We start from the raw sequence: 54,452 nt of genomic DNA on the forward strand, positions 1-54,452 counted from the left end.
GAGCGGCGCTCGATCCTCGAAGAGTTGATGGCGCGGCTGCCATCCGAGCGCTTCGATCTCAGCGCCATCGTCGAAGCGCGTGATTTCGAGCATCTCGCGCAGATCCGCGAAGGCGCACGCGACGATGCGATCGAGGGGCTGATGCTCAAGCGGCGCGATTCGCCCTACGTGCCCGGTCGCCGCACCGGCCTGTGGTACAAGTGGAAGCGCGACCCGCTGCTGATCGACTGCGTGCTGATGTATGCGCAGCGCGGGTCTGGCAAACGCTCCAGCTTCTATTCGGACTACACCTTCGGCTGCTGGGATGGCGACCCGGACGCGGGCGCGGACCTGCTGCCCGTGGGCAAAGCCTATTCGGGCTTCACCGATGCGGAGCTCAAAAAGATCGACCGGCACGTGCGCCAGAACACGGTGAACCGCTTCGGCCCCGTGCGCGAGACCGACAAGAGTCTGGTGTTCGAAGTCGCGTTCGATTCGGTGCATGCGAGCAAGCGCCACAAGTCCGGCCTCGCCATGCGCTTCCCGCGCATCCACCGCATCCGGTGGGACAAGCCGGTGCACGAGGCGGACCGGATCGACGCGCTGCGCGCGCTGGTGAGGGACTAACCCCTCACCCCTCATCGCTCCTGCGTCATCCCGGCGCTCGAGCCGGGAAACCCCAGCCGACGACACGGGAGAGGCTGGCGCGGGCGATGAGGTCGGAACAGCACCGCCTTCAATACCGGGCCCGCGCGGTGTACCGCCTCCCCCATGCAGCGCTTCACCCCCCAACAGCGTCTCTTCGCCTATGCCGTGGCCGCGCTCGCCGGTTTCGTCGACGTCACCGGCTTCCTCCAGGTCGACGGCTATTTCGTCTCCTTCATGACCGGCAACACCACGCTGCTGGCGCGCGATCTGGCGGGCGGGGCGAGCCGGGTTGCGGTGCCCGCGCTGCTGATCGCGGGCTTCGTGATCGGTGTCGTCACGGGAACGCTGGTGGGCGACCGTCTGGCGTCACGGCGCAAGGTCGTCGTCACCGCGCTGGTCGCCGCGCTGCTCGTCTGCGCCGCGCTGGCGCGCTTCGTGGAGCTGCGGGAGATTTCGCTCGGCCTGCTGGTGGTCGCCATGGGCGCGCTCAACACCGCGCTCAGTGCCAATCGCGAAAGCCCGGTGGGCCTGACCTACATGACCGGCGCGCTGGTGCGCACGGGCCAGCTGCTGGCCGACCGGATTGCAGGAGACCGCAAGGCCAACCCGCTGCCCTTCGCGCTGCTGTGGCTCAGCCTGCTTGCCGGGGCACTGGGCGGTGCGGTGGTGGGGCTGTACTGGGGCGCGGCATCGCTGTGGGTCGCCTGCGCTTTCGCGCTGGCGCTGTGCCTGGCGGCGATGCGCATCCCGGCGCGCGCACCTACAGCGTAACCGCCAGCACCTTCTCGCGCGAAGTTGCGCCGCGCAACAGGCGGCAATGCGATTTGGGAATGCCCAGTGCCTTGGCGACCAGCGCTTCTACTGCCGCATTGGCGGCGCCGTCCTGGGGCTTCGCGCGCACCTTCACCTGCACGCCGCCATCGAGGATGGAGATCGATTCGGTGCGCGCGCCCGGCGTTACCCGCACGCGCAGCTCGCCCCCCTTTGCCAGTGCGCGCAGGGCTTCGGCATCGGGCAGGTCGGGCTTAGCGCGCGCCATTTGCTGCTGTCCTACAGATGCACCGGCGTGGCATGGGACATGCGTTCTTTCGCATCGTTGTCACGACCCTGATCGTACCCGGCATGAAGGGGCGATTTTTCGGCCCCTGGACACTGTGTCAGGTGTGTCAGGCGCCGTTCCCGCTCCCGGCAATCGCCGCCGCGTGGTGCTTTGCGTTTTCGGCATAGTGCGCAACGCCCAGCTGCATTCCGGCAATCGCCGCATCGTCGAGATCGCGCATCTTGCGCGCCGGACGACCGCCCCACAATTCGCGCGCGCCCATCTGCTTGGTCTCGGTCAGCATCGCGCCCGCCGCCAGCATCGCGTCGCTGCCGATCACCGCCTTGTTCATCGCAATCGCGCCGAGGCCCACGAACCCGCGATCATGTATCGTGCAGCCGTGAACCATCGCCATGTGGCCGATCAGCACATCGTCGCCGATCACCAGCGGGCAGCCATCGGGGTATTGCGGCGAAGGACCGTCGCAGTGGAGCACGCTGCCGTCCTGCACATTGGTCCGCTCGCCGATGGTTATCGAGCTGACATCGGCACGCAGCACGCAATTGTACCAGATCGAACTGCCCGCCCCGATCGTCACATCGCCCACGATCACCGTGCCCGGCGCGATGAAGGCGGTTTCGTGAATACGCGGCGCCTTGCCGTGGATGGGGATCAGGCGCACGCCCGGTCTGCCGTGAGCCGTGTCGCCGGTTATCGTATCGCTCATGGAGAGCCTCCCAAAATCGCATTCCAGTCTAGCAGAGGCAGGATCGAGGCGAAATCGTCGGTCCACACCTGCGGCGCGGGGTCGTCCAGCTCGATCCAGTCGGTCTGCGGGCTGGACAGAAGAAGCCTTGCGATGGGCTGCGGATCGCTTGCGATTGCAACCCAGAAGCTGGCGCTGATCCCGTCTTCCCGCACCGCCGGATCGTCGCGCATCAGCGCGATCCAGCCGTTCTGGGCCGCATGGGCCGCGATCACCGGCCGCAGGTCGAGATAGCGGTTGGAGATGTGGACCAGCATCAGCCCGTCGGGCTTGAGCGCGCGGCCATAGGTGTGCATCGCCTCGCGCGTCAGCAGGTGCAGCGGGATCGCATCGGAGCTGAAGGCATCCACGGCGAGCACATCGTACTGCTGCGCGGGTTCGGATTCGAGCGCGAGCCGCGCATCGCCCAGGTGAATGCCGGCTTCGGGAGCGCAATCGGCCAGGAACGAGAACACCCGGTCGCGCGAATATTCGACCACCATCGGGTCGATCTCGTAGAAAGTGTAGTCCTGCCCCGGCTCGCGGTAGCAGGCCAGTGTCCCCGTCCCCAGGCCGATCACGCCGATCTGGGCGCCCGGTCCGTAGATCTCTCGCGCGCCGGACAGCGCCAGACCCACGCCCGAAGTCGGCCCGTAATAGCTGGTCGGCGCGCGGCGCCGTTCGGGATCGAGGAATTGGCGCCCGTGGATCGTCGTACCGTGCAGCAGCAGACGGGTGTCCGGGTCCGAATGCTGGCGGATCGTATAGACGCCGAAATAGCTGCGTTCGCGGATGCCCTGCGCGCTCTCCTCCAGCGTATCCCACCCGCCGCGCGCCAGCATCGCGATCAGCAGGATGGCGAGGAAGGCCCACCTTTTGCCCAGTGCCAGAACGCCAAGCAGCGCGATGGCCAGCAGCAGCAGATGGACCGTGAAGCTCTGCGCATTGTCCAGCGCGTGAGCCATCCACAGGCCGAGCAGCGCGGCGGCCGCAACCAGCGCGAGCCTGGCGACGAGCCTGGCGCGCGCGTCGAGCCCCAGCCGGTCCATCCACGCGATCAGCGGGTTCTGCGGCAGCAGCGCCCCCGCGGCGAGCACCAGCAGCGGATGCTCCCACACCCAGTCGAACAGCAGCGGTGCGACGATGGCGGCGAACACTCCCCCCAGTGCGCCGCCCGCACTCATGACGAGGTAGAACCGGGTGAGCTGCGTGGGCGCCGGGCGGCTGGCATAGAGCCGCCGGTGGAGTGCGGTGGCAACCACGAACAGCATCAGCACCGCCGCCAGCGCCAGCGACACCCCGTCCGACCCGCGGCTGACCATCGCCATCGCACCCGCCAGCAGCAGGATGGTTGGCGCGGTGCGCGTGAGCGCGAAACCCAGCGCGCTGCGCTCGTTGAAGGCGAACACGAAGCTGAGCAGGTAAAGCCCCAGCGGCAGTACCCACAGCAGCGGCATCGCCACGATATCGGTCGTCAGGTGCGTGGTGGTCGACAGCATCAGGCCCGATGGCACCGCCGAGAGTGCGAGCCAGAAGAGGATGCGCCGCCAGCCGATCGGCTCGCCGTCCTCGGGCTCGCCCTGCCCGGCCGGGCTGTCAGCGTGGAGCGGGGTGCGCCAGCGCAGCCATGCCAGCGCAGCCATGCATGCGATCAGCAGCCCGTAACCGAGCGCCCAGACGGTGCTCTGCCCGGCAAGCGACAGGTTGGGTTCGAGCAGCAGCGGATAGCTGAGAAGCCCTGCGAAGCTGCCGATATTGGAGGCGCCGTAAAGCCAGTAAGGGTCTCCTGCATCGGGGTCTGCGGCGTACCAGCGCTGGACCAGCGGGGCCTGCGCGGCGACGATGAAGAACAGCGGTCCGATCGTCGCAACCAGCAGCAGCGGAACCCAGAACACCTCCCAGCCCGCCGGCTGCGGCACATCCGCCAGCGCAATGGGCAGGGTCAGCAGGGCAAGCGCCATCAGGGCAAGATGGACCAGCGCCTGCCTGCGCAGCGTCGCGCGGGAAAGGATGTGGGCATAGGCATAGCCGCCCAGCAGCAGCGCCTGATAGACCAGCATCGCGCTGTTCCAGACGTTCGGCGCTCCGCCCAGCTGCGGCAGCGCCAGCCGCGCGACCAGCGGCTGGACGAGGAACAGCAGGAAGCTGCCGAGCAGGATCGTGAAGACGAACAGTACGCGGGGCGAAAGCCTCATCGCGAGTGCTCCCATGTCTCGGGGTCGATGGAATAGACGATGATCGTGGGGTCCTCGGCGTCGAAATCGGCATTCTGGAAATCGAGGTCCTCGCGCCGCCGCATGCCCAGCCGCTTCATCAGGCCCCAGCTCGCCGTGTTGCGCGCCACGGTCAGCGCGACGACTTCCTCGGCATCAAATGCCTCGAAGGCGATGTCGAGCGAGGCCGTGGCGGCTTCCCTTGCATAGCCCTGGCCCCACGCATCCTCACGCAGCCGCCAGCCGACCTCCATCGTGCCTACCGGTCCGCCCGCCTGGTTGCAGCGTTTGAGCCCGCAAAAGCCGAGGATGGCGCCATCGCCCTTGCGCTCCACTGCCCAGAACGTGTGGCCGTAATCGTGCTTGTACGACAGCAGGCGATCCTGCGCGCCCTGCCGTTTGTCTGCATCGCACACCCCGCCCAGCCAGCGCATGACGGCGGGCGTGTTGGTTCCCTCCCAGAACGCCGGCCAGTCATCCTCCCGCCAGTCGCGCAGGATCAGGCGTTCGGTCTCGTGCCGAAAGTCCGCCACCTTGACGTCAGCCATTCAGAAGGCGCGCCGCGAAGGGTGCATAATAGGTAAGGATCCCCGCACATCCGGCCCGTTTGAAGGCCATCAGCTTTTCCATCACCAGCGGCTCGCGCGCGCCGACCCCCGCAGCCACACCCGCTTCGACCAGCGCATATTCGCCGCTCACCTGATAGGCGAACACAGGCACATCGAACCGGTCGCGCGCCATGCGGATGATGTCGAGATAGGCGAGCCCGGGCTTCACCATCACGCTGTCCGCGCCTTCGGCAATGTCCATCGCGATCTCGCGCATGGCCTCGTCGCTATTGGCCGGGTCGAGCTGGTAGGTGCGCTTGTCGCCCCTCAGCCGGTCGCCAGAGCCCACCGCATCGCGGAACGGGCCGTAAAAGGCCGAGGCATACTTGGCCGCGTAGCTCATGATCTGGACATTGGTGTGCCCGGCGTCTTCGAGCGCCTGCCGGATAGCGGCGACGCGGCCGTCCATCATGTCCGACGGGGCGATCACATCCGCGCCCGCCGCCGCCTGGTTGAGCGACTGCTTGACCAGCGCATCCAGCGTTGCGTCATTGGTGACGTAGCCGCTTTCATCCAGCAACCCGTCGTGGCCGTGGCTGGTATAGGGATCGAGCGCGACGTCGCAGACCACGCCTATGTCATCGCCGAAGCGCTCGCGGATCGCGCGCAGGGCGCGGCAGATCAGGTTGTCGGGGTTCCAGGCTTCTTCCGCCTCGTCGCTGCGCCTGTCGGGCGGCGTGTTGGGAAAGAGCGCGATTGCCGGAATGCCAAGCGCGATCGCTTCGGCCACACGTTCCAGCAGCAGGTCGATCGACCAGCGACTGACGCCGGGCAGGCTGGCGACGGGTTGTTCGGCGCCCTCTCCCTCGATCACGAACAGCGGCCAGATCAGATCGGCCGGCGACAGCGTGTTTTCACGGTGGAGGCGCCTGCTCCAGTCGGCGGAGCGGGTGCGGCGAAGCCGGGTGGCGGGAAAGTTTGCACTCATGGCCGCGCGGTGTGGCGCAAGGCCACGCACGCCGCAAGCGGGTTAGCTGCCCCGTGCATGGCGCGCGTGGAGCGCAACACGGTCGATCTCGCGCACGGGGTTCTCCGATACGGGCCTGCTGGGATGCATGTCTTCCAGCGCCGCACCTGCCTCCACCGTCTTGAGCGCGTCCAGAGTGGAGCGGAAACGGCGCAGCTGCTCGCCGCTCAGCGTGGCGCGCGTGACGTAGCGGACCGACAGCGGATCGACATGGCGCCCGCCGCGATACATCTCGTAATGGAGGTGCGGCCCGGTGGAGAGGCCGGTCGAGCCGACATAGCCGATGATCTGGCCACGCTTCACATATTGGCCGCGCGATACGGCCATCCGGCTCATGTGGCAGAAGCGCGTGCTCAGCCCGCCCTCGTGAGCGAGCCGCACGGCGTTGCCGCAACCGCCCGCCCGGCCTGCGCTGGTCACGCGTCCGTCGGTCGGCGCGACGATCGGCGTTCCGTGCCGCGCGCGGTAATCTACGCCTGCATGCATGCGCTTGTAGCGCAGGATCGGGTGGCGGCGCATGCCGTAGCGCGAACCGATCGGCCCCGGCACCGGTGCGACCAGGCCCGAGCGCTGCTCGCCCACGCCCGACGCTTCGTAGAACTGGCCGTCGCTGCCCCAGCGCATCAGCTGCGTGGTGGCCTCTCCATCGCGCTCGATACCCGCATAGAGCAGGCGCCCCGCCTGCCGTTCTCCTGTTGCCGCGCGGCGATAGGAAACGATCATGTCGAAGGTGTCGCCGGCCTGCAGCGCCTTGTCGAGATCCTCGTGATCACCCAGCGCCTTGAGATAGGCCTGGATCGCGCTGGCGGGCGCGCCTGCCGCGCGCGCGGAGCGGTAGAGGCTCTCGCCCACGGTCCCGCGCAGGCGCAGCGGGGTCTCGTCGACTTCGATCGGCTCGCGGATCAGGGAGAGATTGCCATCGCTCCCCCGCGCCACGGCCAGCGAGAGATCGAATCGCGCGCGAAACCGCAACTCGTCGAGCGGTCGCTGCCGGCCCGGATCGGTCCGGCGGCCAAGAGTAACGTCGATCTGCGTGCCCGGCTCGATCTCTTCGAGCGAGATCGCCTGCGCAACCAGCTGCGCCGCTCGTTCCGCGTCGGACTGACCCACTCCCTGCCGGGCGAGAATGCCGGCCAGGCTGTCGCTGCGGCCGAAGGTGGCGGTGCTTTCCAGCTGCGGGCGCTCCGGCGCGTCGCGCAGGGGCCGTACCAGCGCGCTCGCGGCCATCCGCGCGCCCGTATCGCCCCCGAGCGCGAGTGGCATGATCGTCTGGCTGCGGAATTCTTCGCGCGTCCGGTCGTCGAGACGCAATGCGGGCGCGGCTTCGAGAGGCGAGAAATCCGGCCAGAAGGCCAGGGCCACGGCGGTGAGCGAGAGGAAGGTGGCGGCCCCGCGGAACCAGCGCGCACTGCCGATATTCTGCGCCAGGTCGGGCGCAAGATCGGCCTGTTCCAGACGGGCGATCCCATCGCGGGCGATTCGCGTGCCGGAGCGCGCAAAGCTGGCCAATCGCGCGTGCGCGCCGCCGGCGGCCTTGCCCACGGGTTCGCGGAACTGCGCGGGGGCGCTGTCGTCCTGCTGGATGTCCGTCGGCTGCGCATCTTGCGTTTCCGGCATGTGCGCTGCCGACCGTTCGGCGTAAGTCAGATCCCGTCTCCGATAGTCTGGTACTGCCGCTCCGGACCCCGGTCATGCGAAGGGGCGGCGCTTATCGGTTGAGGCGCGTTTGTGCCATTGCATTCTTAATTGCCGTTTAATCACGCGAGGTATCGGCGTCGAACTTCGGTGGGGCGAGCCCTGGAAGCGCCGAGCCGGTGGCTCGCTTGCGGTGCGCGCGCAGCCTTGCCACATGGGGTGCATGTCCGCGCCTTCGATCAAGGCTGTCCTTGGCCCCACCAACACCGGCAAGACCCACCTCGCCATAGAGCGGATGTGCGGCCACTCGAGCGGCGCGATGGGCTTCCCGCTGCGGCTTCTGGCGCGCGAGGTTTACGATCGCGTCGTCGCCATCAAGGGCGAAAAGGCGGTTGCGCTGATTACCGGTGAAGAACGCATCGAGCCGAAGGATGCGCGCTATTTCCTGTGTACGGCAGAGGCCATGCCGCATGATGGCGGCGGCCATGCCTTCGTGGCGATCGACGAGGTGCAGCTCGCAGCCGACCGCGAACGTGGGCATGTCTTCACCGACCGCCTGCTCAATGCACGCGGTCGGGAAGAGACCATGCTGCTGGGTTCGGCGACCGCAGCGCCCCTGATCCAGTCGCTGATCCCCCATGTGGAGCTGACCGAACGCCCGCGCTTTTCCACGCTCGCCCATGGTGGCGCGAAGAAACTTTCGCGCCTTCCCAAGCGCAGCGCGGTGGTCGCCTTCTCGTCCGAGCAGGTTTACGCCATCGCCGAAATGCTGCGCCGCCAGCGTGGCGGTGCGGCGGTGGTGATGGGTGCGCTGAGCCCGGAGACGCGCAACCGGCAGGTCGAATTGTTCCAGAATGGCGAGGTCGACTACATCGTGGCGACCGACGCCATCGGGATGGGCCTCAATCTTGACGTCACCCATGTCGCCTTCGCCAGCCTCGCCAAGTTCGACGGCGTTAAGCGGCGGCGTCTGACCCCCTCGGAAATGGCGCAGATCGCCGGTCGCGCGGGGCGGCACCACCGGGATGGCAGCTTCGGTGCACTCGTCGGCATGGGCGGGCAGGATGCCGAGTTCACCGAAGAAGAAATCTTCGCCATCGAAGAACACCGCTTCCAGCCGCTGACCAAGCTGTTCTGGCGCGAGGCGGAGCCGCGCTTCGATACGCTGAACACGCTGATCGCCGATCTTTCGGCCAAGCCCGACGAGCGCGAACTGGCGCCTGCGCCCGAATCGATCGACCTCGCGGTATTGCGCAAGCTGGCCGACCAGCCTTTTGCGCAGGCCATTCGCGGCCCAGCCAATGTGCGGCGCTTCTGGGAAGTGTGCTCTCTGCCCGATTTCCGCGCATCGGGTGTCGACACGCATGCGCGCTTCGTCACGCGGCTGTGGCAGGACTTGCGCGAAGGCTATATCGGCGCAGACTTCGTCGCCGCCCGGATCGCAGAACTCGATACGGTACGCGGCGACATTGCCGTGCTACAGGGACGGATAGCCGCGATCCGGTCTTGGGCCTATATCTGCCAGCGACCCGACTGGGTGCTCGCGCGCGACGAAATGGCGGCGCGCGCCCGCGCGGTCGAAGCCCGCCTGTCGGACGCGCTGCACATGCGCCTGACAGAGCGGTTCGTGAATCGAAGGACATCCGTTTTAATGAAGCATCTTGGCAATGATCCCTCGCTCCTCCCCATTTCGCTGGAGGACGACGGCACACTGCTTGTGGAAGACCAGGCGATCGGCAAGCTGGAGGGCTTCCGCTTCGCCATCGATCCGCATGCAGCGGCGGGCGACCGCAAGATGCTGCTGTCGGCGGGCGAAAAGGCTCTGCCGCGTATCCTTGCCACCCAGGCCGAAAAGCTGCGCGAGAGCGGGCTGGATGGGGTCGCGCTACGCGATGGACGGGTGATGTGGGGCGATCAGGAAATCGCCCGGCTGGAACATCCGGTCGATCCGGCCGAGCCCCGGCTGAAGCCCGCGCGCGAGCTTGACCGGCTGCCCGAAGGCGCGCGTGCCGCGTTCATCGCTGCCATCGAAGCCAAGGTGAAGGAGTGGCTCGCACCGCTCGAACCGCTGCGCAAGTTGCAGCTCGCCTCGAAGAGCGAGGACGCGACCTCTTGGGCGCGTGCGCTGCTGCTCAACCTCCTCGACGGGCATGGCATCGTCACGCGCGAGCGTGCGGGGATCGAGAACCTGCCCAAGGAAGCGCGGCCCTTCCTGCGCAAGGTGGGCGTGGTGTTCGGCGCGCTGGATATCTTCGCGCCCGCGCTGCTCAAGCCCGCGCCGCGCCTCGCAATGAAGCAGGCCGGGATCGACCGGCGTCCGATCGACGAGGCGATGCGTTCGGTCATTCCCGCTACCAAGCCGTTGCCAGCCGGATACCGCCCGGCGGGCGAGCAGCTGGTGCGCGTCGACATTGCGGAGAAGCTGTTCAGGCAGGCGCACGAAGCGAGAGCGAAGGCGAAGGGCGCAGGAGAGAAGCGCGGTCGCGGTGCGCCCTTCGTGCTCGATACTGCCCTGGCCGTGTCGACGGGCCTCACGCCGGACAGCATCAAGCGGCTGCTGGGCGCGGCGGGTTTCCGGATGGTCGAGGGCAAGCCCGTGCCCGAGGGTGCTTTCGGCCCCGCCCTGCCCGATCGCTGGCGCTGGCTGCCGCAAAGGTCGGGATCGCGCTCAGGCGCGCGGGGGAGCGATGGAGAGCATCGTCGGCAGGGCAAGTCCCGTCACGCCAAGGGGGCCAGCAAGCCCGGGGGCAAGGGGCGCGGCAAGCCACAGGGTTCGGGACGGGCCGATCAGGGCGCGAATGGCAAGCCGCGCGAGCCACGGCCAGAAAATGCGTTTGCAGCGCTGAAAGATATGCTTTCGTAATGCGGAGCAGTCGCTGATGCGGCTCGACCTGGTGCTGTGCCGTCTGCGCTTCGTGCGCACGCGCAGCGCGGCCCGCAGCCTCATCGAAAGCGGCCATCTTCGGCTGAACGGAGCGCGTGTGGAGCGGGTTGCGCGCGAGATCGCGGCGGGCGATGTGCTCACCATACCGCGCAAGGCCGGGGTCGTCGTGATCCGGATCGAGAGCCTGCCGGATCGCAGAGGCCCTCCTGCCGAGGCGCAGGGATGTTACAGCCTGCTTGACCGCCCCGGCACCGACACACTAGCAGCGGCGCCAGAAACCAACGGCGCGCAAGGAACACGCCCATGACCTACGTCGTCACCGACGCCTGTATCAAATGCAAATATACCGACTGCGTCGAGGTTTGCCCGGTCGACTGCTTCTACGAGGGCGAGAACATGCTCGTCATCAACCCCAGCGAATGCATCGATTGCGGTGTGTGCGAGCCCGAGTGCCCGGCCGAGGCGATTCTGCCCGATACCGAGGACGGGTTGGAGAAGTGGCTGGAACTGAACACCAAGTTCTCCAACGAATGGCCCAATATCACGCAGAAGAAGGACCCGCCCGAGGACGCCGACGAGCACAAGGGCGAAGAGGGCAAGTTCGAAAAGTTCTTCACGGCGGAACCCGGCGAGGGAGACTGAGTCGATTCCCCTAGAAACGGGGGACTCGAATGCTCGATACACTCAAACAAACCTGGCGCGGCGCGAGCGAGGACAATGCCGGTCTCGTCGCGGCGGGCGTCTCCTATTACGCCTTCCTGGCAATGGTGCCGCTGCTGGCGGTGTGCGTATTGCTGTACGGCCTGGTCGCCACGCCGGAGGTTGTCGCCCGCGACATCGCCTCGCTCGGCCGTGGATTGCCGCCCAGCGCCGCCTCGCTGATCGGCGACCAGTTGCGTTCCGTTACCGAGGCAAACGATAACACCAAGGGCCTGGGTCTGGCCATCGCGCTGGCGCTCGCCCTGTTCGGGGCGCGCAACGCGGCAGGCGGTGTGATCGGCGGGCTGAACGTGGTCTTCAATGTCGAGGAGGACCGCGGCTTTCTGAAAAGCAATGCGATCGCGATCATCGTCACCCTGGGTGCGGTCTTCGCGCTTGCGCTGGCCGGTACCGCCATCTCACTGGCCGCAGCCCTGCCCGGCGCGGCGGCTCCGGTTGCCAGCTTCGGGCTGATGTTCCTTGTCGGGATGCTGGGCGCCGGCTTTCTCTATCGCTTCGCCCCCAACCGGCCCGACCCGCCATGGAGTGCGGTACTGCCCGGCGCTGCGATTTTCGCCTTCGTCTGGGTTGGCGCAACCGCGCTTTTCGGCAGCTATGTTGCCAATTTCGCCAACTATAACGCCACCTACGGCTCGCTCGGCGCGGTCGTCATCCTGCTGACCTGGTTCTATCTCAGCGCCTTTGTCTTGCTGCTCGGCGGGGAATTCGTGCAGGCGCGGGCCGAGCGAAATTGACGCGTCCCATTTGTTTCATTGACTCGCAATATTCGCTCGAACCTGCTATATAGGCTGCCCCGTTGCGGTGAGCATCGCTGCGGTACTTGAACGTTGAAAGGCAGGTTTCCCCGGCATCACCTCGCAACTGGACTTTCGCCCCACGCGGGCGACCGGTCCTCTTGTGCCTGTGACGCCTCGCCCCCGCCTTCGGTAGAAAGGAATTTTCATGGCAGCCAAGGCTCTCGCCTTCGATGTCGGCGATTATGTCGTTTATCCCAAGCATGGTGTCGGCCAGGTGGTCGAACTGCAGAGCGAAGAGATCGCGGGGATGGAGCTCGATCTTTACGTTCTGCGCTTCGAGAAAGAGCGGATGACCCTTCGGGTACCGGTCAACAAGGTCGAATCGATCGGCATGCGCAAGCTTTCCAGCAGCAAGACTCTCAAAGAGGCGATGGAAACGCTCAAGGGCAAGCCCAAGGTCAAGCGCACGATGTGGAGCCGCCGTGCGCAGGAATACGAAGCCAAGATCAATTCCGGCGATCTGGTTTCCATCGCGGAAGTGACGCGCGACCTTTTCCGCCCCGACGATCAGCCCGAACAGAGCTATTCCGAACGGCAGATCTTCGAAGCTGCCTCCAGCCGCCTCGCGCGCGAGCTCGCAGCGATGGAAGAGACCGACGAGCCCGCCGCTCTCGAGAAGATTCTCTCCGTGCTGCGCGAACACGCGCCGCAATATTACGAGAATGCCGAGGAGGCATGATCGGCTGACCGGCACCCGATCGACGGGCGCCCCATACTGATCGACGAGGGCCGCTCCATACCGGGGCGGCCCTTCTTCGTTGGGGTTGCCCGGACCGCCCACCTGTATTAGTATGGTAACACAGCTATTCGGTGGGAGAATGACATGAAATTCCGGTCCGGCATCGTGCTTGCAGGGGCAGCGGCGCTGCTCGCTGCCTGCGGCAGCAATTTCTCGATCAACTCTAGCGACGGCGTCCCGCTGTCCGAGTTCGACTATGCCGACGCCACGCCAACCGGGATCTCGCTCGCCGGACCCGATCGGGTAGTCGTGACCTCGGGAGAAACCCTGGCCATCGAAGTCGAGGGCAGCGCCGAAGCGACCGAAGGGGTGCGGTTCGAAATGGACGGTGACGAGCTGGAAATCTCGCGTGAGGGCCGCCTGATGGGCAGCTCCGTGGCAACCGTGCGTGTGACAATGCCGACGCCCAACAGCCTGTCGCTCGCCGGATCGGGCGAGATCGAACTTGACCGGCTCGGCAGCGGCGGGGAAGCGTCGGTTTCCATCGCCGGCTCGGGCGAGGCGCGGGTGGCGCGCATCGCGGCCGGCACGCTCGAGGTGAGCATTGCGGGCTCGGGCGATCTGGTCGGCGCGGGCTCTGCCGAAACGCTCGATCTCTCCATCGCGGGCTCGGGCGACGTGGACCTGCGCGACGTGCAGGTGGAGAACGCCGATATCTCGATTGCGGGCTCTGGCGATGCGGTGTTTTCTTCGAATGGCACCGTCGAGGCGAGCATCATGGGATCGGGCGACGTTACCGTCCTCGGCTCAGCGAGTTGCTCGGTCAAATCAATGGGTTCCGGTACGGTCAAGTGCGAGCGTAGCGGTGCGGGCGCCAGTGCGTCCGAGGCCGACACCGGCACCGCCTCGACACAAGACGAGCAAAGCGCGCAGTAGGCGACTATCCGGCGGCCATCGCATTGGCTAAGGAGGAGGCATGACGCGCACGCCCTCCCTCCTCCTGCTCGGCCTGGCCGCCATTGCTCTCCAGGGCTGCATTGCGAAGACTGCGCTGGATATCGCCACTGCGCCAATCAAGGTCGGTAGCAAGGCGGTCGATCTGGCAACCACCAGCCAGAGCGAGGCGGACGAGAAGCGCGGGCGTGAACTGCGCAAGCGCGAGGAAGAGCTGGGCAAGCTCGAACGCCGCTATCGCGACCAGCGCGAAGATTGCGAAGACGGAAGCCGCAAGGCCTGCGAGAAGGCGCGCGAAACCTACGAAGAGATCGAGCGGCTTCGCCCGACGATACCCTACGAGCCCGACGACTGATCGACGGGCGCGGCAGCACGCCGCAGCCGGTCGTTGATCGCCTTGCCCACCCCTTCCCCGGGTACTTGCGCGACCGCGATACGCGGCTTTTGCGATCCGGCGGCCTTGTGCAGGCACGCATAGAGGTTCCGCGCGGCTTCGCCGAGATCGCCGCCAGCCGACAGCGTGACGTCACCCCGCGTTGCGCCGAAGCCGATCATGAACTCGTCCGTTTCGGGACGCGTGACGCCAAGGCGCAAAGGTTTGCCCGGAGCGTAATGGCTGGCGAGCTGACCTGGCGCTTCGAGCGTTCTGCCCTCCCCCGGAGCGGGCATATCCTTCCCGAAATACTGGCGATGCAGCGCGTCGAGGTCGATGGGGCCCGCGCGCAGTTCTTCCCACGATCCGTCGTCGCGGATCGCCAGAATCGATGATTCGACCCCGGCCTCGGTCGGCCCGGCGTCGAGCACCAGGTCTATCCGTCCGTCCAGCGACGCCAGCACATGGTCTGCCGATGTCGGGCTGATGAACCCGCTGCGGTTGGCGGAGGGTGCGGCCAGCGGAAAGTCCACCGCCGCCAGCAGCTGCTGCATCGCGGGATGGGCCGGGCAGCGCAGAGCAACCGTTGGCAGGCCTGCCGTCACGGCCGGCGCCAATCCTGCATCCGGCCTGGAGGGAATCACCACGGTCAGCGGCCCCGGCCAGGCCGTCTCTACGGCGGTCTGCGCGGCGTTGGACCATCGGGCATATCGCGCCGCCTGCTCTTCGTCGCCGACGTGGACAATCAGCGGATTGAAGCTCGGCCGGCCTTTCGCCGCGAATATCCGCGCCACCGCTTCTTCCCTATCGGCGCGGGCCGCGAGGCCGTAGACCGTCTCGGTCGGCACGGCGACCAAACCGCCGGCGTGCAGGATCTCGGCTGCGCGGGCGATTCCCGCCGCATCGGCCAATACCTTTTCCGTAACGTATTTGCGGTCCATCCCTGCGCGCTATATCCGGCAGTCAAGAAAACCAAGAGGACGCCCCCGCAATGACCTACAAGCCCGCCACCCAGGACCAGCTGCTCGCCATTCGCGCCAATGCCCGGATCGCCGAGCTGGCGCAGAGCGAGCGCTTTGCCGCAGCCGAGCCCGACCTGGTCGAGGCGATCGTCGAAGGCGTGGGCCAGTTCGCCGCGGGCGAATGGGCCCCGCTCAACCGCAAGGGCGACCTCGAAGGCGCGAAGCTGGAAAACGGTGTCGTGCGCCTGCCCGACGGATTCGAGCAGGCCTACCAGGCCTATGTCGAGCAGGGCTGGAACGCGATTGCGGGCGTTGCCGAACATGGCGGGCAGGGCCTGCCCTTCACGCTAGCGTGCAACGTGCTGGAAAACCTGGGCACGGCGAACATGGCGCTGAACCTGCTGCCCATGCTCTCGGTCGGGGCGATTGAGGCGCTGCAGGCGCACGGAACGGCGGAGCAGCAGGCGCGCTACCTGCCCGATCTGATCAGCGGGGCATGGTCGGGCACGATGAACCTGACCGAGCCGCAGGCGGGCAGCGACGTGGGTGCACTGCGCACCACCGCCCACCTGATCGAGGATGGCGAGCACGCCGGGAAATACCGGATCAAGGGCCAGAAGATCTACATCACCTGGGGCGAGCACGACCTGGCGGAGAACATCATCCACCTGGTTCTGGCGCGCCTGCCGGATGCGCCCGAGGGAAGCCGTGGCATCTCGCTCTTCCTCGTGCCCAAGTATCACCTGAAGGACGACGGCACGCCCGGCGCGCGCAACGATGTCCGCTGTGTCAGCATCGAACACAAGCTGGGGATCAACGCTTCGCCCACCTGCGTCATGTCGTATGGCGACGACGACGCGTGCATCGGCGAACTTGTTGGTGCAGAGAACCGCGGGCTCGCAGCAATGTTCACGATGATGAACAACGCCCGGATCAATGTGGGTTCGCAGGGTGTCCAGATTGCCGAACGCGCGACGCAGCAGGCGGTCGCCTATGCGCTCGAGCGGGTGCAGTCGGCCCGCGCGGGTGCAGAGGACCGCACGCCGGTGGCCATCATGGACCATCCGGACGTGCGGCGCATGCTGTTGCGGATGCGCTCGCTCACCGAAGCGATGCGCGGTCTGCTCTATTACACCGCCGGACAGGTCGACCGGGGCGATGTCGGCGATGCGAACGCGCGCGCCCGTGCCGAAGTGCTCGTCCCCATGCTCAAGGCCTGGGCGACGGATACGGGGATCGAGGTCGCCTCGCTGGGCATCCAGGTGCACGGCGGCATGGGCTTCGTGGAGGAAACCGGGGCGGCGCAGCACTGGCGCGACAGCCGGATTGCTCCGATCTATGAAGGCACCAACGGCATCCAGGCCGCCGATCTGGTCACGCGCAAGCTCGGGCTGGAAGACGGTGAGGCCCTGCAGAAGCTGTTTGCCGATATCGCCCGCGATGCGAGCGACGAAGCGCAGCTGAAGGCGCTGGCTGGCGAATGCGCCGCGATTGCCAAGTGGATGCGCGAAGATGCTTCGCTAGACGATCGGCTGGCGGGCAGCGTGCCCTTCACGGCGATGTGCGCCGTGGCGGTTGCCGGGTGGACGCTGGTGCAACAGCACCGCGCGATGAACGACAGCAAGGACGCGAGCCGCAAGCACGCCAAGCGCGTCACGATGCGTTTCTTCCTCGATCATATCGTGCCCGAGGCGATGGGCCTCAAGGCCTCGGCCACCGCGGGCGCAAGCCTGCTCTACGAGATCGACGGCAGCGTTCTGGCGGCCTGAGGCCGCAGCCCGTCAGTTGCCCATCGGGTTGAATTCGCGGGCAAATTCGTCGGTGAAGGCCTCACGCGGGTCGCCCTTCAACTCGGTCTGCGGTTGCAGCCGGTCTCCCTCGATCCGCTCGAGCGCAGGGGCGGGCTTCGCTCCCGGCGCGATCACGTGCCAGATGATCCCGGCCGTATCGTCGCTGACCAGCAGACCGCCGTCTTCGGTGAATTCGACCCAGGTCGGGCGGCCGCGCGTCTCGCCATCACCATTGAGAAAACTGCCCAGCACGCTGACCGGCTTGCCGAGCGGATTCCCCCGCTCGTCGAAGCGGATGAACACGACGTCGTAGCCCGAGGGCGGCTTGCGGTTCCAGGAGCCGTGGCGCGCGACGAAGGCGCCACGGGCAAACTTGTCGCCCAGGCGGTGCCCTTCCTCAGCGAATGCGAGGCCGAGAGCCGCGACGTGGGGCCCCAGGGCATATTCGGGGTAGCGCGCATATTCGGTGAGGAAGTTGGGCATCGGCGCTTCGACACGGCGGTCGCGCGTGTTCTTGTAGTAGAGCCACGGCCAACCGTAATTCGCGCCGATCGGTACGTTGGTCAGGTAGTCGGGGACGAGATCGCCGCCGAGCATGTCGCGCTCGTTCACGGTGGTCCACAGCTCGTCCGACAGGGGATTCCAGTCAAGACCATTGGGGTTGCGCAGGCCTGTGGCGTAGGGGCGCTGCGAGCCATCTTCGAGCGTATATTCCCAGATCATCGCTCGGCCATCTTCGGCTTCCATGCCGTTTTCGGCGATATTGCTTGCCGAACCCACTGCGACATAGATCCGCCCGCCGTCGGGCGAGAGGATGATGTTTCGCATCCAGTGATTTCCAGCGGCGGGAAGGTCCATCAACTTGCGCGGTTCGCCCTCCAGCGTGGGCGATCCCAGCTCGTAGTCGAAAGCGAGCAGCGCGTCGTGGTTGGCGATGTAGAGCGTGCCATCGCGATAGGCCATGCCGGAGGGCGAATCGAGCCCGTCTTCGCGCAAGACCCGCTTGATATCGGCATCGCCGTCGCCATCGGTGTCACGCAGAAGAACCAGCTTGTCGGGCGAAGGCTCTCCGGCTCCGGCGCGGCCCATCAGGGTCTTCATGATGAAGCCCTCTATCCCGCCGACATCGCGCGGCGGGCTGTTGGTCAGCGTCACGAGGATATCGCCATTGGGCAGGCGGTACAGGATGCGCGGATGGTCGAGGCCTTCCGCAAAACGCGTCACCTGCAGGCCTTCTGCCGCTTCGGGTACCTCGCCTTCGTCCCAGCCGACAGGTTCCGCCACGTTGATCGTCGGAAACCATTCGCTTTCCGGCTCGACCAGCGTCGGATCCGTGCCGGAAACCTCGTCCACGGTCAGTTCGGCGGGGCTGCCGCGCAGCAGCAGGGCGATGGCGATCGCGGCCAGCACGATGATGACGAGAAGCGCGATGCCGATATTGCGAAGAATCTTCATGCACCCGAAATAGGCCGCCACCACCCCCGCGGCAATCGCCAAACCGAAACGCCGCAATCAGGAGCTCACCGCCGATGTTCGATTTCTCCCTTCCCGCCGACACTCCGGATGAGGAACGCTACCGCGAACTCGCCAATGCGGCGGACGCACTGACCGACGGCGAATCCGACGCTGTGGCGAACATGGCGAACCTCGCCGCACTGATCTGGAGCTTCGTGCCCGATCTGAACTGGGCGGGATTCTACCGGGTCATGGGCGACGAACTGGTGCTGGGCCCCTTCGTGGGCCGCCCCGCCTGCATCCGTATCCCATTTGGTCAGGGCGTATGCGGTACGGCGGCCGCCAGCGGGGAAACCCAGCGGATCGAGGATGTGCACGCCTTCCCCGGCCATATTGCATGCGATGGCGCCAGCGCTTCCGAACTGGTCGTGCCGGTGATGCGCGATGGGCAGGTGATCGCGGTGATCGACCTGGACAGTCCGCACAAGGCGCGCTTCCGCGAAAGCGATTCACGAGGGATTGAGGCGCTCGCCGAACGGATCGCAGATCGGATCTGATCTGCGCGATCTGCCCCAGTGCGGGACAGGCGATTTCTGCGGCCAATCGCGCAGGGAGCGAATGCGGTAACCCTTTCTTAAGACTTTATGAGGGGCCGCATTTCGAGGCCCCTGCGAGAAAGGTGCGCCTGTCATGCGATCGATCATCATTGCCGGCTCTCTGGCGCTTGCAGGCATCGCGGCGCCCGCTTCTGCGCAATATTACGCCGCGCCCGAGCAGCCCACCTATTCGGCGCCCCAGGCAGCCCCAATTGCATATTACCGCACCCTGCCCGCGTTGCCATCCGGCTATGATCGGACCGACTGGATGCGCGACTGCCATGCCTATTTCGACGAGCGGCGGCGGAGAGGCCGCGATGGTGCGGTGATCGGCGGGTTGATTGGCGGCGCAGGCGGTGCGGTGCTCGGAAACGAATTGGCGGAGGACGGCTCGCGCCTGACCGGAACGCTGATCGGTGGCGGAATTGGCGGCATCGCGGGCGCGGTAATCGGTTCGCTGATCGCGCGTGGCGGCGATGACGAGCGGCTCGACTGTGATGGCTGGCTGACCGAATACCGCCGGGTTTACTCCGATCAGGCCGACTACGGATACGGGTATGGTGACGGCGGATATGCCGACGACTACGCCTATCGCGAAGGCGGATATTACCGAGACGATTACGGCTATGGCTACCGCTCGGCGCCCGTGCAGTATTACGGCTATCGCCAGGGGGGCGGCTACGGGGCCGGTTACGGCTACGCGGCGGGTGGCGGTGGCGGCTACGTGACCACCCAGTCAGGTGGCGTCGTGGTCGTCATCGAGGATCGCGGCGAACTCTATGTTCCTGTTATACGGGAAGAAATCGTCGAAGAATACTACGAGGTCGAAGAGCGGGAGATCGTACGCGAACGGGTGATCGAACGCGAGCGGCAGCCGCGACCGGACAAGCGGATCAAGTACGTCAAGCAGCGCTAGTGCCGAGTGAGGCTGCACGGGCGCCACATCGCCCGCCTCCGCATGCGAGCGGTCAGATTTCGCCGCCGGTGAGCCGCTGACAGAGCAGATCGAGCTGGTCGAGAGTTTTGTAGCGGATGGTGATCGCGCCCGAACGCGGGTCCGCATCCGGCTTGATCGAAAGCGACATGCCGAGAAATTCCTCGAGGTGACGCTCGACTGCCTCGATATCGGCATTCGTCTGTTGCGGAGCGCCGTTTCCACCTGCGGCAGCGGATTTCTTCCCGGCCGGCTTCGCGCGGACCTTCTTTTCAACCTCACGGACCGACAGGTTCTTCGACACCGCCTCCTGGGCAAGCTCTTCGGCCCGGTCGTGCCCGATCAGGGCGCGAGCATGGCCCATGCTGAGTTTGCCCAGCTCGACCAGCTGAATGACCGGCTCCGGCAAGGCGAGCAGCCTCTGAAGGTTTGCAACATGGCTCCGCGATTTGTCGACCAGCTCGGCAATGTCCGCCTGGCTCATCTCCTCCTCTTCGGAGAGATGCTGGTAGGCGCGGGCTTCCTCTATGGGATTGAGATCTTCGCGCTGGATATTCTCGATCAGCGCAATGGCCATCACCTCACGACGGTCGAGATCGCGGACGATTGCAGGAATTTCGTGCAGATTCGCGCGCTGCGCAGCCCGCCAGCGGCGTTCGCCGGCGACCAGCTGATACCGCCCCTTGCGCTCGAGCGGACGCACGATGATGGGCTGGATCACCCCGCGGCGCGCAATGGATTTGGCGAGTTCCTCCAGCGCGTCTTCTTCGAAGATCTTGCGCGGCTGACCGGGCAGGGGTTCGATCCGGGCAACCGGAATCGAGGCTAGCCCGCTGGCCGTCGAAGGGCCGGGCTCATTGGCTCCGCCGGTTCCCGTGCCCAGAGTCGTGCCACCTTCTGAGGGGGCGATCGATTCCTCGCGCTGGGTCTCGCCCAGCAGGGCCCCCAACCCCCGGCCCAGCTTGCGCTTGCTGCGATCGGGCGTTGCTTCGGCTGGCACAGGCTTGGTGCTCATGCTGCTTTCCTTTCCGGGGGCAGGCGACCGAGCAATTCTCTCGCCAGCGACATGTAGGCGCGGCTTCCCGCACACGAATGATCGTAAATGAGGGCAGGCAAGCCATGGCTCGGCGCCTCCGACAGGCGGACGTTGCGCGGAATGACCGTATCGAACACCAGACCGCCCAGACATTCGCGCACGTCTTCAGCCACCTGGTCGGTCAGCCGGTTGCGACGATCGAACATGGTCAGCGTAACCCCGATAATCTTGAGCGAGGGATTGATGCCCTGCTGAACGCGCTCCACCGTCTGCAGGAGCTGGCTGAGACCCTCGAGCGCAAAGAATTCGCATTGCAGCGGTACGAGAAGTGAGTCCGCGGCACTCAGGGCGTTCAGCGTCAGCAGGCCGAGCGAAGGCGGGCAGTCGATGAAGCAGACATCATATCCCTCGGCGTTAGCGAGCGCGTTCTTGAGGCGGTCCACCCGGTCGCTTTCCCCCACCAGCTCGACCTCGGCGCCGCTGAGGTCTTGCGTGGCCGGGATCACGTCGAGCTTCGGGATCCGCGTCGCCTGCGCGCACTGGGCGGCGGTGGCCTCGTCCATCAGCATGTCATAGACGGAATAGTCGCGGTCGTGACTGGGAATACCCAGACCCGTGGAGGCGTTGCCCTGCGGGTCCATGTCCACCAGCAATGTGCGCCAGCCCGTCGCCGCGATGGCGGTTGCGATGTTGATCGCGGTGGTCGTCTTGCCGACCCCGCCCTTCTGATTGGCGATCGCAATGCAAATCATCTGCGGCTCCCGACTTTGGGTCGGCCCGCGCCGACGAGGATGGCAGCGTCCCGGCTAGTGACCGATTGTTTCACGTGAAACATGCTGCGCAGCGGAGAATCAAGCTCGTCCCTTTCCTGCGCTGCCGACCGCCCCTTGGGCAAGACCCATGTCGTGTCGGCAGTGGAAAAGCGGGCGGACAATCTGAGTAGTTCGCCCAGGGGAGCGAAAGCACGTGCGCTAATCACCGACGCGTCGAAGGTGTCGATCGCCTGCAAGCGCGCACCCAGAACACGACAATTATTCAAGCCAAGGCTGGCAATGATGGATTCAAGCCACTCGACCCGTCGCTTGCGCGATTCGACGAGAAAATGCGGGAGGTCGGGCCGCATGATCGCCGTCACCACGCCCGGGAGACCGGCGCCGGTCCCCAGGTCCAGCCAGGGCCCCGGTGTTTCACGTGGAACACAATCGAGCAACTGCGCGCTATCCGCGAAGTGGCGCTGCCAGAGGGTTTCGACTGTCGAGCGTGCGATCAGGTTCTGGTTCTTCGATTCAGCAAGCAGCGCTTCTCCGAAGCGCTCCATCTTGGCCAAGGCCTCTGGCGAACACCGTTCCGCAACATAGGCGCGTGCCGCGTCTTCGCTATCGATCATGCCGCCGCCACATGTTTCCGGGCATGGACGAGCAGCGCGGCAAGCGCCGCAGGCGTTATGCCCGGTACCCGGCCCGCCTGAGCCAAGCTCTGGGGCCGGGTGCGGGACAAGCGTTCCACCATCTCGTTCGAGAGGCCGGGCACTTCTTGAAAGGGAAAATCAGGCTTCAAAGCGATCTTCTCGTTTGCACGCAGTTCCTTCAGCTCCGCCTCGTGCCGCGCGACGTATGGGGCATAGTGCAGGTCCTCGGCTACCTCCGAATGCAAGCCATGCTCCGTTTCACGTGGAACAAGACCGGCCTCGGCCAGGCGCGGCAAATCGATGCCGGGATATCGGGTCCAATCCCCGAGCGGTTGGCGGCCCGCATCGTCCGTTGCGGCAAAGCCCAACATCCGCATTTCGGAAGGAGAGCGCTCCCGGCCCAGGGCCAGCTGCAGCGCTTCACGTGCCTCTTCACGCGCCTCGAACCGACGTCGCCGTCCTTCGGACACGCATCCCGCCTGGATTGCCAGCGGCGTGAGCCGGGAGGGAGCATTGTTGGCGCGCAACCGGAGCCGGTACTCCGCCCGAGCCGTCAACATGCGATAGGGTTCGCTGACACCGTGCAGGGTGAGATCGTCGACCATAACAGCCATGTAGCTATTCGCCCGATCCAGGCCTGGCTCATCCCGCCCGGCAATACGGCACGCGGCATGGAGGCCGGCGACAAGGCCCTGCGCCGCAGCCTCTTCATAACCTGTCGTCCCGTTTATCTGTCCCGCGCAATAGAGGCCTTCGAGGTCCTTCATTTGCAGCGAACGGTCCAAGGAACGCGGATCTACGTGGTCGTATTCGACGGCATAGCCCGGCTCCGCCACCCGGACCTGCTCAAGCCCCTCGATGGCCCGCAGGAAAGCCTCCTGCACATCCACGGGCAGCGAGGTGCTGATCCCGTTGGGATAGACGAGCGGCGTGTCGAGCCCCTCGGGCTCAAGAAATATCTGGTGTCCGTCACGGTCGCCGAAACGATCGATCTTGTCCTCGATCGACGGGCAATATCTGGGGCCCTGCGCATCGATAGCGCCCGAATAGAGTGGCGAACGGGAAAGGTTGGCGCGGATGATCTCGTGAACGCGACCATTGGTGCGCGTCATCGCGCAAAACACCTGCGGGTTGACGCGTTCCGTTGACAGGGGCGACATGGTCCACTCGTCAGGGTCCGATGGCTGGACCGCCAGCCGGGCCCAATCGATCGTCCGCCCATCCAACCGAGGCGGGGTGCCCGTCTTCAAGCGCGCCAGCGGCAGCGAAGCATCCCGCAATTGCCCAGCCAGTGTCGCAGCGGCGCCCTCTGCAATACGGCCCCCTTCGAAGCGTTCCTCTCCGCGAAAAAGCACGCCGCCAAGAAACGTCCCGGTGCACAACACCGCAGCATCGCACGCCAGCTGCATGCCATCTGCGAGCGAGACTCCGCGAACCTTGCCCCCCTCGATCCGAAGGCCCGCAACCTCGCCTTCGATAACCTCGAGAGTGGGTTCACTCGCTACGCGCTCGCGCACGGCTGCGCCGAACAAACGTCGATCTGCCTGAACTCTCGGACCCCAGACCGCGCTTCCCTTGGAGCGATTGAGCATTCGGTAATGGATCGCGCCCGCATCCGCTGCAATGCCGAGCAGGCCATCGAATGCATCGACCTCGCGCACGAGGTGCCCCTTGCCCAAACCGCCGATCGCCGGGTTGCAGCTCATCGCCCCAATCTTGGTGGCGTCCATGGTGACCAGTGCCACATGCAGGTCCATGCGCGCGGCGACACAGGCCGCCTCGACGCCGGCATGCCCGCCGCCGATGACTATTATCGGAAAGTGCCGCATGGCACCCCTATAAGAGCACACGAGCCCTCTCGCTAGGGGGCGAGATGTTCCACGTGAAACATCCCGGGCTGAATTACTTGCCTATGCAAAAACGGCCGAACAGCGAGTCCAGCATATCCTCCGTGCCCACCGTGCCGAGCATTGCATCCAGAGCGTGGCGTGCCTGGCGAAGCGCCTCCCCTGCAATCAGCAGATCCTCAACCTGCGCCGCTTCGAGCAGCTGCAGCTGCGCGGTTTGCAGCCTCTCCTTCTGACGCCGGGAAACCGCGACCTGCCCCGGTTTGGGCAATCTGTCCCGTCCCACCTCCGAAAGCCGACCCATCAGTCGGGGAAGGCCCTCGCCCGTGACAGCCGAAACCGCAAGCGACCCCTCGCCCTTGGCTTGCCACGCAGGAACGTCGATCATGCTCGCCACCTCGATCGCGCCTGTCGGACCCTCACCCTCCGGCCCCAGCCAGAGCACCACATCCGCGCGCGCGAGCTCCTGGCCAGCGCGAGAGATGCCAATCCGCTCGATCTCGTCCGCACCTTCATCACGCAATCCGGCGGTATCGACCAACAGGAAGGGAACACCCCCGATCGCAACCGGGCGCTCGATCGCATCGCGGGTCGTCCCCGCAATCGGAGATACGATGGCCGCTGCCTCATCAAGAATGGCGTTGAAGAGGCTCGACTTGCCCGAATTGGGGGGGCCCGCAAGCACAACGCGCAGCCCTTCCCGCAATCTCTCTGCCGGAGGGACCGCCAGCCACGCAGCCATCTCGTCAGCGACGCGCTTCGCTTCCGAACGCCACCCAGGTGTGGGCGCGATACCGTCCTGGTCGTCGTCCGAAAAATCCAGTTCCTGTTCGACCGCGGCGGATGCGGACAGGACGGCTTCGCGCCAATACGCAACCTCTGCCGATGCATGACCCTTGGCCGAACTGGCCAGGACCGCACGCTGCAATTCGGTTTCGGCCGACAGCATGTCGCCCAAGGCTTCCGCCTCGAGCAGGTCCATCCGCCCGTTGAGGAAGGCACGCCGCGTAAACTCCCCTGGCTCGGCTTGCCGCAAGCCGAGGCTCGAGAGGGAACTTTCGATCGCACGGATCACGGCCCGCCCGCCATGGCAGTGAATTTCGGCGCAATCCTCGCCCGTCGCACTGTTGGGGCCGGGGAACCAGAGGACCAGCGCCTCGTCCAGCCAGCCAGCGTGCGGATCGCGTATCTGCCGCAGGCTGGCCTGACGGGGATTGGGAAGCCTGCCAGCCAGTACGTTGAGCGCCCTGCCCGACCCTGCACCCGATATTCGGATAATCGCCACACCGCAGGGCGGCGTACCGGAGGACAGCGCGAAAATGGTGTCCGGAGTGTCAGTCGCCAGATGTCTTCTCGCTGCCCGAGGAGCCCTTTCCGCGCGCGGAGCCGCCCGCGTTCGCATCCATGAACGCCTGGAACATCTTCAGGCCCGCCTGCCCCATGGGGGCCATTGTCCGCGCCAGTTCCTGCAGCTGATCCGGGTTGGAAACGCCGCGCATGGCGCGCTCCATCCCTTCGGAATAGGCTGCCTGCGCCTTGCTCAGATCGGGCAGACCCATGAAGGCCCGCGCCTCTTCCGGCGTACAATCGATTTCCACGTGGACCTTCATTGAGATTTCTCCGTTACCTCTCCAGACAGGTATTTGGGCGGCCCTTCCGGTCCGCGCAAGCACGGCTATCGACGAAAGACGGGAGCACATCGATGAGCGAAACGACACGGATTACCACCCTCGACGGCAACAAGGACTTCATGGCCTATGTCGCGCGGCCCGAAGGCACGCCGCGTGCGGCCATCGTCGTCATCCAGGAAATCTTCGGCGTGAACGCAGGCATTCGCCGCAAATGCGATCTGCTGGCCGAAGACGGTTATCTGGCAGTTGCTCCGGACCTCTTCTGGCAGCTTGGCGAGGGTATCGAGCTCGATCCCGATATCGAACCGGAATTCCAGAAGGCCCTCGATCTGATGGGCAAGTTCGATCAGGACGCGGGCGTCAGGGATATCGAAGCGACGATCAAATGGGCGCGCGAGGATAGCGGCAAGAAGGTCGGTGCTGTCGGCTACTGCCTCGGCGGGCGCCTGGCCTACATGACCGCGGCCCGGACCGATTCGGATGCCTCGGTCGGGTATTACGCGGTGGGTATCGACAACCTGCTGCGCGAAAAGGACGCCATTGCAAATCCGCTCATGCTCCATATCCCGACCGAAGACGGCTTCGTGGACAAGGAAACGCAAAAGGCGATGCACGAAGGGCTGGACGATCACCCGAAGGTGACGCTGTACGATTATGAAGGCATGGACCACGGCTTCGCTACGCAGTTCGGCAAGCGCCGGAACGAAGAATGCGCACAGCTTGCCGACAAGCGCACGAGCGAATTCTTCGCCGAGCATCTCGGATGAACGCGACCGCCCGGGGCCTCGCCCAGTGGCACACCCTTGCCACCGCCCCAGATCCGGAAAGACTCGCAGGGCTCGTGGCAGAGGATGCGGTCTTCCACTCTCCCGTCGTGCATACACCACAGGAGGGCCGCAAGCTGGTGGTTGCCTATCTGAGCGCAGCCGCCGCCACGCTGGGCCAGGGTCAATTCCGCTATGTCCGCGAGATCGTCGACGGGCGCGATGCGATGCTCGAATTCACCTGCATCCTCGATGATATCCACGTGAACGGCGTCGATATCATCCGATTCGACGAAGACGGGAAGATCGAGGACTTCAAGGTGATGATCCGCCCGATCAAGGCAGTGAACAAGGTTTGGGAAATGATGGCCGCGCAGCTGGAAAAGACATCCGCTTCATAGCCTCTCAATCACAAAGGCTGCGCGGGTCGCGGGATCGGCAAAGGGCAGCGTGATCGGGCTATAGCCATAGTCGCGCCATGCGCGGAGCACCGCCGCATCGCTTTCGACCGCCTCCTCCCAGGTCTGAATCCGCTCGTCGTCCTGGCGGTAAATCTCGCGCCAGGGCGGCGCGTGGAAGACCGGCCCCTCGTATCGATACTTGCGGCACACGGCGTTGATCGCAGGCGGAACGGGCAGCCCTTCCAGCCTCAGGAAACCGACGATATCGGCAAAACCGCGATCGAACAGGATCGGCGCATCGCCCTCCCCTGCGCGCTCCCACGAAGCACACTGCGCCTCGAGCATGGCGAGCGCGAAGTCTGTCGGCCGCTCCGCGCGCATCTCCATGCCACCGGGGGCCTGGAGGATCGCCCGCGCGACCTCCTCCCCCGTAGCAACTCCGCGCCGCGCCACCTCGGCCAGCAGGGTCGACTTGCCCGACCCCGGCGCCCCGGTCACCACGGCGCGGTGCATGATCCTACTGGTTCATGGTGTCGAAGAAGTCTTCGTTGGTCTTCGAATCCTTCATCTTGTCGAGGAGGAACTCCATCGAATCGATGGTGCCCATCTGCATGAGGATACGGCGCAGCACCCACATCTTGGAGAGCTTGTCCTTCTCGACCAGCAGCTCTTCCTTGCGCGTGCCGGACTTGCCGACGTCGAGCGCGGGGAAGATGCGCTTGTCCGCGACCTTTCGATCGAGGACGATTTCCGAGTTGCCGGTGCCCTTGAACTCTTCGAAGATCACCTCGTCCATGCGGCTGCCCGTATCGATCAGCGCAGTGGCGATGATGGAGAGCGAACCGCCCTCCTCGATGTTACGCGCAGCGCCGAAGAAGCGCTTGGGCCGCTGGAGTGCATTGGCATCCACACCGCCCGTCAGCACCTTGCCCGAGCTGGGCACGACGGTGTTGTAGGCCCGGCCCAGACGCGTGATCGAATCGAGCAGGATCACGACATCACGCTTGTGCTCGACCAGACGCTTGGCCTTCTCGATTACCATTTCCGCCACCTGCACGTGGCGCTGCGCGGGTTCGTCGAAGGTCGAGGAAATAACCTCGCCGTTCACCGACCGCTGCATGTCGGTCACTTCTTCCGGCCGCTCGTCGACCAGCAGGACCAGCAGGAAGACTTCCGGATGGTTATCCGTGATGGCCTTGGCGATATTCTGCAGCAGCACGGTCTTACCCGTACGCGGCGGCGCCACGATCAGCGCGCGCTGGCCCTTGCCCTGCGGCGAAATGATGTCGATCACCCGCGCGCTCTTGTCCTTCACCGTCGGATCGAGCGTGTCGAGCGACAGCTTTTCTTCCGGATAGAGCGGCGTCAGATTGTCGAAATTCGTCCGCATCCGCACGGCTTCGGGATCGTCGAAGTTTACCGACGTCAGCTTGGTCAGCGCGAAATAGCGTTCGCCCTCACGCGGAGCGCGGATTTCGCCCTCCACGGTATCACCCGTGCGCAGCGCCCATTTGCGGATCTGGTTGGGCGAAACATAGATGTCGTCCGGGCCGGCAAGGTAGTTGGCCTCGGGCGAGCGAAGGAAGCCGAAGCCATCCTGCAGCACCTCGATGGTGCCGATGCCCATGATCTGTTCGTCGTATTCCTCATCCTCGGCGAGTTCGCGCAGGATGCAGAACATCAGGTCCTGACGGCGCATGGTGCCCGCGGCTTCCACCCCGAGCTCTTCCGCCATGCTTACGAGGTCGGCGGGCGCCTTCTTCTTTAAGTCTTTGAGATGCATAGATAATCAGTCCGAAAAATGACGAGCCGAACCCATCGAATTGCGCGGAATCTTCTAGGTGCTTGGGGAAAGCGAAAGATTGCTGACACGGCATGAAAGCCGCGATGCCCGGCTGGGTTGGGCATCGAAATAGGTCTATCGCGCGCTCAGGTCAATCGAGCTTCACGCACAAAATGTCGCTCGCGCCCTATCGATCAGAAGGGTTTCACGACCACCAGCACGACGATCAGGGCCAGCAGGATCGCGGGTACCTCACCCACCAGGCGCAGGCGCTTTTCCGCCATCGGCCGCGCACCCTTCGCCATCTTCTTCGAGAGCGCGACCATGTACCCGTGGTACCCGCTCAGGATCAGCACGAGCAGCAGCTTGCCATGGAACCATCCATCGTCCCACGCGCCCACCGTCACCGAGAGCAGCAGGCCGAGAACCCATGTCACGACGATGCTGGGCGTCAGAATGATATTGGCAAGCTGACGCGTGCGGCCGGCCCACAGCGCTTCCTCGTCCGATCCTGGCGCGGCGGCGTGCATGTAGACCAGCTGGCGCGGCAGAATGAACAGGCCGGCCATCCAGAACACCATGAAAATGATGTGCCCCGCCTTGAGCCAGAAATAGAGCATACCGAGTGTTTCCTGCATGGCTCAGCGCTCTACCGCCTATGCCCCGCGCTGCCAATCACGAACCGTCGCCAACGCCCGTTCGACATGCGCGATGGGCGTGCGCCGGTCGATTCCGTGGCCCAGATTGAACACATGCGGCCGCCCCGAGAAGGCTTCGAGAATCGTCAGGATACGCGGCTCCAGCCGGTCCGATCCGGCCAGCAGCAACAGCGGATCTAGATTGCCCTGAACGGGCATGCCTTCGGGCAGGACGGAGTGAGCCCAGGCAGGGTCTACCGTTTCGTCCACCCCGACCGCGTCCACACCGGTCTGGCGAGCATAGACCGGCAGTTTCTCCCCCGCGCCCTTGGGGAAACCGATGATCGGCGTATCGGGATGCGATTCCTTCAAGGCTGCAACGATCGCCGCATTGGGCGCGATGACCCAGCGATCGAACTCGTCCGGGGCAAGGCTGCCCGCCCAGCTGTCGAACAGCTGCACCGCCTCTGCCCCCGCATCGATCTGGCCGCGCAGATAGGAGATCGTGTGGTCGCCCACCGCGGTGAGGATGGCGGCGAGCATATCGGGATCGCGGTAGGCCATGGCCCGCGCGTCGTGCTGATCCCGGCTCCCTTCGCCCGCAATCATGTAAGTCGCCACGGTCCACGGGCTGCCTGCAAAGCCCAGCATGGTCACATCTTCGACCAGCTGCGCCCTGCACCGCCGCACCGTTTCGTAGACCGGATCGAAGCGGGTGGTATCCGCCGTCAGATCACCGAGGCTGGCGTCCACCAGCGGGGGAGAAAGCTTCGGCCCCTCCCCTGCGAGAAACTCGAGGTGCTGGCCCATGGCATGCGGAACGATCAGGATGTCGGAGAACAGGATCGCGCCATCGAACCCGAAGCGCCGGATCGGTTGAAGGGTGACCTCGCACGCAGCCTCGCTGTCGTACACCAGATCGAGGAACCCGCCCTTGTCCGCGCGCAACTCGCGGTATTCGGGCAGGTAACGCCCCGCCTGGCGCATGAACCAGACGGGCGGGGTCGCGGGCAGAGCACCGCGCAGGCAATCGAGAAGTGGGCCGGGCATGTCTCTAACTAACCTAATAAATTATATTAGTAATAGATGGATGATAGAAGTTGGGCCTGTGGACAGGGGTGAAAACCCTGTCCTGCACATGGCCTGCGAAAAACTCGGACGCGTCCTCCACCATCCGACTCGCCGAATATCCATCGTCAAACGGAACTTATCCCCCTTCTGAGTCGGGTGTCGATAAGCACGCCATCTGTGGGCAGACTCCCTGCGCAAATCCGGCTCGCAATGTTCACGATCTGCGTGCCGGACTTGTCCTTGCATCAGTGAAGTGGTTTATCCCGGCATCTGTCCACAACCCGGATCGCACCTTGGCGCGCACGCATCTGCATCTCTTTTCCGATTCGACCGGCGAAACGCTGCAGATGGTCGCGAATGCAGCCCTTGCCCAGTTCGAAGGCGTGGACGTCGTCCGCCATTTCTGGCCCATGGTCCGCTCGCGCCAGCATCTGGACCGCATCGTTCCCGAACTGGAAAAGATGCCGGGCCTGATTCTCTACACGCTGGTGAACGAAGAAACGCGCAAGGCCCTGGAAGAGAAATGCCGCCAGCTTGCACTGCCCGCGGTGGATGCGCTGGGCGAAGTGACCGCGGTGCTCGAAACGCAGTTTGGCCAGGAAGCGCACGGGCGCCCCGGACGCCAGCACCGTATGGACGACGCGTATTTCCGGCGGGTCGATGCCATTCACTACACGATCGCGCATGACGACGGCGTGGGCAGCGAACAGTGGCACAAGGCCGACATCGTCCTCGCCGGAGTTTCGCGCACCTCGAAAACACCCACAAGCATCTATCTCGCCAACCGGGGCTACAAGACGGCCAATATCCCGCTGGTCATGGAAAGCCCCCCGCCCCCGGTTCTGTTCGAACTGAACGGGCCGCTGGTCGTCGGGCTGACCACCGCGCCGGAGCGGCTGGTGCAGATCCGCCGCAACCGGCTGCTGACGCTGAACGAGGAATCGCAAACCAGCTATGCCGAGCATGAGCGGGTGGAAGAGGAAATCCGGTTCGCACGGCGCATGTTCGCCGACAATAACTGGCCGGTCATCGACGTGACCCGCCGATCCATCGAGGAAACGGCTGCGGCGATCATCAAGCTGATGAACGATCACAAGATGCGCGCCAAGCCGCAGGAGAAGCCGATATGAGCCTCATCCTCGCCTCGAACAGCGCTTCTCGCCGCGCGATGCTGCAGGCTGCCGGTGTAGAGGTCGACTGCGTCGGCGCGGACGTGGACGAACGCGCGCTGGAAGCGGAAATGGCAGACGCCCCGCCGGCCGAGATCGCGCAGGCGCTTGCCGCGGCGAAGGCCAGCGCGGTTTCGGCCGACCATCCCGACAGGCTCGTGCTTGGTGGAGACAGCCTGGTGGTGGTCGACGGCAAACGTTTCGACAAGCCCGCCAGCCGCGACGAGGCGGTCGATCACCTGCGATTCTTCTCGGGCAAGGTGATGCATCTGCACAGCGCAGCGGCACTTGCCAGCGGCGGCCGTGTCGTCTGGCTGGGCGAAGATGCCGCAGCGTTGCACGTGCGCGATCTGGGCGAGGATTTCATCGCGGCCTATCTCGCCGCCGAGTGGCCCGAGGTCGGGCAGACGGTTGGCGTCTTCCGGATCGAGGCGATGGGCGTGCAGCTGTTCGATCGCATCTTCGGCGACCATTTCACGATCCTGGGCATGCCTCTGCTGCAAGTGCTGGGCGCGCTGCGAGAGCAGGGCGTCATCCCTGCATGAGCAGGCCTTACGCGGAAGTCATCGGCGATCCCATCGCGCAGTCGAAGTCGCCCGCAATCCATGGTTTCTGGCTGGACAAGCTGGGGATCGAGGCGGAGTACCGGGCTACGCGCGTCACACAGGACGAAGTCGGGGCCTACCTTGTCGAGCGCCAGGCCGACCCTGACTGGCGCGGCTGCAATGTCACCATGCCGCTCAAGCAGGCGGTGCAGGCACATCTTCACTCGGTCGAAGAGCCCGCCGCGTCCATCGGCGCGGTCAACACGATCTATCGGTCACCCGACGGGCGCCTCCTTGGGACCAATACCGACGCAGCGGGTTTTCTCGAGCCGCTGACGCAGGAACTGCAGGGCGCCCACCTGTTTCGCATGGCGCGCATCCTTGGTGCGGGTGGCGCGGCGCGCGCAATCGCCCATGCGCTTGCCGAACGCAATTTCACGCTCGTCATCGCCGCCAGGCGGACCGAGCAGGCCAGCGCGCTCGTCGCGCAGCTGGCTCGCAGCGAGCAGCATCACGTGGTCTCTCTCGATCACTTCGCGGGAGCGACCGATTTCGCCTTCGACGACCGTCAGGGCATGCTCGATCTGGTGGTCAATGCCAGCCCGCTCGGCATGCGTGGCAAGCCCGCGCTCCAGTTCGACTGGAGTCATGCCCCTCCCGGCGCGATCGCCTACGACATCGTCACCGATCCGCTCGACACGCCATTCCTGCAGGGTGCGCGCGACGCCGGGCACGAAACGGTAGACGGGCTGGCCATGCTGATCGGGCAGGCCGCCGAAGCCTTTCGCCGGTTCTACGGCGCCAGCCCGCCGCGCCAGCACGATGATGAACTGCGCGCGATGCTGACGTCATGAATCGCCCGCTGATCATCGGGCTCACCGGCTCCATCGGGATGGGCAAATCGGCGGTCGCTGCCATGTTCGAAGCGCAGGGCGTACCCGTGTTCGATGCCGATGCCGAGGTGCGGCGCATGCAAGGGCCCGGAGGCGCGCTGCTCGGTGCAATCGAGGCGGCTTTTCCCGGATCGACCGGGCCCGAGGGCGTGGACCGCGACGCGCTCGGCAAGCATGTGTTCGGCAATCCGGAGGAGCTCGGCCGGCTCGAAGCGATCATGCACCCCGCGGTGGCCGAGCGACGGGCGGAGTTTCTTGCGGCCAATGCCGATGCTCCGCTGGTCGTGTTCGACATTCCGCTGCTGTTCGAGAAGGGCGGCGAGGACATGGTCGATGTGGTGATCGTGGTCTCCGCCCCCCATCACGTTCAGCGCGAGCGAGTGCTCGCGCGCCCCGCGATGACGGCGCACAAGTTCGAAAAGATCCTCGACCTGCAGACACCCGACCATCACAAGCGGGCGCGGGCGGACTATGTGGTCCATACCGGCGTGCCGATCGCGGAGACCGAGGCCGAAGTTGCCGCTCTGGTCGAACGGTTGATGACTGAAAGTCAGTCCCGCTCCTGATCTTGCAACGCGGGCTGGAGAGGGCGATAGTCCTCTCATGCGTGAAATCGTTTTCGATACCGAAACCACCGGCATCGACCCCCGGCAGGGCCATCGCATGGTCGAGATCGGCTGCGTCGAGCTGATCGATCGCATGCCGACGGGCAAGACCTTCCACGCCTATTACAATCCCGAGCGGGATATGCCCGCCGAAGCCGAAGCCATTCACGGCCTGAGCGCGCAGTTCCTGTCCGAAAAACCGCTGTTTTTCGACGAAGTCGAAGCATTTCTGGAATTCGTGGGCGACGACAAGCTGGTCGCACATAATGCCGGGTTCGATTTTGGCTTCCTCAACGCCGAACTGGAGCGATGCTCGCGCGAGGCGATCTGCCTGTCGCGCAAGATCGACACGCTGGAGCTGGCCCGGCGCAAGCATCCCGGCGGCAAGCATTCGCTGGACGCGCTGTGTACGCGCTATGGCGTCGATCGCAGCCACCGCGTGTTTCACGGCGCCCTTCTCGACGCCGAATTGCTCGCGCAGGTCTATATCGAGCTGACGGGCGGCCGCCAGATCGCCATGGGTCTGGTGCCGGTGGCGGATAATGTCGGCGAGGCGGCTCGGGACGACAGGATCGTCCCGCTCCACCCTTCGGCCGACCGTCCGGTGCGGCCGCCCCGCCCGCACACGGCGAACGAGGCGGAACTGATGCGCCACGCGGCCTTTCTTGAGCGTATCGCAAGACCTATCTGGAATAGGTAGGCTGCGGCCCACCCCCGGGCCGCGCGAAAAGACGGAGATTGCAAAGCATGGACGTCCGAGTTTCCGGCCACCAGATCGACACAGGCGCAGCCCTGCAGGACAGCGCGACCGAACGCCTTGGCGCGATCGTCGACAAATATTTCAACCGCGCCATTTCCGCGCATGTCACCTTCGGCAAGCTGCCCGGCGGCGCGTTCTCGTGCCACATCGTCGCGCACATCATGCAGGGGCTGATCCTCAAGGCCCAGGGCGAAGCGCACGACATTCACCAGGCGCTCGACGCTTCCGCCACCAAGCTGGAAAAGCAGCTGCGCCGCTACAAGCGCCGGCTGAAGGACCGCCACGAGGCGCACGCCCATTCTGCAGCGGCAGAAGAAGCGGCCTACCGGGTCTTCGCTTCCGAACCCGAAGAGGACGATGTGGAAGTGGCGGACGCGCCGCTGGTGGTGGCCGAAACCAAGACCGACATCCCCGAAGCCTCCGTTGCGGACGCGGTCATGATGCTCGACCTGCGCGATACCAACGCGCTGTTCTTCAAAAATGCTGGCTCTGGCCGGCATAATATGGTCTATCGCCGCCAGGACGGCTCGATCGGCTGGGTCGAGCCCCACTGATGCGACGCGGCACTTCGGCTGAAGGTCGTCCGCGACCTCAGCCAACCGCCGCTATCGACGCATTATCCTGTCCCATCGGGATCGAACCGAAAAACGCTTAGCAAAGCAGGCTATCCCCCGTGTCTTCCCCATTTCGATTGCTACCCGAAGCCGTTCATTGTGCGTCGTGCGCGAACAAGGCGGCGATCCTGGGTGAATTGGCGAAGGGATTCGCGTCTGCCTATGCCATTCCGGCCGATCAGGTGCTCGACGCCCTGCGCGAACGGGAAGTTCTGGGAAGCACGGGGTTCGGCCGGGGTGTGGCGATGCCGCATGCCCGGCTCGACCTGGTCGATAGGCCTCTGGCCGTGCTTCTCCATCTTGACCGCGATGTCGATTTCGACGCCGCGGACGGCGTGCCGGTCCGGCTGGTGATGGGCCTGGTCTCGCCGAGCGATGCCGGCGTGCAGCACCTTCACGCCCTGGCCGCCATGTCGCGCCTGACGCGCGACGAGCGCATGCTGCACCAGCTTTTCGAAGCAAGCAGCGAGGAAGAGCTGTATTCGATCATCGCCAATGCGGGTCTGCGTGACGCAGCCTGAGGCAGGCCCGGGCCCGTCCGCCCATTATCGCGCGCTCGAGCGGCTGTACCGCTCGGCCCCCGTCAATCGTGTCTTTTCATCGGACCTGACGATCGAGGGCGAAGGCCGCGCACGGATCACCTTCGACATCACGGAGAGCTCGTACCACGCCGCAGGGGCGGCGCATGGGACGATCTATTTCAAGATGCTGGACGATGCGGCCTTCTACGCCGCCAACAGCCTCGTCACCGATCGCTTCCTGCTGACGACGGCCTTCAACCTCCATTTCACCAAGCCGGTGCGCGAGGGGCGGGTGACAGCCTCTGGCGTGTGGATCAGCGGGCGTCGCCGCGTGCTGGTCGCCGAATCGCGGCTGGTGGATGAGGAGGGGGACGAGATCGGCCGCGGAACGGGCACCTTCATGCGCTCGCGAATCGCCCTCTCGGGGCTTGAAGGATACGCGAGCGAGGCACCTTGAGCGATTCGCGTCTGCCGACTCACCTCGTCGTAGGCGGGTTGATGCGCCAGATTTCGGCCGACGGCGGTTTCGCCGTTATCCTTGCCAAAGGAGACCCGGACAGCGGCACCTACATTCTTTTGCTGCGTGATCGGACCGGGGCCGTGAAATTAGTCGAAAGACGCCCCTCCGCCGACTTCGCCTTCGAATGGCAAGTCACGCAGGAAGAACCCCTTGAAAACGAACGGAAAATATACGATTTCTGCGATCGGAGAAGCGAACAGGACCCGGATTTGTGGGTCGTGGAAGCACAGATCGACGATGCAGAACGGTTCGTCGCACAAATGCGGCCTTAACTTGACCTAAGGACGCTAACCGGCAAAGGGCCCGCGACTTCGAATTTGCGCAGGCGGTCGGGGCGGCAATGAGGCCGCTTTGATTAGCACGCAGTCGGGGAACGGCCGGCAGGCCTTCGAGAACCCTCACATTTGTACAATCACTAAAGCGCTTCGGCGCGCGATGGTTCCAGCCTGCGTCTGTGTTCGTTCACCGCCCAATGTACGGTATCAATGGGTCAGAAAACGAAATTCGGCTTCGTGTTTTGTGCCGCAGCCGGTCTGATTGCCTCCGCTGGCCTGAGCTACGCGGATGCCCAAGCCCAACAGGGCGACGTAGAACCGATTTCCATCCCGGAGCCTGAGGCTTCGGCAGATCCGGTGTTCATCTCGGACGAGGTCGTTCAGCCTCTGCCGGAACCGGAAGAAACCCCCGCAGTGGTCGAGGCCGTGGTGCCCGACGCTGACTCGCTGAGCGAGCTGATGGCGAATGTGGACGCACCGCAGACGCTGTCCGATCAGCTGGAGTGCCTCGCGGGTGCCATCTATTTCGAATCGCGTGGCGAGCCCATCGAGGGCCAGCTCGCGGTTGCGCAGGTTATCATCAACCGCGCCGAATCCACGGTCTTTCCCTCGGACTATTGCGGTGTTGTCACGCAGCGCTCGCAGTTCTCCTTCGTGAAGAACGGACGCATCCCGACCAACCGCAGCAATGCGGCGGCCTGGGAACGCGCACGCAAGATTGCCCGCATCGCCCACGAGGGCATGTGGGACAGCGAAGCGGGCGATTCGCTCTATTTCCACGCCACCTACGTGCGCCCGAGCTGGGCGCGCAAAAAGGTCGCGCGAGCGACGATCAAGACGCACATCTTCTACCGCTAAACGGTTTCCGGGATTGGCGAAGGGGCGTGGCACGCGTGTGCTGCGCCCCTTTTTCGCGTCAGTCCCTCACCTCGACCCATACGGGCGCGTGATCGCTCGCCTTCTCCCGCCCCCGGGCATCCTTGTCGACGCCCGCCGCGACCAGCCGGTCCGCCAGTTCGGGCGAGAGCAGGCAATGGTCGATCCGGAAGCCGTGATCGCGCTGCCACGCACCGCGCTGGTAATCCCAGAAGGTCCACACGCCTCCCCGCGGGTTGAGCGTGTCGATCGCGTCGGTCCAGCCATCGCCGAGCAGCCGCGCATAGGCATCGCGCGAAGCAGGTTGCATCAGTGCATCATCCGACATTGCCGGGGGCGACCACACATCCTTGTCCTCGGGAATCACGTTGAAGTCCCCCAGGACGACGGCAGGTCTTTCTTCCGTCCAGATGGCCGCCATGCGGGTGCGCAGCCGCTCCATCCACGCCAGCTTGTAGTCGAACTTGGGACCCGGCTGCGGATTGCCGTTGGGCAGGTAGAGATTGGCGATGACGACACCTTCCACCTCGGCTTCGAGGTAACGCGCCTGATCGTCGCTCTCGTCGCCGGGCAGGCCGCGCATCCGCTCGGTCAGAGAAAGGCCGTCCTTGGCGAGGATGGCGACGCCGTTGAAGCTTTTCTGGCCATGCCAGATGGCCTGGTATCCGGCCTTCTCGACCTCATCGGCCGGAAAGCCATCGTCCTGCGACTTGATTTCCTGCAGGCACGCCACATCCGGCTTCGTTTCGTCGAGCCATTCCAGCAGGCGCGGCAGCCGCGCCTTGATTCCATTGATGTTGAATGTCGCAATACGCATGCAAGCATTTCTGCCCGATGCGTGCTCGCCAGTCTAACTCAAATGCCGAAGCTGGAGCCGCAGCCGCAGCCGGCCGCCGCCTGCGGGTTCTCCACCCGGAAGGCTGCTCCACCCAGCGATTCGACGAAATCGACGGCGCTGCCAGCGACCAGATCGAGGCTTACGGGATCGACCACCAGTGTGGCCCCGCCGGTCTTGCTCGTCACGTCGTCGCCCTCGGGCGCATCTGCCAGTTCGAACCGGTACTGGAAGCCCGAACAGCCCCCGCCATCGACGGCGAGGCGCAGGATGGCGGGCTTGCCCTGCTTTTCGGCAATGGCGCAAACGCGTGCCGCAGCAGATTCGGTCAGGGAGGGAGCATTGCTCATGCTCTCGATATGGGCGTTGCGGGGCCGCGTCTCAAGCCGTCCATCTCACGCAGTCTGGATATAGCTGCGCATCTCCTGCGCTTCCTGCTGAACTTTCTCGAACCGCGACTTCACCAGATCGCCGATCGAGACGAATCCCAGCAGCGATCCTTCTTCCACCACGGGAAGGTGGCGAATCCGCCGCCGCGTCATGAGCGACAGCGCCTCGTCGATCTTCTCGGAGCGTTCCACCGTGATCGCGGGCGACGTCATCACTTCGCCCACGGGCCGGTCGAGACAACCGCCGCCTTCCTTCGCCATGCAGTAGATGACGTCGCGCTCGGAAAATATTCCGACGACGCGCCTGTCTTCCATCACGGGCAACGCGCCGATGCGTTTGTCTGCCAGGATGGCGATCGCATCGCGCATCGTCATCCGGGCGTCGCAGGTAACGATGCTGTTGGCATCGCGATTGAGAATAAGCTGTCCGATATCCATGTGTCGTAATCCTTCCCCCGGACACAGGATAATGCCACGAAGTTCGCCACTTGGCGAATCCACGCAGTAACGCTTCACAGGAGGGCCGCTTGGCTCGCAAATCCCCGCTCGACGATCCCGAAAAGGCCGCCTTCGCCTGGGCGCGCTACAAGAAGCTGATGCGCGCGATGCTGGGCGTGACGATTCTCACCGTCTTGATTGCCTGGGCGGCGATCGCATGGAGCGAGCTGCCGGTCTCGCCGCATTTCTTCATCGCAGTCGCGCTGGGGATCGGCTTCACCATGATGCTGGCGAGCGCGCTGATGGGTCTGATCTTCCTTTCAAACGGAACCGGCCACGACGAATCGATCCACGATCCGCGCGAGGACGCGGACAGGTGGTACGGTTCCGACAAGCGCGAATCGAAAGACTGACCGGTCAACCGGCGGGATGGAGGCGGAAGGCCTCCACAGGCTCCCCTCCGATCAGGTGCTGCTGGATGATGACTTCCAGCACATCCGGGGAGCAGGAGTGGTACCAGACCCCGTCCGGCTGGACGAGCGCGATCGGCCCGGCCTCGCAGATTTGCAGGCAATCGGCCTTGGTGCGGCGAATCAGAAGATCGTCCCCATCCTTGCGGCTCGGCCCGATCCCCAGTTCCTTGAGCCGCTTCTTGAGGTAGTTCCACGCCTCCTTGCCCTCGGCCCGGCCGCAGCACTTGGCCTTTTCCGGCATGGCACACAGGAAGATGTGGCGCGACGCGTGCTCCCCACCGGTCTTGGTGAGCGCGTTCTGCGCCTTGCGCAGTTCCTTCTCCTTGCTCATCCGGCGATCAATCGGCGTCTTCGTCCAGCCAGCGGTCGAGCCAGGCGAACACGGTCTCGTGCCATTGCAGCGAGTTGTCGGGGCTCAGTACCCAGTGGTTCTCGTCCGGGAAAACCAGCAGCTGTGAAGGAATGCCCCGTTCCTGCAAGGCGGTGAAGCTGGCGATGCCCTGCGTGTAGGGGACGCGGAAATCCTTCTCGCCGGTGACGACGAGCATGGGCGTCTGCCAGTTCTCGACATAGTTCACCGGGTTCCAGCGCTCGTAAAGCGCGCTCTGTTCGGCGTAGGAGCCGCCGAAATCCCAGCGGGGAAACCACAGTTCTTCGGTCGTGTAATAGAAGCTGCGCATGTCGAACAGGCCGTCGTGCTGGACGAGGCAATCGAACCGGTCGGCCCAGTTCCCGGCGATCCAGTTCATCATGTAGCCGCCGTAGGATGCCCCCATCGCACAGGCGCGATCCCCGTCGATCTGGCTGTCGCGTGCGAGCGCGGCGGCGAGGCCCTTCTGAAGATCCTCCAGCGGCTTGCCGCCCCAGTCGCGGTTGATGCTGTCGGTGAAGTCCTGCCCATATCCGGTGCTTCCGTGGAAATCGACCGAGATCACGGCATAGCCCTGGCTGGCGAGCACGCGCGGGTTCCAGCGGCTGGACCAGCCATCGTTGAAGGAGCCCTGCGGTCCGCCGTGGACGTAAAGGATGGCGGGAAGATCGCCTGCGGCCCCCGACGGCTTGGTGATCTGGCCCCAGACCGTGTCGCCCCCGGCGCCTTCGAAACTGAAGCGCTGCGTTTCCACGGGAGCAAGCGCGGCCACGCGGTCCGTCGCCACCTCGGTCAGCCGGGTCGCCGTCTTCCAGCGATCCGACAGGTAGAGTTCCGCAGGTGCGGCGATCGAATCGCGCGTGAAGAGCAGCCGCTGGCCCCCGATGGGGGTCACATTCCCGATATGCGCCTCGTTACCGGGCAGCAGGTCCAGCTTCGTCACCTTGCCGGTACGCGGATCGATACGGAACGCGGGCGTATCGAGCACGTCCTGCGCGGTCGCGATGATCCAGCGCGAATCGGGCGTCCAGGCGAGCGAGCCGAAGCTGCGGTCGAAATCCTCGGTGAGCGAGCGTGTCTCGCCCGATTCCAGATCGCGCAGCATGATCTGCTGGCGGTCCGATTCGTACCCCGGCCGCTCCATGGCGAGATAGGCGAGCCACCTGCCGTCGGGAGACGGTGTGGGGGCGGTATCGACCGCCTCGTTGTCCGCGGTGATTTCCGACAGATTGCGCACCTCGAGATCGTAATTGTAGATATCGAGGTCGGTCGACATCGGCTCTTGCGCACCGGCCTCGCGGGCAACGAACCAGATGCTCTTTCCGTCGGGCGCGAAGGCGAAATCCTCTGGTCCGCCGAAAGGCTTCGTGGGCGTATCGCCGATCAGCGCACCGTCTTTCAGCGGGCCGTCGACCGCTCGCGGATCGGCCAGACCCTGATCGGTTATGTCGTAGACGAACACGCGGTTGTAGCTGTCCGGCGTGCGCCAGGTATCCCAGTGCCGCACAAAGCCCTCATCGCCCTGGTAGAGGCGGCCCGAGCCGACGGGCTGTTCGCCCGAAGTGGTGTCCGTGCCAGCGCCACAGACATATTCGGTGCAACTGCGCGCGGTTTCTCCATAGATCGCGACCTTGCCGCCGTCGGGCGAGAGCTTGAATCCCTCGATCGCGCGGTTCAGCCGCGACACCTGCCGCACCTGCGCCAGCCAGGCGCGGTCCGTGCGCTGCATCACGATACCGGTAAAAAGCTGCATTCCCTGCGAATTACGCCCGCCCGGCGCGAGAAAATAGATCCGCTCGTCGTCTAGGAACGCGGGCGAGGACGCGCCTTCGGGCAGCGTCAGATCGACCTCGTTTCCGTCAGCCAGCGATCTGATCCGATAGGTGGTGCTGCGTTCCAGCGACGCTTCGTCGGTCGTCGTCACCGAATAGATCACCCGCGAACCATCGCCACTCACGCTCTGGCTGCCCAGGCGTGGCATGGTGACAAGATCCCGCGCCGTCATCGGCTCCGGGGTATCCTGTGCGATGGCCGGGGTGGTGAGAAGCGCCGTCGAAGCGGCAAAAAGAGCGAGCAGCTTGAAGGGTTTGCGCATGGCGCGGGAAACTACGCCCTCGGCGCGCGCCCGCAAGCGAAATCTCGACTCGGGAGGGGGAGGCTCAGCGCTTCTTCTGCACGATCTGGGCAATTTCCTGGCGGACCAGGTCTTCCACCATCGGCGGCAGGTTCGTGTCCAGCCACTCGGCGAGCATGGGGCGGAGCATCTCGCGCACCATCCCTTCGAGCGAGGTTTCGCCAGAGCGTACGATTTGCGGCGATGCACCCGGCTCCGACAGCAGGGCCAGCGTGGCGAGATTGTCTCTCATCGAATTGCGGGCAGCGGCGCTGAGCAGCGATTCGACCGAATCGGCCGTACCGTCCGCTTCGCGCGAGGCCCGCTCTTCCTCCTCGGCAAGATCGGCGTCGGCGAGGTCGTAAACATCCTCGGCCTCTTCCTCCAGTACCGGGTCTCGCGGGGCGGGGGCGGCGTCCTCGCGGGTGGAGCGGCTGCGCATGCGGCGCGCCTCGAGCGCACCGGCCCGGTTGTCCCGAGCGATCACCTTTTTGATCGAATCAAGGATTTCCTCGACCGAGGCTTCGCTGCCGTCCTGCACGTTCAATCCCCCGATTCCGTTCAGATCAGTCGGTTTCCGGATCAAGCACCGGCCCGTAGACATCGCGGATTTCCGCGTCCGCTGCCGGAATGTCAATGGTGCGCGTACCCTGCGCCTCCGGATCGGGGCCGCGATCCCAGTCGTTCCACCGGCCGGAGACGCGATCGTAGTTCACAAGCGGATCGTACAAGGCACCGCCTTCGATGCCGAGATCGCGTGCCTCGGCGAGGCCCATCGCCGCCAGCAGGGTGAAGCCTGCGACATAGGCGTTGCGGCGTGCCGTCACGAGATCGACGCGCGACAGCAGCAGTTCCTGCTCTGCGTTCAGAACGTCGAGCACCGTGCGGTTTCCGATCGAGTTTTCCGCCCGCACCCCTTCGAGGCTGAGTTCGGCGGCAGCCACCGCCTCGCGCGAACTGTCGATGATCGCGAGCGCGGCGGAGTAACTGGCAAAGGCCGCACGCACCTGGGCAATCACATCCCGCTCGGCCGCAATCACCTGATCGAGCGCGGCCGAGGCACGCGCCTGTGCCTGCCTCTGGAGCGCTGCGGGGCGCCCGCCCTGGAACAGCGGGATCGAGAGCGAAAGGCCGGCGGACGATGCCGTGGCGGTCTGCGGACTTCCGACGAGCGGACTGTTGGGATCGTTCGGATCAAGCGGCGAATCGGGCACGCTGCCGAGGAAGTTCTGGTAATCATAGCCAACGAAGGCGGAAACCCGTGGCAGGCGCGAAGCGCCGGCGACGTCGATATCGTAGCCGGCCGCAGCGGCACGCTCGCGCGCGGCGATCAGGTCCGGATTGTTATCCAGTGCAACGTCCACCGCCATGCGCGTATTATCGGGCAGGTTGGGCAGGGGCGGCGGCGGTTCGAGCTGCCCGGGCGCGGAGCCGACCAGCTGGATATAGGTCTCGCGGGCCTGGATCAGCCCTGCCTGCGCAGAGCGGAGGTCGCCCTGAGCGAGCGCCAGGCGGGACTGGGACTGGGCAACATCGGTGCGGGTGACGTCGCCGATCTCGAACCGGTCGCTGGTCGCCTGCAGGTTGACGGTCAGCACCTCGACCTGATTTGCGCTGAGGCCAACCAGCGCCTCGCCGCGCAGCACGTCCATGTAGGCGGCGACGACCTGGCTGAAGATCGCGCTTTCGGTGCCGCGCAGGTCGGCCCGGCCTGCCTGGACCCGCTCCTTGGCCGCACGGACCGAATTCCTGACCGCACCGCCCGAATAGAGCGGCACGCCAAGGTCTACGTTGGCGGTCAGCGCCCGTTCGGGGGCGAAGAAGCTGGTCGAGTTCTGCTTCAGGAATTCGGTAAGTGCGCCCTGTGCGGTCACGTTCGGGCGTCCATCCGCCTTTTCGATCGCCACGTTCTCGTCCGTCGCGCGAAGCTGGGCGCGCGCGGACTGCAGATTCGGATTGGTGCGATAGGCTTCGGCCAGCGCCTCGCGCAGCGTCTCGGCCTGCGCGGGTGTGGTCAGCGCGAGGGCGCAGGTCGCTACGAGTGCGAGATAGGCGGGGCGTTTCATCTTCAGAAGGTCCAGCCCTGCGGCTTGTCGAAGGCGGGGAGCCGGGGAAGCTGCGTTTCGTTCAGCGTGATGAGCGAGATATCGTCACCGCTACGGCGACCGAGTGCCAGCGTCGTCACGCCCTTGCGGAGCAGGCCGGTCAGCAGGCGCCCGTCCGGCGCGAGCGTAGCGATCAGCGAGGCAGGCACGTCCTCCGCGGCACCATCGACCAGCACGAGGTCGTACACTCCGTCGACATCGCCGGAGAGCACCGCGTCGGGCGTCGCTTCGCGCAAATCCGCCACCAGCGGGCCGAGCAGGGCCGCGAGATAGCCGGTGCCCGGGCCCACGATCAGCGCCCGCTCGTCCCGGCGGGGCCGAGCCTGGCTCAAGATCTGGCCGTAGGCGAGCGGGGGGGCGAGGAAGGCCCCGCCGCCCAGGGAAAGCGTGCGGTCCACATAGGCGGCGGCACGCGCATTCTCGGGCACGAAGTCTTCACGCGGCACGGCAGCCATGCGTTCGAGCACGTAGGCATCGTTGACGCCGCTGGTGCGCAGCTGGCTTTCGATCATGTGGCGGCGTGCGGCCGTGAAGTCGGGCGCTTTTTGCGCGGTCTCGATCATGGGTCTCGTCTCGTCCAATGTGCCGGTCGTCGGATCGGCTGCGGGGCCTGGCGCACGCCTTATAGGGGGGGACAAGGCTCGCCAAGACCCGCATCACTTGTCGCATAGGCTCTGGCTGCTCTAGTGGCGCTTCGGTTTCGATCAGCAGGAGGTGCCCGTCGATGAGCGACATGACCATTATCACCGAAGACGATCTCGTCGAAAGCGTCGCAGATGCGCTTCAGTTCATCTCCTACTATCACCCGATGGATTACATCCGCGCGCTGGGCGAGGCCTACGAGGCCGAGCAGGGCCCGGCCGCGAAGGACGCGATCGCGCAGATTCTCACCAACAGCCGGATGTGCGCCGAGGGGCACAGGCCGATCTGCCAGGACACGGGCATCGTCAACGTGTTCGTGAAATGGGGCCAGGACTGCCGCCTCGACAGCAAGCGGAGCTTGCAGGAGGTCGTCGATGAGGGCGTTCGGCGGGCCTACAACCATGCCGACAACAAGCTGCGCGCCAGCATTCTCGCCGATCCGGCCTTCACCCGCCGCAATACGCGCGACAACACGCCGTGTGTGCTGAGTGTCGAGATGGTGCCCGGCAGCACCGTCAGCATCGATGTCGCCGCGAAGGGCGGGGGCAGCGAGAACAAGAGCAAGTTCAAGATGATGAACCCCAGCGACAATATCGTCGACTGGGTGGTGGAGCAGGTGCCGTCCATGGGCGCGGGCTGGTGCCCGCCAGGCATGCTTGGCATCGGGATCGGCGGCACGGCGGAGCATTGCGTCAAGCTCGCCAAGCAGAGCCTGATGGACCCGATCGACATGGGCCAGCTGAAGGCGCGCGGGGCCCAGACCGATATCGAGCAGCTGCGGATCGACATTTTCGATGCGGTCAATGCGCAGGGAATCGGTGCGCAGGGGCTGGGCGGCCTCTCAACCGTGCTCGACGTGAAGATCCTCGACTGGCCGTGCCACGCTGCGGGCAAGCCGGTGGCGATGATTCCCAACTGCGCCGCGACTCGCCACGCGCATTTCACGCTCGACGGATCGGGCCCGAGCTATCTCGAAAAGCCCGATCTCGATCAGTGGCCCAAGGTCAACTGGCAGCCGGACAGCGCGGCGAAGCGCGTCAACCTCGACGCCCTGACGCAGGAAGAGGTCGAAAGCTGGCAGCACGGCGATCGCCTGCTGCTCTCGGGCAAGATGCTGACCGGGCGCGATGCGGCGCACAAGCGGATCAAGGACATGCTCGAGGCGGGCGAAGAGCTGCCGGTCGATTTCCGCGGCCGCGCGATCTATTACGTCGGCCCGGTCGACCCGGTGATGGGCGAAGTCGTCGGCCCGGCAGGCCCAACCACCGCCACCCGGATGGACAAGTTCACCGAAATGATGCTCGACCTCGGCCTGCTCGCGATGATCGGCAAGGCGGAACGCGGGGCAGACGCGGTCGACGTCATCAGCCGGTTCAAGACCGCCTATCTGATGGCCACGGGCGGCGCGGCCTATCTCGTGGCGCGGGCGATCAAGGAAGCCAAGGTCGTCGCATTCGAGGAACTGGGCATGGAAGCGATCTACGAATTCACGGTCGAGAACATGCCGGTGACGGTCGCAGTCGACGCCGCGGGCAACAACGTCCACACCCTGGCGCCCGCCCAATGGCGCAAGCGGATCGCGGAGGAGAAGCTGCTCGAACGAAGCTGAGCCGCGCTCGACCAGCGTCCTGCCTGCCTCGACCGGCGCCATGGCTTCGCGCGGCCGGGTGGAGCAATCAGGGGTTATCGTGACGCAATTATCTTCGGATCAGCAGCCAACAGCGGAATCGAGCCGCCTGCCACTCAGGCTGGTGGTGCTCTCGATCGTCGGCCTGTGGCTGACCTACTTCGTACTGGTGACGCTGCGCGGCGTGGTCGTGGGGCTCGAGTTTCAGGAGGCGCTGCTCTGGCGGCGGTTGACCGTGTGCCTTGCAGGCGGCGGTATCACCTTCGGAATGTGGCTTGTGCTCCGCCTGGTCGATGCCAGCGGCCTGATGGTGAAAACGGCAACCGCTCTGGTTGTCGCCCTGCCTGCCGCTGCGATGATCGCGCAGGTCAATCAGATGGTCTTCGCCGATGTGCAGGAAGAGCTTTACCAGAAATACGCCGAGGAGCAGGGCGTTGTGATTCGCCGGGACGAGGCGGGGAACCTGCTGCTCGAAATCCCGCCGCTGCCGCGCGGAGAGCCCAGCCGGGCGGCCGCGCGCCAGGCAGTCGACCCGCAGAGCGGGCGCACGCTGGTACTCGCACCCGCGCCCAAGGGTGCGGAGAGATGGCGGCAGCTGTCCGAAATCGCGCTCGGGCGCTATTTCCTGCTGCTTGCTTGGGCAGCGCTCTATCTGGCGATGCTGGCCGGGGCGCAGGCCCGCGCGGCGCAGGCGCGCGAGGAGCGGTTCCGGACAGCTGCCAAGGCGGCGGAGCTGCGCAGTCTGCGCTACCAGATCAATCCGCATTTCCTGTTCAACACGCTCAATTCGCTGTCCTCTCTGGTCATCACCGGCAAGGACACGCGGGCCGAGGCGATGATCCAGGCGGTGTCCAATTTCTATCGTCACAGCCTGGCCGAGGAGCCGACTGAGGATGTGGCGCTGGAAGACGAGATCGCTCTGCAGCGCGACTATCTTGCGATCGAGGAGGTTCGTTTTCCCGAACGCCTGCTGGTGGACATTGATCTGCCCGCCCATCTCGAGCGCGCGCGCGTTCCGGGGATGATTTTGCAGCCGCTGGTGGAGAATTCGGTGCGCTATGCGGTGGCGCGCTCCACGACTCCCGTGCACGTCACGGTGCAGGCCTTCGATATCGTTGGCCGGCTGCATCTGGTCGTCGCCGATGATGGACCCGGGCTCGACGATAGTTCGGGCGGGGGCTTCGGGATCGGCCTCTCCAACGTGCGCGACCGGTTGCGCGCGCGGTTCGGCAACCGCGCCCAGGTCCTCACCGGCAAGGCTCCCGACGGGGGCTATCGTACGGAACTCATCATGCCGCTGGATTTCAACGATGAATGACAAGACCCCCTTGCGTGTCGTCCTCGTGGACGACGAGCCGCTTGCGATAGAACGGCTGGAAACCCTGTGTGGCAGGATCCCCGATGTCGAGGTCGTCGGGAAGGCTTACCACGGGCAGGCTGCGCTCGACGTGATCGATCAGCAGGCACCCGACCTGATTCTGCTCGATCTCACCATGCCCGGCCTCGACGGAATCGAAGTGGCCAAGCGGCTGGCGGGCAAGTCCTCCCCACCCGCGATCATCTTCGTGACTGCGCATGAAAGCTTCGCGGTCGAGGCGTTCGATCTGGATGCGGTCGACTATGTTCTGAAGCCGGTCGCCGCCGAGAGGCTGGAGCGCGCCATCGCCCGGGCGATCGGGAAGCGTGGCGAACCGCCCAGGGCCGCCGGCGCGAAGTGGCTGCAGGAGCTATGGGTCCCGCACCGGTCCGAACTGGTGCGCGTTTCGGTCGAGGATGTGCGCCGGATCGATGCGGAGCGTGACTATGTGCGGCTCTATGTGGGCGACAAGACCTATCTGCTGCTGCAGACCATCGCCGGGCTGGAAGAAAAGCTGGACCCTGATGCCTTCATCCGCACCCATCGCAGCACGATTTTGAGCAAGGCGAGCATCGCAGGCCTCCGGCACGATGGGCTGGGCGTCTGGTCGGTGGAAATGAGCGATGGGGAGACCCTGCGGATCGGGCGCACCTATCTGCCCAAGGTGAAGGCCATGGCGGGGCGCTAGGTACGGTCAGCCTGGCCGCCGGCCAGCGATACTCAAGAAAAACCCCCACCGAGCAGTTTCGGCGGGGGTTTTTGACGTAGGGATGTGCATTTAGCCGCCGAGGCGCTCTTTCTCGATAAGCGCGGCGATCTGGGTTTCGATCTGTCGCTTGGCGGTCCTCACGCAAGTGCGGGCGTCCCGGTCGACGACGCGGGTTCCGGTGCGTGCTTCGTCCGCGCCGCATACCTGCTTGGCAGCCTTGTCGATCCGGCGCTCGAGCGCTTTCTGCCCTTCGGGGGTGGCGAGATTGAGGTCCGAGTACTGGACATCGATGGACCGGTTTTCGGCTGCGATGGCTACGGTCGGCAGGGCCAGACCGAGTGCGGCGATCGTTCCAAGAAGCATCTTCATAGCGTTTCCTCCTCATCAGCGGCGCACCAGGGGGTTGGGGGAGCGGTGCGTCGCAGGAAGAGAGATGAAGTGCTGCGGCGGCCGGTGCACGCGAGTTTCGACCGGCGGCGTGATTGATAGACGGACGTTACGGAATCCGGGACAAACGGTCGATTCTGCCCGACGAACTACATCTGTAGTCGTTGGCGGAACAGTTCGGATGGGCCGTGTCGATTCGTTTCTTGGGAGGCCGGCGCCTGGCGGTGCAGCGGCTTCGGGATCGGTCAGCCGGGAATGACGGCCTGCGCGGAGCCGCCGTCGCCTTCGGGGGCGGCGATGATGTCACGCGTCACGCGGCCCTTCGCCACGGTGTTCGTCTTGGTATCGCCCACGGAAGAGCGGATGCCGGGCGCCGCTTCGCCAGCACGCTCCAGCGCCGACGTTTCGACCTGGCTGCGCGCGGCGGGGCCGCCGAAAAGCGCTTCGAGCGCCTGCTCGGACGCCGTGCCTTCGGTCGGCCGCGGGGCGCCGGGCTCGGGCGGAGCGAGGCTGAAATCGGGCGGAACCACCAGCGGCGCCTGGCGCTGCACGGCGAACTCGTCCGGCCGTTCGCGTCCCAGGATACCGCCGCCGCTGCCGCAGGCGGAGAGGCCCATCGCGAAGGTGGCGAGGATGAGGAGGCTCTTGGTGCGCATTATTCAGCTCTCTTTCGCAGCTAACTGCATGTCTTTGTCGGCGCTCTTGTCGCGCAGGAAGAAGGATCGGGCAAGGATGATGAGGACGCCGATGGTGATCGCGGCGTCGGCCACGTTGAAGATCAGGAACGGGCGGAACGTGCCGAAATGCAGGTCCGCGTAATCGATCACGTAACCGAAGAGGATGCGGTCGAGGATGTTGCCCAGCGCCCCGCCCAGGATCAGGCCCAGCCCGAAGATGTCGCCCATGGCCCGCTCGCGCAGCATCCACAGGAACACGATCACTGCGATGGCGGCGGTGCCGAACACCAGGATCCAGCGCGTCTCCACGCTGTCCGCTTCGAAAAGCCCCAGCGAGATGCCGAAGTTCTGGGTGAAGCGCAGATCGAAGAAGGGCAGCAGCTGCTGCACATCGCCCACCGAATCGATTTCCAGCGGGCCGGTGACGAGCCATTTGACGAGCTGGTCCAGCCCGAACACGATCAGCGCGAGCACGAGGCCGGCGAGGCGGCGGTTCCAGGCACCTTCCATCAGTGTGTCACTCCTCGCTCACGACATCGGCACAGCGGCCGCACAGGGCGCCTTCTTCCGAAACACTCGGCAACAGGCGCCAGCACCGAGAGCACTTGTTATCGGAAGAACGCGAAACTTTCACCCCTTCGCCTTCGTGGGTCTCGACTGACGCGGCGATGAACAGTTCTGCAAGATCCTCCATGTCGAATCCTTGCGGGACGCGGGAGGCGGGCACGGACACGGCAGCCTCGTTGCTGGAGCGGATTGTCTTTTCACGCCGCAGCGGCTCGATCGCCTCGGTCACATCCTCGCGAAGCTCGCGCAGCGCGGCGAAGCGCGTGGCGAGTGCCTCGTCGGTCCAGTTTTCGGGCAGTGGGTCGATCTGATGCAGGTGGATGCTCTTGGCCTCGGGGAAGCGGGTGCTCCACACTTCCTCGGCGGTGAAGACCAGCACGGGCGCGGCATAGCGGACCAGCGCGTGGAACAGGGTGTCGAGCACGGTGCGGTACGCGCGCCGCTGCGTCCACGCCGGATCGTCGCAATAGAGCCGGTCCTTGCGGATATCGAACAGGAAGGCCGAGAGGTCCTCGTTCGCGAACTCGGTCAGCAGGCGGGTGTATTCGTTGAAGTCGTAGTCGTGAATCGCCTGCCGCAGCCTGGCATCGAGCTGCGCCAGCTGGTGCAGCGTGTAGCGCTCCAGTTCGGGCATCTCGCCATAGTCGACGGCTTCGTCGGCCTCGTAGCCCTCGAGCGCGCCGAGCATGTAGCGGAAGGTGTTGCGCAGCTTGCGGTACTGGTCGGCGACGCCCTTCAGGATCTCGTCGCCGATGCGGTGGTCCATCGTCGAATCGACGCTGAGCGCCCACAGCCGCAGGATATCCGCGCCGTACTGGTCGACGATCTTGAGCGGATCGACCGTGTTGCCGAGGCTCTTCGACATCTTGCGCCCGTTCTGGTCCATGGTGAAGCCATGGGTCAGCACCTGGTCGTAGGGCGCGCGGCCGCGCGTGGCGCAGCTTTCGAGCAGCGAGGACTGGAACCAGCCGCGATGCTGGTCGGAGCCTTCGAGGTAGAGGTTCGCGGGCCAGGTCAGCGCGGGCCAGCGGTCGCTTTCAAGCACGAAGACATGCGTGCAGCCCGAATCGAACCACACGTCGAGGATGTCGTGCACCATCTCGAAATCGTCGGGGTTGTGATCGGACCCGAGGAATTCGGCCTTGCGCGCCTCGTCCCACGCATCGACCCCGCCTTCGCGGATGGCATCGACGACGCGCTGGTTCACGCCTGCGTCCTGCAGGTAGGTGCCGTCCTTGCGCACGAACAGCGTGATCGGCACGCCCCACGCGCGCTGGCGCGAAAGCACCCAGTCGGGCCGCCCTTCGACCATCGAGCGGATGCGGTTGCGCCCCCGCTCGGGCACGAAGCGTACGCGCTCGATTTCGGAGAGGGCGCGCTCACGCAGCGTGCCGGGCGCTCCCTCTGCATGGCCAACGCCCTCGCTCTCGACGATCGGCGCGTCGACAGGATGCTTCGCTTCGACCAGGGGCTTGTCCATCGGCACGAACCACTGCGGCGTGCAGCGGTAGATGATCTTCGCCTTGGAGCGCCACGAGTGCGGGTAGGAGTGCTTGTAGTCCGCGCTCGCGCTCAGCAGCGCGCCCGCTTCGGAGAGGTCCGAGCAGATCGGCCCGTCGGGCGCGTTGAACTTGGGGTTGATGACCGCGCGGCGGCGCTCGTCATTCCCACCCAGCCATGGCCAGTCGTCGCGGTACACGCCGCCATCGTCGACCGCGAAGACCGGGTCGATCCCGTTCTCGCGGCACAGGTAGAAGTCGTCCTCGCCGTGGTCGGGCGACATGTGGACGAGGCCGGTACCGCTGTCGGTGGTGACGAAGTCGCCAGCCAGCATCGGGCGGAGGGTTTCGTAGAACCCGCCGAGGGTGTGCATGGGGTGGCGGACCTTGGTCCCGGCGAGGTCGGAGCCTTTGATCCTCTCCCAGCTGGCAGTCGGAGTGTAGATAAGCTCGCTAGAGCCGTCGTCAGATCGCTCCAACTCTTTCCGCCAGCGGTCAAGAAATCCTACAATCAACGGCTCGGCGATCAGAACCCGCCTGCCTTCGAACTGCTCAAGCGGCGCAGATTCTTTGAAATCGCCACGTTTATGCGCGTCGAGACCCAGCTGGATGAGCGCATACTCAACTTCCGGCCCATAGGCCAAAGCCTGGTTCACCGGGATCGTCCACGGCGTAGTCGTCCAGATCACCGCATGCGCGCCGACCAGTTCCGGGATCGGCGATTCGACGATCTCGAACGCCACATCGATCTGCGTGCTCGTGATATCCTCGTACTCGACCTCGGCTTCGGCGAGCGCGGTCTTTTCGACCGGGCTCCACATTACCGGCTTGGAGCCGCGATAGAGGTTGCCGGCCTCGGCGAACTTCATCAGCTCGGCGACGATCGTCGCTTCGCTGTCGTAGTCCATGGTGAGGTAGGGATTGTCCCAGTCGCCCAGGATGCCGAGGCGCTTCAACTGTTCGCGCTGGGTGTCGACCCATTTCTGCGCATAGGCGCGGCATTCGGCGCGGAATTCGGCGCGCGGAACCTCGTCCTTGTTCAGCTTCTTCTTGCGGTACTGTTCCTCGACCTTCCACTCGATCGGCAGGCCGTGGCAGTCCCACCCAGGCACGTAGGGCGCATCCTTGCCGAGCAGGCTCTGCGTGCGGCAGACCATGTCTTTCAGGATATGGTTGAGCGAGTGGCCCACGTGAATGTCGCCATTGGCGTAGGGCGGGCCATCGTGAAGGATGAATTTCTCCGCGCCCGCACGCTCGGCGCGCAGCTTCCCGTGCAGGTCGTCCTGCTGCCATTCGGCCAGAATGCCCGGCTCCTTCTGCGGGAGCCCGGCTTTCATGGGGAAATCGGTTTTCGGCAGGAAGACGGTGTCCCGCCAGTCCTTCTTGGTATCGTCGCTCATCAGGCGCGAGGCCTTAGCGGGGCCTTGTGCATCGCGCAATTTTTCGATTGCCGTGCCCGGTATCGGTGCGCGGAGGATCGGGGCGCGCGGGGACGCGACGCAAGCTGTCCTACATGCCGCCGACCCGCTAACCTCGCTGCTGCTCTTTGATACTGTCGATCCCCGCGACCCACTCATCCGCTCTCACGTGATGAAATCCACCCTTGCGAAAGGGGCCGGTTTTTTGGCCCCTGGACACTGTGTCAGGTGTGTCAGAAGCCGCTCTGCGCCAAACGCTAGTCCGCCAGCAATCGCCGCGCTTCGGCACAATCCCGATCCATCTGCGCGATCAGCGCGTCGAGCCCGTCGAACTTCGCCTCGGGCCGGATGAAGTGGTGCAGCGCGACCTCGATTTCCTGCCCGTAGAGGTCGCCCGAGAAATCGAAGAAATACGGCTCGAGCAGCTCCTTGGCAGGCTCGAACTGCGGGCGGATGCCGATATTGGCGGCGCCTTTCAGCTCCTCGCCCGAGGAGAGGATGCGGCCGGTCACGGCGTAGATGCCGTATTTGGGCCGCAGGTAATCCTCGAGCGCGAGGTTGGCGGTGGGGTAGCCGATTTCGCGCCCGCGCTTGTCGCCGTGCTCCACGATCCCGCGAATCGCGAAGGGGCGGGTGAGCAGCTGCGCGGCGGCCTGCGGCTCGCCTGCCTTGAGAAGGTCGCGAATCCGGCTGGAGGAGACGACCGCGTCGCCGTCGCTCACCGCCGATACGGTGCGCGCTTCCAGCCCATGCTTCGCACCATGCTCCTTCAGCAGCGCAGCATTGCCCTTCGCGCCCTTGCCGAAGGTGAAATCCTCGCCCGTCAGCACGCCATGCGCGCCGAACCGCTCGACCAGGATCTGCTCGATGAAATCTTCCGCGCTCGTCCCCGCCAGCTCGGCATCGAAATGGAACACCAGCATCGCGGTCGCCCCGAAGGCGAGATAGAGCTCGTGCCGCTGTTCGAGGCTGGTCAGGCGGAAGGGCGGGGTGCCGGGCCTGAAGAACTGCACCGGGTGCGGATCGAAGGTCGCGACGATCACCGGGCGCTCTTCCTCGCGCGCCCAGCGGATCGCTTCACCCGCGACCGCCTGGTGGCCCTTGTGAAACCCGTCGAAATTGCCGAGCGCGACGATGGCTCCGCGCAAGGGCGCAGGCACCGGTTCGCGATGGTCGAGCCACCTCATTGCGGCACGATACCCGCACGCAAGACCCGGAGAGCATTGCCGCCCATCACCGCGCGGATCTCCTCCTCGGTGAAGCCCTCGTCCAGCAGCGCCTGCGTCACCTGCACCAGCTGCGAGGTATCGAACCGGACGGTCACCGCGCCGTCGTAGTCGCTGCCCAGCGCCACGTGTTCGATCCCGACGAGGTCGCGGACATGCTTCATCGCCCTGGCCGTATCGCGTGGGCTCGTGCCGCATACGGCTCCGTCCCAATACCCGATGCCGACCACGCCGCCGGTCTTCGCGACCCCGCGAATCTCCTCGTCGGTCAGGTTGCGGTTGACC

60 protein-coding genes (2 of these 60 running past the window's edge) are annotated in these 54,452 nt (G+C 65.2%); 28 read left to right on the forward strand and 32 right to left on the reverse strand.

Annotated features, from left to right (window positions below; all coding sequences use genetic code 11):
• A protein-coding gene (locus tag ADAD_RS0102650; RefSeq protein WP_010408961.1) for a cisplatin damage response ATP-dependent DNA ligase crosses the window boundary here: on the forward strand, window positions 1–606 show its 3' end. The gene continues 1,011 nt to the left of window position 1, outside the view; 606 of the gene's 1,617 nt are visible here — the last part of the coding sequence; its start codon lies off the left edge, out of view; it ends in the stop codon at window positions 604–606.
• A 144-nt stretch (window positions 607–750) separates the two neighbouring features.
• The gene (locus tag ADAD_RS0102655) at window positions 751–1,398 is read left to right on the forward strand and encodes a YoaK family protein (protein ID WP_010408964.1); all 648 of its coding nucleotides are present in this window, start codon (window positions 751–753) and stop codon (window positions 1,396–1,398) included.
• On the opposite strand, the gene ADAD_RS0102660 is transcribed toward ADAD_RS0102655, so the two are convergent.
• The 6 genes from ADAD_RS0102660 to ADAD_RS0102685 all read right to left on the reverse strand — a co-directional run bounded on the left by ADAD_RS0102660 (window position 1,388) and on the right by ADAD_RS0102685 (window position 7,816).
• Complete coding sequence (locus tag ADAD_RS0102660; protein WP_010408965.1) at window positions 1,388–1,666, reverse strand: DUF167 domain-containing protein; 279 nt, start codon at window positions 1,664–1,666, stop codon at window positions 1,388–1,390. The two genes, ADAD_RS0102655 and ADAD_RS0102660, sit on opposite strands and share 11 nt — an antisense overlap.
• A 127-nt stretch (window positions 1,667–1,793) precedes the next feature.
• A complete protein-coding gene (locus ADAD_RS0102665) occupies window positions 1,794–2,393 on the reverse strand; it encodes a gamma carbonic anhydrase family protein (RefSeq protein WP_010408968.1) in 600 nt (199 codons plus the stop codon).
• On the reverse strand, window positions 2,390–4,606 hold the full coding sequence (locus ADAD_RS0102670; RefSeq protein ID WP_033193142.1) for a spermidine synthase: 2,217 nt from the start codon (window positions 4,604–4,606) through the stop codon (window positions 2,390–2,392). Before ADAD_RS0102670 ends, ADAD_RS0102665 begins: the two co-directional genes overlap by 4 nt.
• Entirely contained in the window at window positions 4,603–5,172 is a 570-nt protein-coding gene (locus ADAD_RS0102675) for a GNAT family N-acetyltransferase (RefSeq protein WP_010408974.1), read from the reverse strand. The genes ADAD_RS0102670 and ADAD_RS0102675 overlap by 4 nt, the downstream gene beginning before the upstream one ends.
• Complete coding sequence (hemB, locus tag ADAD_RS0102680) at window positions 5,165–6,160, reverse strand: porphobilinogen synthase (RefSeq protein WP_010408977.1); 996 nt, start codon at window positions 6,158–6,160, stop codon at window positions 5,165–5,167. The genes ADAD_RS0102675 and hemB overlap by 8 nt, the downstream gene beginning before the upstream one ends.
• A 42-nt stretch (window positions 6,161–6,202) precedes the next feature.
• A complete protein-coding gene (locus ADAD_RS0102685) occupies window positions 6,203–7,816 on the reverse strand; it encodes a M23 family metallopeptidase (RefSeq protein ID WP_010408978.1) in 1,614 nt (537 codons plus the stop codon).
• 241 nt (window positions 7,817–8,057) lie between these two features.
• Here ADAD_RS0102685 and ADAD_RS0102690 point away from each other — a divergent pair, with 241 nt between their 5' ends.
• From ADAD_RS0102690 to ADAD_RS0102720, 7 genes are all read left to right on the forward strand, one after another.
• The gene (locus ADAD_RS0102690; protein ID WP_010408981.1) at window positions 8,058–10,697 is read left to right on the forward strand and encodes a helicase-related protein; all 2,640 of its coding nucleotides are present in this window, start codon (window positions 8,058–8,060) and stop codon (window positions 10,695–10,697) included.
• A gap of 16 nt (window positions 10,698–10,713) precedes the next feature.
• Window positions 10,714–11,025, forward strand: a complete 312-nt coding sequence (locus tag ADAD_RS0102695; protein WP_010408983.1) for a S4 domain-containing protein — start codon at window positions 10,714–10,716, stop codon at window positions 11,023–11,025.
• Window positions 11,022–11,360, forward strand: coding sequence for a ferredoxin FdxA (gene fdxA / locus ADAD_RS0102700; RefSeq protein ID WP_010408985.1), 339 nt, complete (start codon window positions 11,022–11,024; stop codon window positions 11,358–11,360). The genes ADAD_RS0102695 and fdxA overlap by 4 nt, the downstream gene beginning before the upstream one ends.
• A gap of 29 nt (window positions 11,361–11,389) precedes the next feature.
• Window positions 11,390–12,172, forward strand: coding sequence for a YihY/virulence factor BrkB family protein (locus ADAD_RS0102705; RefSeq protein ID WP_010408986.1), 783 nt, complete (start codon window positions 11,390–11,392; stop codon window positions 12,170–12,172).
• A gap of 208 nt (window positions 12,173–12,380) precedes the next feature.
• Window positions 12,381–12,914 (forward strand): CarD family transcriptional regulator, encoded by a 534-nt coding sequence (locus ADAD_RS0102710; RefSeq protein WP_010408988.1) that lies wholly within the window; start codon window positions 12,381–12,383, stop codon window positions 12,912–12,914.
• 144 nt (window positions 12,915–13,058) lie between these two features.
• Complete coding sequence (locus ADAD_RS0102715) at window positions 13,059–13,850, forward strand: head GIN domain-containing protein (protein WP_010408989.1); 792 nt, start codon at window positions 13,059–13,061, stop codon at window positions 13,848–13,850.
• 40 nt (window positions 13,851–13,890) lie between these two features.
• Complete coding sequence (locus ADAD_RS0102720) at window positions 13,891–14,223, forward strand: hypothetical protein (protein ID WP_010408990.1); 333 nt, start codon at window positions 13,891–13,893, stop codon at window positions 14,221–14,223.
• On the opposite strand, the gene ADAD_RS0102725 is transcribed toward ADAD_RS0102720, so the two are convergent.
• Window positions 14,205–15,182 carry an L-threonylcarbamoyladenylate synthase gene (locus ADAD_RS0102725; protein ID WP_010408991.1) on the reverse strand — a complete coding sequence of 326 codons (978 nt, stop codon included), beginning with the start codon at window positions 15,180–15,182 and terminating at the stop codon, window positions 14,205–14,207. The genes ADAD_RS0102720 and ADAD_RS0102725 overlap by 19 nt on opposite strands.
• 50 nt (window positions 15,183–15,232) lie before the next feature.
• Between ADAD_RS0102725 and ADAD_RS0102730 the strand changes: the two genes are divergently transcribed.
• Entirely contained in the window at window positions 15,233–16,972 is a 1,740-nt protein-coding gene (locus tag ADAD_RS0102730; protein WP_010408993.1) for an acyl-CoA dehydrogenase, read from the forward strand.
• Between the two features lie 12 nt (window positions 16,973–16,984).
• On the opposite strand, the gene ADAD_RS0102735 is transcribed toward ADAD_RS0102730, so the two are convergent.
• Window positions 16,985–18,448: a PQQ-dependent sugar dehydrogenase gene (locus ADAD_RS0102735; protein WP_029139855.1), complete on the reverse strand. Its 1,464-nt coding sequence runs from the start codon at window positions 18,446–18,448 to the stop codon at window positions 16,985–16,987.
• Window positions 18,449–18,522: 74 nt separating this feature from the next.
• On the opposite strand from ADAD_RS0102735, the gene ADAD_RS0102740 reads away from it, so the two are divergent.
• Both ADAD_RS0102740 and ADAD_RS17055 read left to right on the forward strand, forming a co-directional pair.
• The gene (locus ADAD_RS0102740) at window positions 18,523–19,005 is read left to right on the forward strand and encodes a GAF domain-containing protein (RefSeq protein WP_010408998.1); all 483 of its coding nucleotides are present in this window, start codon (window positions 18,523–18,525) and stop codon (window positions 19,003–19,005) included.
• Window positions 19,006–19,138: 133 nt separating this feature from the next.
• Entirely contained in the window at window positions 19,139–19,960 is an 822-nt protein-coding gene (locus tag ADAD_RS17055) for a hypothetical protein (protein WP_010409001.1), read from the forward strand.
• A gap of 52 nt (window positions 19,961–20,012) precedes the next feature.
• Here ADAD_RS17055 and ADAD_RS0102750 read toward each other — a convergent pair whose 3' ends face one another.
• From ADAD_RS0102750 to ADAD_RS0102775, 6 genes are all read right to left on the reverse strand, one after another.
• A complete protein-coding gene (locus ADAD_RS0102750) occupies window positions 20,013–20,993 on the reverse strand; it encodes a ParB/RepB/Spo0J family partition protein (protein WP_010409003.1) in 981 nt (326 codons plus the stop codon).
• Entirely contained in the window at window positions 20,990–21,766 is a 777-nt protein-coding gene (locus tag ADAD_RS0102755; protein WP_010409004.1) for a ParA family protein, read from the reverse strand. Before ADAD_RS0102755 ends, ADAD_RS0102750 begins: the two co-directional genes overlap by 4 nt.
• The gene (gene rsmG, locus ADAD_RS0102760; protein ID WP_010409006.1) at window positions 21,763–22,401 is read right to left on the reverse strand and encodes a 16S rRNA (guanine(527)-N(7))-methyltransferase RsmG; all 639 of its coding nucleotides are present in this window, start codon (window positions 22,399–22,401) and stop codon (window positions 21,763–21,765) included. Before rsmG ends, ADAD_RS0102755 begins: the two co-directional genes overlap by 4 nt.
• A complete protein-coding gene (gene mnmG / locus ADAD_RS0102765; protein WP_010409009.1) occupies window positions 22,398–24,251 on the reverse strand; it encodes a tRNA uridine-5-carboxymethylaminomethyl(34) synthesis enzyme MnmG in 1,854 nt (617 codons plus the stop codon). Before mnmG ends, rsmG begins: the two co-directional genes overlap by 4 nt.
• Before the next feature lie 73 nt (window positions 24,252–24,324).
• Window positions 24,325–25,614 (reverse strand): tRNA uridine-5-carboxymethylaminomethyl(34) synthesis GTPase MnmE, encoded by a 1,290-nt coding sequence (mnmE, locus tag ADAD_RS0102770; protein ID WP_033193163.1) that lies wholly within the window; start codon window positions 25,612–25,614, stop codon window positions 24,325–24,327.
• The gene (locus ADAD_RS0102775; RefSeq protein ID WP_010409014.1) at window positions 25,604–25,879 is read right to left on the reverse strand and encodes a DUF6489 family protein; all 276 of its coding nucleotides are present in this window, start codon (window positions 25,877–25,879) and stop codon (window positions 25,604–25,606) included. Before ADAD_RS0102775 ends, mnmE begins: the two co-directional genes overlap by 11 nt.
• Window positions 25,880–25,971: 92 nt before the next feature.
• Here ADAD_RS0102775 and ADAD_RS0102780 point away from each other — a divergent pair, with 92 nt between their 5' ends.
• Window positions 25,972–26,667 carry a dienelactone hydrolase family protein gene (locus ADAD_RS0102780; protein ID WP_010409019.1) on the forward strand — a complete coding sequence of 232 codons (696 nt, stop codon included), beginning with the start codon at window positions 25,972–25,974 and terminating at the stop codon, window positions 26,665–26,667.
• Window positions 26,664–27,065 carry a nuclear transport factor 2 family protein gene (locus tag ADAD_RS0102785; protein WP_010409022.1) on the forward strand — a complete coding sequence of 134 codons (402 nt, stop codon included), beginning with the start codon at window positions 26,664–26,666 and terminating at the stop codon, window positions 27,063–27,065. The genes ADAD_RS0102780 and ADAD_RS0102785 overlap by 4 nt, the downstream gene beginning before the upstream one ends.
• Here ADAD_RS0102785 and ADAD_RS0102790 read toward each other — a convergent pair.
• The 4 genes from ADAD_RS0102790 to hemE form a co-directional block, all read right to left on the reverse strand.
• Entirely contained in the window at window positions 27,060–27,578 is a 519-nt protein-coding gene (locus ADAD_RS0102790) for an AAA family ATPase (protein WP_010409025.1), read from the reverse strand. The genes ADAD_RS0102785 and ADAD_RS0102790 overlap by 6 nt on opposite strands.
• Window positions 27,579–27,582: 4 nt before the next feature.
• Window positions 27,583–28,848 carry a transcription termination factor Rho gene (gene rho / locus ADAD_RS0102795; protein ID WP_010409028.1) on the reverse strand — a complete coding sequence of 422 codons (1,266 nt, stop codon included), beginning with the start codon at window positions 28,846–28,848 and terminating at the stop codon, window positions 27,583–27,585.
• 194 nt (window positions 28,849–29,042) lie between these two features.
• Window positions 29,043–29,486: a CopD family protein gene (locus tag ADAD_RS0102800; protein ID WP_010409031.1), complete on the reverse strand. Its 444-nt coding sequence runs from the start codon at window positions 29,484–29,486 to the stop codon at window positions 29,043–29,045.
• An 18-nt stretch (window positions 29,487–29,504) separates the two neighbouring features.
• Entirely contained in the window at window positions 29,505–30,536 is a 1,032-nt protein-coding gene (gene hemE, locus ADAD_RS0102805; RefSeq protein ID WP_010409035.1) for a uroporphyrinogen decarboxylase, read from the reverse strand.
• 314 nt (window positions 30,537–30,850) lie between these two features.
• On the opposite strand from hemE, the gene ADAD_RS0102810 reads away from it, so the two are divergent.
• From ADAD_RS0102810 to ADAD_RS0102855, 10 genes are all read left to right on the forward strand, one after another.
• A complete protein-coding gene (locus tag ADAD_RS0102810; protein ID WP_029139858.1) occupies window positions 30,851–31,687 on the forward strand; it encodes a pyruvate, water dikinase regulatory protein in 837 nt (278 codons plus the stop codon).
• Window positions 31,684–32,271 (forward strand): Maf family protein, encoded by a 588-nt coding sequence (locus tag ADAD_RS0102815; RefSeq protein ID WP_010409041.1) that lies wholly within the window; start codon window positions 31,684–31,686, stop codon window positions 32,269–32,271. Before ADAD_RS0102810 ends, ADAD_RS0102815 begins: the two co-directional genes overlap by 4 nt.
• On the forward strand, window positions 32,268–33,125 hold the full coding sequence (locus tag ADAD_RS0102820) for a shikimate dehydrogenase family protein (RefSeq protein WP_010409044.1): 858 nt from the start codon (window positions 32,268–32,270) through the stop codon (window positions 33,123–33,125). The genes ADAD_RS0102815 and ADAD_RS0102820 overlap by 4 nt, the downstream gene beginning before the upstream one ends.
• Window positions 33,122–33,730 carry a dephospho-CoA kinase gene (coaE, locus tag ADAD_RS0102825; RefSeq protein WP_010409047.1) on the forward strand — a complete coding sequence of 203 codons (609 nt, stop codon included), beginning with the start codon at window positions 33,122–33,124 and terminating at the stop codon, window positions 33,728–33,730. Before ADAD_RS0102820 ends, coaE begins: the two co-directional genes overlap by 4 nt.
• A 37-nt stretch (window positions 33,731–33,767) precedes the next feature.
• The gene (dnaQ, locus tag ADAD_RS0102830; RefSeq protein ID WP_010409050.1) at window positions 33,768–34,469 is read left to right on the forward strand and encodes a DNA polymerase III subunit epsilon; all 702 of its coding nucleotides are present in this window, start codon (window positions 33,768–33,770) and stop codon (window positions 34,467–34,469) included.
• A 47-nt stretch (window positions 34,470–34,516) separates the two neighbouring features.
• Window positions 34,517–35,083, forward strand: a complete 567-nt coding sequence (gene hpf, locus ADAD_RS0102835; protein ID WP_010409052.1) for a ribosome hibernation-promoting factor, HPF/YfiA family — start codon at window positions 34,517–34,519, stop codon at window positions 35,081–35,083.
• Between the two features lie 137 nt (window positions 35,084–35,220).
• Window positions 35,221–35,664: a PTS sugar transporter subunit IIA gene (locus ADAD_RS0102840; protein ID WP_010409054.1), complete on the forward strand. Its 444-nt coding sequence runs from the start codon at window positions 35,221–35,223 to the stop codon at window positions 35,662–35,664.
• Entirely contained in the window at window positions 35,651–36,121 is a 471-nt protein-coding gene (locus ADAD_RS0102845) for a PaaI family thioesterase (protein ID WP_033193164.1), read from the forward strand. The genes ADAD_RS0102840 and ADAD_RS0102845 overlap by 14 nt, the downstream gene beginning before the upstream one ends.
• Window positions 36,118–36,456, forward strand: coding sequence for a DUF1491 family protein (locus ADAD_RS0102850; protein ID WP_029139860.1), 339 nt, complete (start codon window positions 36,118–36,120; stop codon window positions 36,454–36,456). The genes ADAD_RS0102845 and ADAD_RS0102850 overlap by 4 nt, the downstream gene beginning before the upstream one ends.
• A 213-nt stretch (window positions 36,457–36,669) precedes the next feature.
• Entirely contained in the window at window positions 36,670–37,317 is a 648-nt protein-coding gene (locus tag ADAD_RS0102855; protein ID WP_010409061.1) for a cell wall hydrolase, read from the forward strand.
• Window positions 37,318–37,375: 58 nt separating this feature from the next.
• On the opposite strand, the gene xth is transcribed toward ADAD_RS0102855, so the two are convergent.
• From xth to ADAD_RS0102870, 3 genes are read right to left on the reverse strand one after another with little or no spacing between them, the layout of a single operon-like run.
• Window positions 37,376–38,152, reverse strand: a complete 777-nt coding sequence (gene xth, locus ADAD_RS0102860; protein ID WP_010409064.1) for an exodeoxyribonuclease III — start codon at window positions 38,150–38,152, stop codon at window positions 37,376–37,378.
• 38 nt (window positions 38,153–38,190) lie between these two features.
• Complete coding sequence (locus ADAD_RS0102865; RefSeq protein WP_010409066.1) at window positions 38,191–38,520, reverse strand: HesB/IscA family protein; 330 nt, start codon at window positions 38,518–38,520, stop codon at window positions 38,191–38,193.
• A gap of 45 nt (window positions 38,521–38,565) precedes the next feature.
• A complete protein-coding gene (locus tag ADAD_RS0102870; protein ID WP_010409067.1) occupies window positions 38,566–38,997 on the reverse strand; it encodes a CBS domain-containing protein in 432 nt (143 codons plus the stop codon).
• Window positions 38,998–39,086: 89 nt separating this feature from the next.
• On the opposite strand from ADAD_RS0102870, the gene ADAD_RS0102875 reads away from it, so the two are divergent.
• Window positions 39,087–39,410 (forward strand): hypothetical protein, encoded by a 324-nt coding sequence (locus ADAD_RS0102875; protein ID WP_010409069.1) that lies wholly within the window; start codon window positions 39,087–39,089, stop codon window positions 39,408–39,410.
• Between the two features lie 4 nt (window positions 39,411–39,414).
• On the opposite strand, the gene ADAD_RS0102880 is transcribed toward ADAD_RS0102875, so the two are convergent.
• The 5 genes from ADAD_RS0102880 to ADAD_RS0102900 form a co-directional block, all read right to left on the reverse strand.
• A complete protein-coding gene (locus tag ADAD_RS0102880) occupies window positions 39,415–39,801 on the reverse strand; it encodes a (2Fe-2S) ferredoxin domain-containing protein (RefSeq protein ID WP_010409071.1) in 387 nt (128 codons plus the stop codon).
• Between the two features lie 7 nt (window positions 39,802–39,808).
• Entirely contained in the window at window positions 39,809–41,935 is a 2,127-nt protein-coding gene (locus ADAD_RS0102885) for a dipeptidyl-peptidase 5 (RefSeq protein ID WP_010409074.1), read from the reverse strand.
• A gap of 64 nt (window positions 41,936–41,999) precedes the next feature.
• Window positions 42,000–42,494 carry a DUF2497 domain-containing protein gene (locus ADAD_RS0102890; protein WP_029139862.1) on the reverse strand — a complete coding sequence of 165 codons (495 nt, stop codon included), beginning with the start codon at window positions 42,492–42,494 and terminating at the stop codon, window positions 42,000–42,002.
• A gap of 25 nt (window positions 42,495–42,519) precedes the next feature.
• Window positions 42,520–44,019 carry a TolC family outer membrane protein gene (locus tag ADAD_RS0102895; RefSeq protein WP_010409078.1) on the reverse strand — a complete coding sequence of 500 codons (1,500 nt, stop codon included), beginning with the start codon at window positions 44,017–44,019 and terminating at the stop codon, window positions 42,520–42,522.
• A 2-nt stretch (window positions 44,020–44,021) separates the two neighbouring features.
• Window positions 44,022–44,621 (reverse strand): protein-L-isoaspartate O-methyltransferase family protein, encoded by a 600-nt coding sequence (locus ADAD_RS0102900; RefSeq protein WP_010409080.1) that lies wholly within the window; start codon window positions 44,619–44,621, stop codon window positions 44,022–44,024.
• A gap of 170 nt (window positions 44,622–44,791) precedes the next feature.
• Here ADAD_RS0102900 and ADAD_RS0102905 point away from each other — a divergent pair, with 170 nt between their 5' ends.
• The 3 genes from ADAD_RS0102905 (at window position 44,792) to ADAD_RS0102915 (ending at window position 48,372) form a co-directional block, all read left to right on the forward strand.
• On the forward strand, window positions 44,792–46,309 hold the full coding sequence (locus ADAD_RS0102905; protein WP_010409081.1) for a FumA C-terminus/TtdB family hydratase beta subunit: 1,518 nt from the start codon (window positions 44,792–44,794) through the stop codon (window positions 46,307–46,309).
• 142 nt (window positions 46,310–46,451) lie between these two features.
• The gene (locus ADAD_RS0102910) at window positions 46,452–47,645 is read left to right on the forward strand and encodes a histidine kinase (RefSeq protein WP_010409085.1); all 1,194 of its coding nucleotides are present in this window, start codon (window positions 46,452–46,454) and stop codon (window positions 47,643–47,645) included.
• Window positions 47,638–48,372, forward strand: coding sequence for a LytR/AlgR family response regulator transcription factor (locus ADAD_RS0102915; protein ID WP_010409088.1), 735 nt, complete (start codon window positions 47,638–47,640; stop codon window positions 48,370–48,372). The genes ADAD_RS0102910 and ADAD_RS0102915 overlap by 8 nt, the downstream gene beginning before the upstream one ends.
• 90 nt (window positions 48,373–48,462) lie before the next feature.
• Here the strand turns inward: ADAD_RS0102915 and ADAD_RS0102920 are convergent, their stop codons facing one another.
• The 6 genes from ADAD_RS0102920 to ADAD_RS0102945 form a co-directional block, all read right to left on the reverse strand.
• Entirely contained in the window at window positions 48,463–48,762 is a 300-nt protein-coding gene (locus ADAD_RS0102920; RefSeq protein ID WP_010409092.1) for a UrcA family protein, read from the reverse strand.
• A gap of 263 nt (window positions 48,763–49,025) precedes the next feature.
• Window positions 49,026–49,436 (reverse strand): DUF3035 domain-containing protein, encoded by a 411-nt coding sequence (locus tag ADAD_RS0102925; protein WP_010409096.1) that lies wholly within the window; start codon window positions 49,434–49,436, stop codon window positions 49,026–49,028.
• Window positions 49,437–49,439: 3 nt separating this feature from the next.
• Window positions 49,440–49,967, reverse strand: coding sequence for a signal peptidase II (gene lspA, locus ADAD_RS0102930; protein WP_010409100.1), 528 nt, complete (start codon window positions 49,965–49,967; stop codon window positions 49,440–49,442).
• 7 nt (window positions 49,968–49,974) lie between these two features.
• Window positions 49,975–52,923 (reverse strand): isoleucine--tRNA ligase, encoded by a 2,949-nt coding sequence (locus tag ADAD_RS0102935; protein WP_029139865.1) that lies wholly within the window; start codon window positions 52,921–52,923, stop codon window positions 49,975–49,977.
• Window positions 52,924–53,198: 275 nt separating this feature from the next.
• Window positions 53,199–54,128, reverse strand: coding sequence for a bifunctional riboflavin kinase/FAD synthetase (locus ADAD_RS0102940; protein ID WP_010409105.1), 930 nt, complete (start codon window positions 54,126–54,128; stop codon window positions 53,199–53,201).
• Window positions 54,125–54,452 carry the final stretch of a dipeptidase gene (locus ADAD_RS0102945; RefSeq protein WP_010409106.1) on the reverse strand. 890 nt of this gene lie beyond the right edge of the window, so 328 of the gene's 1,218 nt are visible here — the last part of the coding sequence; the start codon falls outside the window, past its right edge — the gene reads right to left on this strand; its stop codon occupies window positions 54,125–54,127. Before ADAD_RS0102945 ends, ADAD_RS0102940 begins: the two co-directional genes overlap by 4 nt.

Source organism: Citromicrobium sp. JLT1363, from assembly GCF_000186705.1.
GTDB lineage: Bacteria > Pseudomonadota > Alphaproteobacteria > Sphingomonadales > Sphingomonadaceae > Alteriqipengyuania.

Bases quoted from the DNA above. Each gene is read 5' to 3' on its own strand.
- rsmG (WP_010409006.1), bottom strand. From the start codon at position 22,401: ATGATCGATAGCGAAGACGCGGCACGCGCCTATGTTGCGGAACGGTGT.
- ADAD_RS0102790 (WP_010409025.1), bottom strand. From the start codon at position 27,578: ATGCACCGCGCCGTGGTGACCGGGGCGCCGGGGTCGGGCAAGTCGACC.
- hemE (WP_010409035.1), bottom strand. From the start codon at position 30,536: ATGCCCGGCCCACTTCTCGATTGCCTGCGCGGTGCTCTGCCCGCGACC.
- ADAD_RS0102885 (WP_010409074.1), bottom strand. From the start codon at position 41,935: ATGCGCAAACCCTTCAAGCTGCTCGCTCTTTTTGCCGCTTCGACGGCG.
- mnmG (WP_010409009.1), bottom strand. From the start codon at position 24,251: ATGCGGCACTTTCCGATAATAGTCATCGGCGGCGGGCATGCCGGCGTC.
- ADAD_RS0102780 (WP_010409019.1), top strand. From the start codon at position 25,972: ATGAGCGAAACGACACGGATTACCACCCTCGACGGCAACAAGGACTTC.
- ADAD_RS0102725 (WP_010408991.1), bottom strand. From the start codon at position 15,182: ATGGACCGCAAATACGTTACGGAAAAGGTATTGGCCGATGCGGCGGGA.
- ADAD_RS0102815 (WP_010409041.1), top strand. From the start codon at position 31,684: ATGAGCCTCATCCTCGCCTCGAACAGCGCTTCTCGCCGCGCGATGCTG.
- ADAD_RS0102695 (WP_010408983.1), top strand. From the start codon at position 10,714: ATGCGGCTCGACCTGGTGCTGTGCCGTCTGCGCTTCGTGCGCACGCGC.
- ADAD_RS0102755 (WP_010409004.1), bottom strand. From the start codon at position 21,766: ATGATTTGCATTGCGATCGCCAATCAGAAGGGCGGGGTCGGCAAGACG.
- ADAD_RS0102710 (WP_010408988.1), top strand. From the start codon at position 12,381: ATGGCAGCCAAGGCTCTCGCCTTCGATGTCGGCGATTATGTCGTTTAT.
- hemB (WP_010408977.1), bottom strand. From the start codon at position 6,160: ATGAGTGCAAACTTTCCCGCCACCCGGCTTCGCCGCACCCGCTCCGCC.
- ADAD_RS0102800 (WP_010409031.1), bottom strand. From the start codon at position 29,486: ATGCAGGAAACACTCGGTATGCTCTATTTCTGGCTCAAGGCGGGGCAC.
- fdxA (WP_010408985.1), top strand. From the start codon at position 11,022: ATGACCTACGTCGTCACCGACGCCTGTATCAAATGCAAATATACCGAC.
- ADAD_RS0102915 (WP_010409088.1), top strand. From the start codon at position 47,638: ATGAATGACAAGACCCCCTTGCGTGTCGTCCTCGTGGACGACGAGCCG.
- ADAD_RS0102870 (WP_010409067.1), bottom strand. From the start codon at position 38,997: ATGGATATCGGACAGCTTATTCTCAATCGCGATGCCAACAGCATCGTT.
- ADAD_RS0102865 (WP_010409066.1), bottom strand. From the start codon at position 38,520: ATGAGCAATGCTCCCTCCCTGACCGAATCTGCTGCGGCACGCGTTTGC.
- ADAD_RS0102775 (WP_010409014.1), bottom strand. From the start codon at position 25,879: ATGAAGGTCCACGTGGAAATCGATTGTACGCCGGAAGAGGCGCGGGCC.
- ADAD_RS0102880 (WP_010409071.1), bottom strand. From the start codon at position 39,801: ATGAGCAAGGAGAAGGAACTGCGCAAGGCGCAGAACGCGCTCACCAAG.
- ADAD_RS0102900 (WP_010409080.1), bottom strand. From the start codon at position 44,621: ATGATCGAGACCGCGCAAAAAGCGCCCGACTTCACGGCCGCACGCCGC.
- lspA (WP_010409100.1), bottom strand. From the start codon at position 49,967: ATGGAAGGTGCCTGGAACCGCCGCCTCGCCGGCCTCGTGCTCGCGCTG.
- coaE (WP_010409047.1), top strand. From the start codon at position 33,122: ATGAATCGCCCGCTGATCATCGGGCTCACCGGCTCCATCGGGATGGGC.
- ADAD_RS0102925 (WP_010409096.1), bottom strand. From the start codon at position 49,436: ATGCGCACCAAGAGCCTCCTCATCCTCGCCACCTTCGCGATGGGCCTC.
- dnaQ (WP_010409050.1), top strand. From the start codon at position 33,768: ATGCGTGAAATCGTTTTCGATACCGAAACCACCGGCATCGACCCCCGG.
- hpf (WP_010409052.1), top strand. From the start codon at position 34,517: ATGGACGTCCGAGTTTCCGGCCACCAGATCGACACAGGCGCAGCCCTG.
- ADAD_RS0102655 (WP_010408964.1), top strand. From the start codon at position 751: ATGCAGCGCTTCACCCCCCAACAGCGTCTCTTCGCCTATGCCGTGGCC.
- ADAD_RS0102785 (WP_010409022.1), top strand. From the start codon at position 26,664: ATGAACGCGACCGCCCGGGGCCTCGCCCAGTGGCACACCCTTGCCACC.
- ADAD_RS0102665 (WP_010408968.1), bottom strand. From the start codon at position 2,393: ATGAGCGATACGATAACCGGCGACACGGCTCACGGCAGACCGGGCGTG.
- ADAD_RS0102820 (WP_010409044.1), top strand. From the start codon at position 32,268: ATGAGCAGGCCTTACGCGGAAGTCATCGGCGATCCCATCGCGCAGTCG.
- ADAD_RS0102920 (WP_010409092.1), bottom strand. From the start codon at position 48,762: ATGAAGATGCTTCTTGGAACGATCGCCGCACTCGGTCTGGCCCTGCCG.
- ADAD_RS0102730 (WP_010408993.1), top strand. From the start codon at position 15,233: ATGACCTACAAGCCCGCCACCCAGGACCAGCTGCTCGCCATTCGCGCC.
- xth (WP_010409064.1), bottom strand. From the start codon at position 38,152: ATGCGTATTGCGACATTCAACATCAATGGAATCAAGGCGCGGCTGCCG.
- ADAD_RS0102660 (WP_010408965.1), bottom strand. From the start codon at position 1,666: ATGGCGCGCGCTAAGCCCGACCTGCCCGATGCCGAAGCCCTGCGCGCA.
- ADAD_RS0102905 (WP_010409081.1), top strand. From the start codon at position 44,792: ATGACCATTATCACCGAAGACGATCTCGTCGAAAGCGTCGCAGATGCG.
- ADAD_RS17055 (WP_010409001.1), top strand. From the start codon at position 19,139: ATGCGATCGATCATCATTGCCGGCTCTCTGGCGCTTGCAGGCATCGCG.
- ADAD_RS0102855 (WP_010409061.1), top strand. From the start codon at position 36,670: ATGGGTCAGAAAACGAAATTCGGCTTCGTGTTTTGTGCCGCAGCCGGT.
- ADAD_RS0102750 (WP_010409003.1), bottom strand. From the start codon at position 20,993: ATGAGCACCAAGCCTGTGCCAGCCGAAGCAACGCCCGATCGCAGCAAG.
- ADAD_RS0102740 (WP_010408998.1), top strand. From the start codon at position 18,523: ATGTTCGATTTCTCCCTTCCCGCCGACACTCCGGATGAGGAACGCTAC.
- ADAD_RS0102705 (WP_010408986.1), top strand. From the start codon at position 11,390: ATGCTCGATACACTCAAACAAACCTGGCGCGGCGCGAGCGAGGACAAT.
- ADAD_RS0102690 (WP_010408981.1), top strand. From the start codon at position 8,058: ATGTCCGCGCCTTCGATCAAGGCTGTCCTTGGCCCCACCAACACCGGC.
- ADAD_RS0102935 (WP_029139865.1), bottom strand. From the start codon at position 52,923: ATGAGCGACGATACCAAGAAGGACTGGCGGGACACCGTCTTCCTGCCG.
- ADAD_RS0102715 (WP_010408989.1), top strand. From the start codon at position 13,059: ATGAAATTCCGGTCCGGCATCGTGCTTGCAGGGGCAGCGGCGCTGCTC.
- ADAD_RS0102735 (WP_029139855.1), bottom strand. From the start codon at position 18,448: ATGAAGATTCTTCGCAATATCGGCATCGCGCTTCTCGTCATCATCGTG.
- ADAD_RS0102675 (WP_010408974.1), bottom strand. From the start codon at position 5,172: ATGGCTGACGTCAAGGTGGCGGACTTTCGGCACGAGACCGAACGCCTG.
- ADAD_RS0102670 (WP_033193142.1), bottom strand. From the start codon at position 4,606: ATGAGGCTTTCGCCCCGCGTACTGTTCGTCTTCACGATCCTGCTCGGC.
- rho (WP_010409028.1), bottom strand. From the start codon at position 28,848: ATGCATCTCAAAGACTTAAAGAAGAAGGCGCCCGCCGACCTCGTAAGC.
- ADAD_RS0102685 (WP_010408978.1), bottom strand. From the start codon at position 7,816: ATGCCGGAAACGCAAGATGCGCAGCCGACGGACATCCAGCAGGACGAC.
- ADAD_RS0102895 (WP_010409078.1), bottom strand. From the start codon at position 44,019: ATGAAACGCCCCGCCTATCTCGCACTCGTAGCGACCTGCGCCCTCGCG.
- ADAD_RS0102940 (WP_010409105.1), bottom strand. From the start codon at position 54,128: ATGAGGTGGCTCGACCATCGCGAACCGGTGCCTGCGCCCTTGCGCGGA.
- ADAD_RS0102720 (WP_010408990.1), top strand. From the start codon at position 13,891: ATGACGCGCACGCCCTCCCTCCTCCTGCTCGGCCTGGCCGCCATTGCT.